The organism is Micrococcus sp. KRD077 (genome assembly GCF_017168505.1).
Classification (GTDB): domain Bacteria; phylum Actinomycetota; class Actinomycetes; order Actinomycetales; family Micrococcaceae; genus Micrococcus; species Micrococcus luteus.
Map to the genome: position 1 here is coordinate 1 of NZ_JABFAZ010000007.1, position 57,671 is coordinate 57,671.

Here is a 57,671-nt window from a genome sequence, read left to right on the forward strand (position 1 = left end):
GGCCCTCGTCCTCCGGGTCCGCCGCGCGGATGTGGGTCGGCTGCGTCATGTAGCGGCGCGCCATCGCGACCACGGGACCCGGCATGGTGGCCGAGAACAGCATGGTCTGACGCACGGCCGGGACGGCTTCGAGATCGGCCCGGTGAAGATCCACGCGTACGCGCTGAGCATCATCCTGGGCATCGTCCTGGCGCTGTGGCTCGCCGAGCGTCGGTGGCGCGCCCGCGGCGGCCCCGAGGACCGTGTGCTCGACATCGCCCTGTGGGCCATCCCGTTCGGCTTCGTGGGCGGTCGGCTCTACCACGTGTTCTCCTCACCGGACCGGTACTTCGGGCCCGGCTTCGACGGCACGGGCGACCCGATCCAGATCCTGTACGTGTGGAACGGTGGACTGGGCATCTGGGGCGCGATCGCCCTCGGCGCCGTGGGCGCGTGGATCGCGTGCCGCCGCTACGGGCTGCGGCTGACGGCCTTCGGCGACGTCGTCGCGCCGGGCATCCTGCTGGCCCAGGCCATCGGCCGGTGGGGCAACTGGTTCAACCAGGAGCTCTTCGGCGGCCCGACGACCCTGCCCTGGGGGCTCGAGGTCGACCCGGCCAGCCCGAACTTCCCGGCCGGCTACGCCCCGGACACGCTGTTCCACCCCACGTTCCTCTACGAGTGCCTGTGGAACCTGGCCGGGGTCGCGCTGCTGCTCCTCGTGGACCGCGCGCTGCACCTGCGCCACGGCCTCATGCTGTGGTCCTACGTCGCCTGGTACACCGTGGGCCGCACGTGGATCGAGATGCTGCGCATCGACGACGCCGAGATGGTCACGCTCTTCGGCGTCACCCAGCGGCTCAACGTGTGGACGTCCCTGCTGGTGTTCGTCATCGCCCTCGCGTTCATCGTCGGGATCCTGCTGCGCCATCGCGGCGCGGCCGCCGGCCCCCACGCCCACCAGAGCGTGTGGCGCGCCGGGCACGCCCCCGAGGGCGACGACGGCGCCGCCGTCGCCGCGGGCCGCTCCGGGTCCCACGCCGTGGGCGCGGCGGAGGACGACGCCGTCCGGCGCTGACCCGCTCCCCGGCGCGCCCGCGAGGGGCGCCCGGGGCCCCGGTGTCCCACATGGTGGACATTCGGCGTGTCACAGTAACGTCCGGTTCCGCACAGTGGGACGTCGCGCCCGGTAGTGTGTCTTCCACCTCGGGGCCGTCGGCCCCGTGCGTCGGGGCCAGCGCCGTCCCCGTCCGAGCCCCTGCTCTCCGGAAAGGACGGCACCATGCCCGTGGCATCCTCGCCCGCCTCGGCCCCCCGCGCGGGGGGACCGGTGGATCCCTTCGTCCGCTATGCGGACATCCCCGCCGCCCAGGGCCTCTACGACCCGTCCCGGGAGACCGAGAACTGCGGCCTCGCCGTCATCGCCACCCTGCGGGGCACCCCGGGCCACGACATCGTCCAGCACGCGCTGACCGCCCTGCGCGCGCTCGAGCACCGCGGGGCGGTGGGCGCCGACGAGGGCACCGGCGACGGCGCCGGCCTGCTGACCCAGATCCCCGACGAGCTGTTCCGTGCCGTCGTCGACGCCGAGCTGCCCCCCGTGGGCGAGTACGTCGCCGGCACCGCCTTCCTGCCGCCCGTCGACGGCGAGCGCGCCGAGGCGAAGGAGGCCGTCGAGCGGCTGGCCGAGGAGGAGGGGCTGCAGGTCCTGGCGTGGCGCGAGGTGCCCACCGACCCCTCGGCCCTGGGCGTCGGCTCCCGGGCGGCCATGCCCGCGTTCGAGCAGCTGTTCCTGTCCCTGGCGGACGGTCAGGACGGCACCGAGCCGGGGCAGTCGCTGGACGTGCGGGCGTGGCGGGTGCGCCGCCGCGCCCAGTCCCGCGCCGGCGTCTACTTCCCCTCGCTCTCGTCCCAGACGATCGTCTACAAGGGCATGCTGACGACGGCCCAGCTGGAGCCGTTCTACCCGGACCTCTCCGACGAGCGGTTCACCACCCGGCTGGGCGTGGTCCACTCGCGGTTCTCCACCAACACGTTCCCCTCGTGGCCGCTGGCCCAGCCGTTCCGCACCATCGCGCACAACGGCGAGATCAACACGGTCAAGGGCAACCGCAACTGGATGCGCGCCCGTCAGGGCCAGCTCAAGCACCCGATGCTCGGCGAGGTCCCCGAGGACCTGTTCCCGCTGATCAGCCCCATCGGCTCAGACTCGGCCTCCTTCGACGAGGTCGCGGAGCTGCTCATGCTCTCCGGGCGCCCGCTCACCCAGGCGATCATGATGATGATCCCGGAGGCGTGGGAGAACCACGCGACCATGGACCCGGCCCGCCGCGCCTTCTACCAGTACCACTCCATGCTCATGGAGCCCTGGGACGGACCGGCCGCCGTCGCCTTCTCCGACGGCACCCAGGTGGGCGCCGTGCTGGACCGCAACGGCCTGCGCCCCGCCCGCTGGTGGGTCACCGACGACGGCCTCGTCGTCCTGGCCTCCGAGGTCGGCGTCGTGCCGATCGAGCCCTCGGCGGTGGTGCGCAAGGGGCGCGTGGCCCCGGGGCGCATGTTCCTCGTGGACACCGAGCAGGGCCGGATCATCGGCGACGACGAGATCAAGGCCGAGGTCGCCTCCGCCCAGCCGTGGGAGGACTGGGTGCGCCAGAACCTCCTGGACCTGGAGTCGCTCCCCGAGCGCGAGCACGTCCGCCACACCTCCGAGTCGATCCTGCAGCGTCAGCGCATCTTCGGGTACACCTCGGAGGAGCTGCGCATCCTCGTCGGGCCGATGGCCCAGACGGGCGCCGAGCCGCTCGGTGCGATGGGCACGGACACGCCCATCGCCGTCCTCGCCAAGCGGCCCCGGCTGCTCTTCGACTACTTCGTGCAGTCCTTCGCCCAGGTGACGAACCCGCCGCTCGACGCGATCCGCGAGGAGCAGGTGACCTCGATGCGCACCGCGATCGGCCCGCAGGGCAACGTGCTCTCCCTCGAGCAGGTGCGCACCCGCCAGGTCGACGTCCCGTTCCCCGTGATCGACAACGACCAGCTGGCCCGCATCCAGCACCTGCGCGACGCCGACGGCACCCGCCTGACCCTCAAGGTGAACGGCGTGTACCGGGTGGCCGGAGGCGTCGAGGAGCTCCGCGCCCAGCTGAAGGCGATCTGCGAGCAGGTCTCGGCCGCCGTCAACCGCGGCGTGGAGTACGTGGTGCTGTCCGACCGCGGCGCCACCGCCCAGTGGGCGCCGATCCCGTCCCTGCTGCTGACCTCCGCCGTGCACCACCACCTGCTGGCCTCGGCCAACCGCACCAAGAGCTCGCTGATCGTCGAGGCGGGCGACGTGCGCGAGGTCCACCATGTGGCCGTCCTGCTCGGCTACGGGGCCTCCGCGGTCAACCCGTACCTGGCCATGGAGTCCGCCGAGGAGCTCGTGCGCACGGGAGAGGTCTCGGGCGTCACCGCCGAGCAGGCCGTGGCGAACCTGATCAAGGCGCTCGGCAAGGGCGTCCAGAAGATCATGTCCAAAATGGGCATCTCCACGGTCGCCTCCTACACCGGCGCCCAGACGTTCGAGGCGCTCGGCCTGTCCCGGCGCTTCGTGGACCGCTACTTCGTGGGCACCACGAGCCCGCTCGACGGCGTGGGCATCGACGTCGTCGCCGCCGAGATCCAGGCGCGCCACGAGTTCGCGTATCCGCCGGACGGCAACGACATCAACCCGTACCGCGAGCTCGAGGTGGGCGGCGAGTACCAGTGGCGGCGCGAGGGCGCGCCGCACCTGTTCAACCCCGAGACCGTGTTCCGCCTCCAGCACTCCACGCGGGAGCGGCGCTACGACGTCTTCAAGGACTACACGCGTCGCGTGGACGACCAGGCGGAGGAGCTCATGACCCTGCGCGGGCTCATGCGCCTGCGCACGGGCGAGCGGCCGCCGGTGCCCGTCTCCGAGGTGGAGCCCGTCGAGTCGATCGTGCGCCGCTTCTCCACCGGCGCGATGTCCTACGGCTCCATCTCGCAGGAGGCGCACGAGACCCTCGCGATCGCCATGAACCGCCTCGGCGCCCGCTCGAACTCGGGCGAGGGCGGCGAGGACCCCGAGCGCCTGCTGGACCCGGAGCGCCGCTCGAAGATCAAGCAGATCGCCTCGGGCCGGTTCGGCGTCACCAGCCTGTACCTGGCCACCGCGACCGACCTGCAGATCAAGATGGCCCAGGGCGCCAAACCCGGCGAGGGCGGCCAGCTGATGGGGACCAAGGTGTACCCGTGGGTCGCCCGCACGCGGCACTCGACCCCGGGCGTCTCCCTGGTGTCGCCGCCGCCGCACCACGACATCTACTCGATCGAGGACCTGGCGCAGCTGATCCACGACCTCAAGCGGGCCAACCCGACCGCGCGGGTCCACGTCAAGCTCGTCTCCGAGTCCGGCGTGGGCACGGTGGCCGCGGGCGTCGCCAAGGCGCGCGCCGACGTCGTGCTCATCTCCGGCCACGACGGCGGAACGGGCGCCTCCCCGCTGAACTCCCTCAAGCACGCGGGCACCCCGTGGGAGATCGGCCTGGCCGAGGCGCAGCAGACGCTCATGCTCAACGGCCTGCGCGAGCGCGTCACCGTCCAGGTGGACGGGCAGCTCAAGACCGGCCGGGACGTCGTGATTGCCGCACTGCTCGGGGCCGAGGAGTTCGGCTTCGCGACCGCCCCGCTCGTGGTCTCCGGCTGCATCATGATGCGCGTGTGCCACCTGGACACGTGCCCCGTGGGCGTGGCCACCCAGAACCCCGAGCTGCGCGCGCGCTTCACGGGCAAGCCCGAGTTCGTCGTCAACTTCTTCGAGTTCATCGCGCAGGAGGTCCGCGAGCTGCTCTCGCAGCTGGGCTTCCGCACGCTCGACGAGGCGATCGGCCACCGCGAGCTGCTCGACGTGGACGCGGCCCTGCACCACTGGAAGTCCGAGGGCCTGGACCTCTCGGGCATCCTCGCGGACCCCTCCGTCGGCCGGCGTCCGGGCCGCGAGGACGCGCCCATGCGCCGCACCACCGAGCAGGACCACGACCTCGCCTCCCACATCGACCACCGGTTCATCGCCCGGCTGGGGGACACGCTCACGACGGGCACGCCCGTCGTGATGGACGAGGCCGTCGTGAACACGGACCGGTCCGTGGGCACGCTGCTGGGCTACCACGTCACGAGCACGCGGCTCGCCGACGAGCTGGACGACGACACGATCACCGTGCGCCTGACGGGCGAGGCCGGCCAGTCCCTCGGCGCCTTCCTGCCCGCCGGCGTCACCCTGCGGCTCTCGGGCGACGCCAACGACTACGTCGGCAAGGGCCTGTCGGGGGGACGCGTGATCGTCCGCCCCGACGCCGAGGCCCCGTTCGTGGCCGAGGAGAACACCGTGGCCGGCAACGTGATCGGCTACGGCGCCACCTCGGGCCAGCTGTTCCTGCGCGGCCGCGTGGGGGAGCGGTTCCTCGTGCGCAACTCCGGCGCCACCGCGGTGGCCGAGGGCATCGGCGACCACGGCCTGGAGTACATGACCGGCGGTGAGGCGCTGATCCTCGGCGAGACCGGCCGCAACCTCGCCGCCGGCATGTCCGGCGGGCGGGCCTGGGTGCTGGACCTGGACCGGGAGGACCTGAACCCACTCGCCGTCCGCGAGGACGCCCTGATCCTCGAGGCGCCGTCCGCGCAGGACCGGCTGCGGATCGCCGAGCTGCTGGAGCTGCACCGCGCGGAGACGGGCTCCGCCGTCGCCGCCGCGCTGCTCGCCGACCTGCGGGCCGGCGGGGACGCCGCCGACGCCGCGTGGGACCGCTTCACGACCGTCCTGCCCCGGCAGTACGACCTCGTGCTGCGCACCCGTCAGGCCGCGACGGCCGAGGGACTCGACCCGGACGGGGAGGCCGTCTGGGACCGACTGCTGGAGGTGACCCGTGGCTGATCCGCGCGGATTCCTGAAGAACCGGGAGCGCGTCGAGCGCCCCACGCGTCCGGTGCCGGTGCGCATCATGGACTTCAAGGACGTGTACGTCCGCCAGGACGAGGCGATCGTGCGCACCCAGGCCGGCCGGTGCATGGACTGCGGCATCCCGTTCTGCCACTCCGGGTGCCCGCTGGGCAACCTCATCCCGGAGTGGAACGACCTGGTCCGGCGGAGACGCTGGGACGAGGCCGCCGCGCGACTGCACTCGACCAACAACTTCCCCGAGGTCACCGGGCGGATCTGCCCCGCCCCGTGCGAGGACTCCTGCACCCTGGGCATCAACCAGCCCGCGGTCACCATCAAGCAGACCGAGGTGGCGATCGCGGAGCAGATCTTCGACAACGACTGGCTCGAGCCGGTCGTGCCGGCCCGCCTGAACGGCCACACCGTGGCCGTCGTCGGCTCGGGCCCGGCGGGACTGGCCGCGGCGCAGCAGCTCACCCGCGCCGGCTTCACCGTGGTGGTCTACGAGCGCGACGAGCGCCTCGGCGGCCTGCTGCGGCTGGGCATCCCGGACTTCAAGCTGGAGAAGGACGTCCTGGACCGGCGCCTGGCGCAGATGGAGGCCGAGGGCACCCGGTTCCGCACCGGCGTGGAGATCGGCGTCGACCTGCCCTGGGACCAGCTCAAGGCCCGCTTCGACGCCGTGATCGTGGCGACCGGCGCCCCCGTGGCCCGCGAGCTGCCCGTCCCCGGCCGCGGCCTCGACGGGATCCACCTCGCCATGGACTACCTCGTGCAGTCCAACCGCGCGGTCGCCGGCGACGAGGTCCCGGACCAGATCTCCGCCGAGGGGCGCCACGTGGTGATCCTCGGCGGCGGCGACACGGGCGCGGACTGCATCGGCACCGCGCACCGCCAGGGGGCGGCGTCCGTGACGACGCTGGCGATCGGCCAGCAGCTGCCGGTCGAGCGCCCCGTCCACCAGCCGTGGCCCACGATCCCCAAGGTCCACCAGCAGACCACGGCCGACGCCGAGGGCGGCGCCCGCGCGCACCTTGCCTCCACGGTCGAGTTCCTCGGCGACGAGCACGGCCGCGTGCGCGCCCTGCGCGTGGCGGAGACCGAGTACCGCGAGGACGGCACGCGCGGGCCCAAGGCGGGCACCGAGCGCGAGGTCCAGGCGGACCTGGTGCTGCTGGCGCTGGGCTTCACCGGCATCGAGGAGGGGCTGCTCACGCAGCAGCTCGGCGTGCACGTGACACGCGGGCTCGTGGCCCGGAAGGACGGGTACGAGACCGACGAGCCGGGCGTGTTCGCGTGCGGCGACGCCGGGCGCGGCGCCTCCCTGGTGGTCTGGGCCATCGCCGAGGGGCGTGCGTGCGCGCAGGAGGTCGACGAGTCGCTCGAGCGCTGGTCCCGACTGCCGCACCCCGTGGACCCGGACGACCGCGGCCTCGTCCTCGGCTGAGTTCTCCGTCTCATCTTCCGACGCCACGCGGGCCCGCCCTCCACCGAGGGCGGGCCCGCCCCCTATCGTGGGTCGCATGCGACACGCGAAGATCATCGCCACCTTTGGGCCCGCCACCGACTCCGACGAGACCACCCGCGCCATCATCCGCGCGGGGGCGGACGTCGTCCGCCTCAACATGAGCCACGGCGACCACGCGGTGCATGAGACGTCCTACGAGCGGGTGCGCCGCCTCAGCGTGGAGGAAGGCCGCCCCGTCGCGATCTTCGCCGACCTCCAGGGCCCCAAGATCCGCCTCGGGCGCTTCACCAACGGCCCGCATCTGCTCGAGAGGGGCGATCGGATCACCATCACCACCCGGGACGTGCCCGGGACCCGCGAGCTGGTGGGCACCACCCACAAGGGGCTGCCCGGGGACGTCGCCCCCGGCGACGTGCTCCTGGTGGACGACGGCAAGGTGCGCCTGCGCGCCGTCGAGGTCACGGACACGGACGTGCTGGCCGAGGTCGAGGTGCCGGGCATGGTCTCGGACAACAAGGGGATCAACCTGCCCGGCGTGGCGGTGAACGTGCCGGCCCTGTCCGAGAAGGACGAGCGGGACCTGCGCTGGGCGCTGCGCACCGGCGTGGACATGGTGGCGCTGTCCTTCGTGCGGGACGCCGCGGACGTGGACCGGGTGCACGAGATCATGGACGAGGAGGAGCGCCGGGTCCCGGTCATCGCCAAGATCGAGAAGCCCCAGGCGGTGGAGAACCTCGAGGCCATCGTGGACGCGTTCGACGCCATCATGGTGGCCCGCGGCGACCTCGGCGTGGAGCTGCCGCTCGAGGACGTGCCCGTGGTGCAGAAGCGCGCAGTGGACCTCGCCCGCCGCTGGGCGAAGCCGGTCATCGTGGCCACGCAGGTGCTCGAGTCGATGATCGACAGCCCGCGCCCGACGCGCGCCGAGGCCTCGGACTGCGCCAACGCCGTGCTCGACGGCGCGGACGCCGTCATGCTCTCGGGCGAGACCTCAGTGGGCGCGTATCCGGTCGAGACGGTCCAGACGATGGCCCGGATCATCGAGTCCACCGAGACCCACGGCCTCGAGCTCATCCACCCGCTCGGCTCGCGTCCGCGCACGCGTGGCGGCGCGATCACCCGGGCCGCCGTCGAGGTCGCGAACCAGCTCGAGATCCCGTTCCTCGCCACGTTCACCGAGTCCGGCGACTCGGCCCGTCGGCTCAGCCGCCTGCGGCCGCGTCAGCCGATCTACGCGTTCACCCACCACGAGCACACGCACAACATCCTGTGCCTGACGTGGGGCGTCTATCCGAAGATGGTCCCGTTCCAGGACTCCACCGACAAGATGACCCTCCAGGTGGAGCAGTCGCTCACATCGGAGGGCATCGCCCAGCACGGCGACCTCGTGGTCATCGCCGCCGGGTCCCCTCCCGGGGCCGTGGGCTCCACGAACACGCTGCGCGTGCACCGCGTGGGCGACGACGCCGCGGGCGGCTCGTCCGCGGCGTCGCCGCAGACGCGCGAGCCCGTCGGCTTCTGGCCGGCCCGCTCCCCGCTCTGACGAGCGCGCGGGCGCCGCTCAGCCGACCTGGTCGATGACGGCCTGCGCGACCTCCCGCATGGTCAGGCGCCGGTCCATGGAGGTCTTCTGGATCCAGCGGAAGGACTCGGCCTCGGTCAGGCGCATCCGCTCCTGGAGCAGCGCCTTGGCCCGGTCCACGATCTTGCGGGTCTCCAGGCGGTCGCCCAGGTCCCGCACCTCGGCCTCGAGGCTGCGCAGCTCGTCGAAGCGGGCCACGGCCAGTTCGATCGCGGGGACCAGGTCGGCCTCGGTGAAGGGCTTGACCACGTAGGCCATGGCCCCGGCGGTCCGGGCGCGCTCCACCAGCTCGCGCTGACTGAAGGCGGTCAGCATGACCACGGGGGCGAGCCGTTCCCCGGCGATCTCGCTCGCGGCCGCGATGCCGTCCATCACGGGCATCTTCACGTCCATCACCACGATGTCCGGGCGGTGCTCGCGCACGGCCTCGACGGCGGCGCGGCCGTCGCCGGCCTCGGCGACCACCCGGTATCCCGCCCCGGTGAGCACCTCCACCAGGTCGAGGCGGATCAGGGTCTCGTCCTCGGCGACGACGGCCCGCAGGCCGGTCTCCTCGGGAGGCGTCAGCGTGGACACGGCAGCTCCTTCGTGCGGGCCGGGACGGCGTCGGTGCGGCGCCGCTGGTGGTCCACCAGGCTACCGTGCGCGATGGGCGCGGCGCGGGCGCGGCGGCGGGGACCCTCGCCGGAAGGCCGAGGACGCCGGGTCGGGGCGCTGATAGGGTGATCGAGTCCCGCCTCCGGGCGGCACTGCCCGAATGGTGGAATCGGTAGACACGCCGCACTCAAAATGCGGTGCCGAGAGGCGTGTGGGTTCGAGTCCCACTTCGGGCACCGTCGGCGCGCGGCCACCCGCCGTGGGCGCCGTGTCCGTGACCGATCGACCCGAGCTGAGTGGTGTCCTGTGCTCCTGACCAGTCTCCTGCTGACCCTCCTCTCGGTGGTGGCGGCCGTCCCGGCCTCCCGCGCGCTGGGCAGGGACGCGGGCTGGGTCCTGGCCGCACCCCTGCTCGCCGCCGCCGGCGTGCTGGTCGCGGCGTGGACGGGCGGCGTCCGGACGGAGCACCATCCGTGGATCCCCGCGATCGGGGTGGACCTCGACCTCCGGCTGAACGGCCTGGCCCTCGTGTTCGCCATGATCGTCCTCGTCATCGGCGCGGCGATCCTCGCCTACTCCAGCCGGTACCTCAGCCGGGACCGCGCGGAGAGCCGCCCCGGCTCCTTCTACCTGCTGATGACCGCGTTCGCGGCGTCGATGCTGCTGCTGGTGCTCGCCGACAACATCGTGGTCCTCTTCGTCGCGTGGGAGTTCACCTCCTTCACCTCCTTCTTCCTCATCGGGCGCTCGGGGGACCACGCCCGCGACCCCGCGATCCGGACCCTGCTCGTGACCGTGGGCGGCGGCCTCGCGCTGCTGGCCGCCGTCGCCCTCATGGCCGTGCGGACCGGCACTGCCTCGCTGTCCGGGGTGTTGGCCTCGGACGTGTGGTCCGAGGCGGGCTTCACCACCACGGTCGCCGTCCTGCTGGCGGTGGCCGCGTTCACCAAGTCCGCCCAGTTCCCGTTCCAGGCGTGGCTGCCGGACTCCATGGTGGCCATCTCCCCGGTCTCCGCCTACCTGCACGCCGCGGCGATGGTCAAGGCCGGCATCTTCCTGCTGCTGGTGTTCAGCCCGGTCCTGGCCGGGAACCCGGTGTGGTCCGCGCTGTTGATCGGCTCGGGCCTCATCACGGCCCTGCTGGGCGCCGTCTCCGCGATCCGTCGCCACGACCTCAAGGGTCTGCTGGCCTACTCCACGATGAGCCAGTTGGGCCTGCTGGTGACCGCCATCGGCATCGGCACCCCCGTCGCGCTTACCGCGGCGATCGTGCACACCGTGGCGCACGCGCTGTTCAAGTCGGCGCTGTTCATGCTGATCGGCGTGGTCGACCACGAGGCCGGCACCCGCGACCTGCGAGAGCTCGCGGCCCGCCACGTGCGCATGCCGGTCACCGGCACGGCGATCGCCGTCGCCGCCCTGTCGATGGCGGGCATCCCGCCGCTGTTCGGCTTCATCTCCAAGGAGGGCCTGGTCGAGGCCGCTCTCGGGACCCCCGGTCCCGCATGGCTCCCCGTCCTCGTCACCGCCGGCATCGCCCTGACCTCCGTGTTCACCGTGGCCTACTCCGGCCGTCTCGTGCTCGGCGCCCTGGGCCTCTGGGGTCCAAGCCCGGACGGGGCCGCCCATTCGTGGCCGACCGGCCGGGAGGACGAGGTCCACGAGGCTCCTGCCACCTTCTGGGGCGTGCCCGTGCTGGCCGCGGCCGCGGGCGTGGCCCTGGGCCTGCTGCCCGGTGTGCTGGACACCCCCGTCTCCTACGCGGCCGAGGCCGCCTCCGGCGCGGAGGTGCACGCGCACCTGGCGCTGTGGCACGGCGTGAACACGGCCCTGCTCGTCTCCGCCGCCATCATCGTGCTCGGTCTGCTGCTGGTGGCCTTGCGCCGCCCGGTGGAGCGCGTGGCCTCCCACGCCGCCCTGCCGTTCTCCGCCCTGGATGCGGTGGACGAGGTTCGGCACCGGCTGATCGGCGTCGGCGCGGTCGTCTCGCGCGCCTCCGGCACCCTGGCTCCCCGCCCCCACCTCCTCATCCCCGCCCTGGTCCTGGGGCTCCTCGCCGTGGCCGGTGTCGCCACGATCGAGGATTTGCCCGCCGTCGTCGGCCAGCCCTCGCGCTGGCACGACTGGGTGCTGGTCGTCCTGGTGGGTGCCGGCGTGATCGCCACCATCCGCGCCAAGACGCGCATCGCCGCCATGGTGGTGGTCGGCGTCGTAGGGTTCGGCATGACCCTGTGGTTCCTCACCCTCGGCGCCGTGGACGTGGCCCTGACCCAGCTGATGGTCGAGGTGCTCACGGTGTGCGTCATGGTGCTGCTGCTGCGCCGCCTGCCCGCCCGCTTCAGCGACGAGCCGACCCCGCGCAGGATGCAGGCGGTCCTCGCCGCCTCCGTCGCCGGCGTCGCCGCGACCCTGGGCGTGCTCGCGTTCACCGGCCGCTCCAGCATGTCGGAGATCGCCCACTTCTACCTGACCCAGAGCTATGCCCAGGCTGGGGGGACCAACGTGGTGAACGTGATCCTCGTGGACTTCCGCGCCGTGGACACGTGGGGCGAGATGACCGTGCTCGGGGCGACGGCGCTGACCATCGCGGCCCTGTTGCTCAACCGTCGGCCGACGCCTCCACAGCCCTCCGCCGTGGACATGCGCTCCCCACTCGCCCACGTGCGCGAGAACCTCGTCCACATCCGGGTGTTCGGCCGTGTCTTCGGCGTGCTGATCATCCTGCTGTCCGCGTTCCTGCTGCTGCGCGGGCACTACGAGCCCGGCGGCGGCTTCATCGCCGCACTGGTCGCCGGTGCCGGCTACGCCCTGCTCTACCTGGCCGCCGACTCGGACACGGCCCCGGAGTTGCGGTGGCCGTACCTGGCCTTCATCGGCTCGGGCATCGCCGTCGGCACCGCGACGGGGATCGTCGGTTACCTCACCGGCAAGGGCTTCCTCGGAGCCGCGGGAGTGAAGGTCCTGGACTACGGGCTCTCCACCACGCTCGCGTTCGACATGGGCGTGTACCTGGCCGTGATCGGCCTGATCGTGGCCGCGTTCTCCCTGCTCGGCCCCGAGCGGCCGGGTGAGGACCCGCTCCGCGCCTCGAGCCGTGACCCCGGCGTCGCGCCGGCGGCCCCGTCCTCCGATCCCTCGGCCCCGACCACCACGACTGCACGAGAGGAGGTCACCCGATGACCGTCGCCCTTACCGTGGGACTTCTGACCTTCGGCGCGTTCTACCTGTTCTCCAAGCGCGAGCTGCTGCGCGTGATCCTCGGCATGGTCCTGCTGGGCCACGCCGCCAACCTGGCCATCATCGCCGCGGGCGGCACCGACCGCCGCGGGCTGCCCTTCGCGGGGACCTCAGACGTCGAGGTGCAGGCCGATGCCCTGCCGCAGGCCTTCGTCCTGACCGCTATCGTGATCGCCTTCGCGATCACCGTGCTGCTGCTCGCGCTGGCCGTCACCGGGCGCGCGGACGACGCGGTGGCCTCGCCGGGGGAGACCCGCGACTCCCTGGAGCAGGCCGCCGCCGACGCACGCTTCCCGCGCGAGGAGCGGCACGCCGCGGCCGGCCGGATCGCGCAGCACTACGCCGGCCAGGGCCCGGAGGTGCGTCGATGAGCGCCGTCCCGCTGGGCCAGCTGCTGCCCCTCTTCGCCGCCGTCCCGCTGCTGTCCGCCGGTCTGCTCGTGCTGGCGGGGGAGCGTCCCCGCCTCCACCGGGCAGTCCTGTTCGCGGTGCTCGGACTCGTCACCACCGGCGGGCTGGCCCTGGGCGTCCACGCCCTCGACGGGTCCGTGCTCGCCACCTCGCTGGGCGGCTGGCCCGGGGGCATCGGGATCGGCTTCGCAGCGGACATGCTGTCCGCCCTGATGCTCGTGCTCACGAGCGCCCTCACGATCGTGGGCGCGGCGTTCGCCTACGGCTCCCGCGTCGCTAACTCCCAGTTCTTCGCCCCGCTGCTCCTGATCCTCATCGGCGGAGTCAACGGCGCCCTGCTGACGGCGGACCTGTTCAACCTGTTCGTGTTCATCGAGGTCATGTTGGTGCCCAGCTACGGCCTCTACGTCCTCTCCGCCAACCGCCGTGAGCCCCTGCGCCGAGTGGACGGGGCGCGGCTGTACGTCACCCTCAACCTGCTAACCTCCACGATCCTCCTGGTCGGCGTCGGCTTCGTCTACGGGCTGACCGGCTCGGTGAACCTCGCGATGCTCGCCGGGTCCGCCGCGGCGGACCCACGCATCGCGATCGCCGCGGGCATGGTGCTGTTCGCACTGTCCATCAAGGCCTCGGTGGCCCCGCTGCACGGCTGGCTGGCCTGGGCGTACTCCTCGACCTCCCCGGCGGTGACGGCCCTCTTCGCCGCCCTGCACACCAAGGTCGCCGTGTACGGGCTCTACCGGATCTACTCCGTCATGTACGACGGCGATGCGCGTCTGCTGCCGCTCATCCTGGTCCTGTCCCTCGCCACCCTCGTGGTGGGTGCGCTCGCCTCGGTCGGTGAGCACGGTGTGCGCGCCGTGTTGTCGTGGCAGATGGTGAGCGGCATCGGCGGCATCCTCGTCGGACTCGGGCTCTCCACGCGCCTGGGTCTCGCGGCGGGCCTGTTCTACCTCGTGCACCACATGGTGGCGATGGGCTGCCTCCTGATGGCGGCCGGCGCGATCGAGGTGCGCTACGGCACCGGCCGTCTCGCGGACCTGCAGGGCCTGGCCCGGCGCGAGCCGCTGATCGCCGTCGCCTTCTTCGTGGGCCTGCTCTCCCTGGTCGGCATCCCGCCCTTCTCCGGGTTCGTGGGCAAGCTCATGCTCGTCAGCGCCGGCCTGGACGCCGGCCGCGGTGTCACCGCTGCGCTGGTGCTGGGCGCCTCCCTGGTGAGCCTGTGGGCTCTGCTGCGGGTGTGGGACGCCTGGTTCTGGGGCGCTCCGACGGCCCCACACGGGCACCGCGAGCGCCTGGCCACCGCGGCCATGCCCATCGTGGGCCGGGCGGGCTCCGTGCCGTCGCCCTCCGGCCGCGGCTCGAGCACCGACCACGAGCGCACCGAGTCGTGGGCCTCGCAGGAAACCCTCGATCCGCCCACGGGCGTGCTGCCGGTGACCGTGGATCCGGACGAGGACGTCACGCGCTCCCGCATCCCAGGCCGGCTGGCCGCCCCCGCCGTCGTCCTAGCTATGGCCACCCTCGCCCTCGGGCTCGGCGGTCAGGCCCTGTGGACCGTCACCGACCTCGCGGCTCAGGGCCTGATGGACCCCAGCAGGTACATCGAGGCGGTGCTCAACCCATGAGCACCGCACTCCCGCAGCCTCCGGAAGGAGACGCCCCCATGCACACCGTCGCCCCCGCCGACGGGACCGTCGACCTGGCGCCCGGCACGGCCTCCGCCGTGTCCTGGCCTTGGCGGTGGCTCGTGTTCTGGTGCTGGTACGCGTGGGCCCTGGTGACCTCTTCGAAGGCGGTCATCAAGGACCTCGTCACCCCCGGCGTCCAGGCGCGCTCGGGCATCGCCCGCGTGCGCAGCAACTGCCGCACGGACGCCGAGGTCACCCTGCTCTCGGCGCTGATCACCCTGACGCCCGGCACGTTGACGCTGGGCACCCGGCGTGCCGGCGCCGTCGGTGACGAGGACGGTGACCCGGACGCGCGGCGCCTGCTCTACGTGCACGGCCTGTACGCTGACGACGCCGACGCCCTGCGCGCGGAGATCCACGACATGGAGGCGCGCATGCTCCACGCGATGCGGAAGACGGGGGTGGCATGATGCCCTTCGCCTACGACTGGTCCCTGGTGGGGATCGACCTGGCCATCGCGCTGCTGACCGTGTCGGCGCTCGTGTCCGCGTACCGGATCGTGGTGGGCCCGCTCGACGCGGACCGCGCGGTCTCGGGCGACCTGCTCACGTTCAGCGTGCTCGGGATGCTCGTGCTGTTCGGCGTCCGGGCGGACAACCCGTGGACGTTCGACTTGGTCCTGATCGCCGCGGTCGTGGCCTTCCTGTCCGGCATGTCCCTGGCCCGCGCGCTCACGCGCGGCAAGCGTTGAGGAGGTCGCACCCGTGGACGTCGTCCTGACCGCCGCCGGCTCCGTGCTCGTGGTGATCGGAGCCCTTGCGTTCGTCACCGCGGGACTCGGTCTGATCCGGTTCCCCGACCCCTACACCCGCGTCTCCGCCGTGGGCACCGCCGGCGGCGTCGGGATGATCCTGATCGTGGTGGGCGCCCTGCTACTGGCCCCGGGGGTGGCCGCGTTCGTGAAGGTGGCCCTGATCGTGGTGCTGCAGCTGGGCTCGGCCTCGGTGGCCACCATGGCCCTGGGCCGCTCGGCCTACCTCACCGGGGTGCCCATGAACCCCGGGCACTACGACGAGCTCGCCGAGGACACCCCGGGGCGCGAGCACGGCGAGCCCGCTCCCCGCGCGCCGGACGAGGTCTGAGACCGCTCGCACGCGGCGTCGGACCGGCCCGTCCCGTCTCCCGGGGCGGGCCGTGCCGCCTCAGGGGCGCGGCGCCAGGACCAGGTTAGTGATGCGGGCGGTCGAGAGCCGCCGGCCCTGCTCGTCCGTCATCACCACCTCATGGGTGACGAGGGTGCCGCCCAGGTGGACGGCGGTCGCGGTGCCGGTCACGAGGCCCGAGCGGACGGCCCGGTGGTGCGTGGCGCTGATCTCGACCCCGACGACGTTGCGGTCCGGCCCGGCGTGGATCTTCGCGGCCATCGAGCCCAGGGACTCGGCGAGCACGAGGTGGGCGCCGCCGTGCAGCAGCCCGACGGGCTGCTCGTTGCCCGCCACGGGCAGGGTGGCGACGGCGCGCTCGGCCGTGAGCTCGAGGAAGCGCAGACCCATCTTCTGGGCCAGGGGGCTGATCGCCGCGCCGCCGAGGGCGGCGACGAGCTCGGGCGTCAGACCGGCCTCGGCGCAGGCCGCCTCCAGCTCGGCGGGGCTCAGCTCGGGGGTGACGCCGGGGCGGTACACGCGCTCGGAGGCGGCGGGGGTGGTCTCGGTGTGCTCACTCATGAGCACTAGGCTGGCACACGCGACCGGCGCGCCCCGCGCCGCGCGCCGAGAGGAGACGTGAGCACCCATGGCGGCAGATCCGACCCCAGAGGCCCCGCAGCGGCTGCTGGTCCTGGACGGGCACTCGATGGCGTTCCGCGCGTTCTACGCGCTGCCCGCCGAGAACTTCGCCACGGACACGGGCCAGCACACGAACGCCGTGTACGGCTTCACCGCCATGCTCCTGACCATGATCCGGCAGCAGCGGCCCACGCACGTGGCCGTGGCGTTCGACCTCTCCGGGCCCACGTTCCGCTCCGAGGAGTACGGTGAGTACAAGGCCGGCCGCTCCGAGACGCCCGCGGAGTTCGCGGGCCAGATCGAGCTGACCGTGAAGGTCATGGAGGCCCTGGGCATCCCCACGCTCACGCTGGAGGGCTACGAGGCCGACGACATCGTGGCCACTCTGTCCGCGCGCGCCGAGGAGGCGGGGTGGGAGGCCGTCGTCGTCTCCGGTGACCGGGACGCGTTCCAGCTCATCTCCGAGCGCACCACCGTGCTCTACCCCAAGAAGGGCGTCTCCGACATCCCGCCGATGGACGCGGACGCCGTCATGGCCAAGTACGGGGTCGCCCCCGCCCAGTACCCCGAACTCGCGGCCCTCGTCGGCGAGGCCGCGGACAACCTGCCCGGCGTGCCCGGCGTCGGTCCCGGGTTCGCCGCGAAATGGCTGAAGCAGTACGGGGACCTCGACGGCGTGCTCGCACACGCGCACGAGATCACGGGCAAGAAGGGGGAGGCGCTGCGCGAGCATCTCGAGGACGTGCGCCGCAACCGCCGCCTCAACGCCCTCGTGCGCGACCTCGACCTGCCGATCGGGCTCGAGGCGATGCGGCTCGAGATGCCCGAGCGCGAGCCCGTGGAGGAGCTGTTCGACGCGCTGCAGTTCAACCGCATCCGGGAGCGCGTGTTCGAGGTGTTCGGCGAGCGGGTGGGCGAGGACGCGCCGCCCCCCGAGGTCGAGGCCGCCCCGGAGTTCGCCGAGGCGACGACGGCCGAGGACGTGCGTGCGTTCCTGGCCGCAGAGGCCGGCAACCTGCTCGGCGTCCATGTGGACGTCGAGGGCCCGGCCCTGCTGCCCCGCCGCAAGGTGCCCGTGCCCGGCACGTTCGGCACGCCCGTCGGCGTCGCGCTGGTGGGCGAGCACGCGGGCCTGCACGTCACCCTCGACGGCGACGCCCCGGACCCGGCGCTGGTGGCCGCCGTGCGCGAGGCCCTGGGCGAGGGCGGGCTGGCCAAGGCCGTGCACGACCTCAAGCGCACGCTCAAGGCGCTGGCCGCGCCTACCGAGGGCGACGGGCTCGGCCCGGACGCGGCCCTGGACGGCGTGGTGGACGACGTGCTGCTCTCGGCCTACCTGATCCAGCCGGACCGGCGGGACACCTCGCTCGAGGCGCTGGCGGAGGCGCATCTGCACACCCCCCTCACCGCCCCGCGCGAGCCCGCGCAGCAGCGGGCGCAGGGGACGTTCGACCTCGACGGCGGGCAGGCCGCCGCCGAACGCGCGGACCGCGCCGCGGACGCCGTGCGGGCCGCCTGGGTGGTGCGCCGTCTCTCCACCCAGTTCACGCCCCAGGTGCTCGACCGCGGGGCCCAGCGGCTGCTGCAGGAGCTCGAGATCCCGCTCTCGCGGCTGCTCGCCCGGATGGAGCTGACCGGCATCGCCGTCGACGTCGACGCCCTGACCGGCCTGCGCGAGGACTTCACCGCCGCCGCCGACGCCGCCAAGGAGTCCGCGTGGGCGTCCGTCGCGGAGGAGACCGGCGGGATGCAGGTCAACCTCGGCTCGCCCAAGCAGCTGCAGGAGGTGCTGTTCGAGCGGCTCAACATGCCGCGCACGCGCAAGACGAAGACCGGCTACTCCACGGACGTGGACTCGCTGCAGGACCTGCTCGAGCAGACCCGGCACCCGTTCCTCGAGAACCTCATGGCCCACCGTGACGCCACGAAGCTCCGGCAGACCGTGGAGGGGCTGCTCGAGACCGTCGCCCCGGACGACCGCATCCACACCACCTACTCGCAGACCGCCGCCGCCACGGGCCGACTGTCCTCGCTGCACCCGAACCTCCAGAACATCCCGGTGCGCACCGAGGCGGGCCGCCGCATCCGTGAGGTGTTCGTGGCGGACGAGGTGGCCGGGGAGCAGGCCGTGCTGCTCTCGGCCGACTACTCCCAGATCGAGATGCGCATCATGGCGCACCTGTCCGAGGACGAGGGGCTGATCCAGGCCTTCCGCGAGGGCGAGGACCTGCACTCGTTCGTCGGCTCGCAGGTGTTCGGGGTGGACCCGGACGACGTCACCGCCGAGCAGCGCGCCAAGGTGAAGGCGATGAGCTACGGCCTGGCCTACGGGCTGTCCTCCTTCGGGCTGTCCAAGCAGCTGAAGATCTCGGTGGACGAGGCGCGCGGCCTCATGAAGGGCTACTTCGACCGCTTCGGCGGCGTGCGCGACTACCTGCGCGACGTCGTCGCACAGGCCCGGCAGGACGGGTACACCTCGACGATCGAGGGGCGCCGTCGCTACCTGCCGGACCTCAGCTCGGACAACCGTCAGCTGCGGGACATGGCCGAGCGCGCCGCGCTGAACGCCCCCATCCAGGGCTCGGCCGCGGACATCATCAAGCGCGCGATGCTCGACGTGCAGGCCGGCCTCGAGGAGCACGGGCTGGCCTCGCGCCTGCTGCTGCAGGTCCACGACGAGCTCATCCTCGAGGTCCCGGCCGCCGAGCTCGAGAAGGCCACGGCGCTCCTGAAGGAGCGGATGGGCCGGGCCGCCGAGCTCTCCGTGCCGCTCGACGTGCACGTGGGCCGGGGAAGGAGCTGGCATGACGCCGCGCACTGACGCGCCGGAGGGTCCGTCGCTGCGGCGGCTGGCCGACGCCGCCGAGGCCCGGCTCGGCGAGCACGGCCTCGCGCTGCGCGACCTCGGGGTCCTCGGGCCCGAGGACCCCGCCGCATCGCACTTCGTGGCCGCGGTCGAACGGGGCTTCTACGAGACGGTGCCCACGGGCGCCGCGCTCCGCCAGCAGCTCGAGGCCCACGCGGCCGACGGACGGCGCCGGCTCGGCGTCTACGCGCCGGGGGACGACCCGGCGGCCCGCCGCCCCGCCGCCACCTTCGAGGACTTCGTGCAGCCGCTGACCACGTGGCCCGGCCGCACCGTCGACGCGTGGCTGATCACCGACGTGACCGTCTCGCCGGACGCCCGCCGGCGCGGCGTGCTGCGGGCCATGATGCTCAGGTCCCTCGCGGACGCCCGCGACGCCGGCCTGTGCGCGGCCGCCCTGACCGCGACCGAGGCCGCCATCTACGGCCGCTTCGGCTTCGGGGCCGCCACCCGGTGGCACGCCGTGCGGATCGACGTCTCGGGCGCCCCCGCGTTCACGGGCGCCCCGGCCGGCGGGCGGGTCACGGTCGAGGAGCCGCGCGAGATCCCCGGCCTCGTGGACGAGCTGTACGGGCGGGTGCTGCCGGCCACCCCGGGCTCGGTCCAGCGGACCTCGTTCAGCGTGCATCGCTGGGAGGACCGCGAGGCGAGTCGGAACGAGGGGCGCGGCTCGGGGCTGTACGCGGCGGTCCACCGCGACGACGACGGGCGGGTCCAGGGCGTCGCGCTGTATCGGTTCGAGGGCTGGGATAAGGAGCCGCCCACGATCACCGTCACCGCGTTCCTCGCGGCGACCGCCGACGCGCGGCGCGGGCTCGTCCACCACCTGGCCCGACTGGACCTGGTCGAGCGGATCGAGTGGGGCCGCGCGCCCGAGCCCGGTTGGCTCGAGGCGCTCTTCGTCGACGAGCGGCGGGTGAGTCGGCACCGCGGCTCCGACGACCTGTACCTGCGGGTCCTGAACCTGCCCGCCGCCATGGCGGCCCGTGGCTGGGCGGGCGACGGGGAGGTCGTCGTCGCCGTCGAGGACGCGCTCGGCGCGATCGACGGGACGTGGCGGCTCACCGTCCGCCAGGGGCGCGGCGCCGCCGAGCGGTTGGGCCCCGCGGCCGACGCCGTGGGCCTGGGCGCGGGACTCCGGCTCGACGCGGCCCGGTTCTCCGCGCTCTGGCTCGGCGGGCACTCCCGCGGGGCCGGCGCCGCGGTGCTGGCGGAGGCCGGTGTCGTGGCGGAGCTGCGGGCCGGCGCGGCGGAGGCGTTCGACGGGCTTGTGCGACCCAGCCGACCCCTGCACACCCTCGTCGGCTTCTGATACGCTGGACGAGCACATTCGTGCGCGTTTGATACATGTCCATCACGACCCACGCCGGGTGGGGCCCCTCTGGTGCCCGGATGCCGCCCACCGGCGGCATCGATCCCGACGTGACCCCCGATCCCAACGGAGTCCCTCCTACATGACCACCACTTCCAACGCCCCGCAGGTCGCCATCAACGACATCGGCTCTGCCGAGGACCTGCTCGCCGCCATCGACGCGACCATCAAGTACTTCAACGATGGCGACCTCGTCGAGGGCACCGTCGTCAAGGTGGACCGCGACGAGGTCCTGCTCGACATCGGCTACAAGACCGAGGGCGTCATCCCGTCCCGCGAGCTGTCCATCAAGCACGACGTGGACCCGGACGAGGTCGTGGCCGTGGGCGACACCGTCGAGGCCCTGGTCCTCACCAAGGAGGACAAGGAGGGTCGCCTGATCCTCTCGAAGAAGCGCGCCCAGTACGAGCGCGCCTGGGGCGACATCGAGAAGATCAAGGAGGAGGACGGCGTCGTCGAGGGCACCGTCATCGAGGTGGTCAAGGGCGGCCTCATCCTCGACATCGGCCTGCGCGGCTTCCTCCCGGCCTCCCTCGTGGAGATGCGCCGCGTGCGCGACCTGGCCCCCTACATCGGCCAGAAGCTCGAGGCGAAGATCATCGAGCTGGACAAGAACCGCAACAACGTGGTCCTGTCCCGCCGCGCCTGGCTCGAGCAGACCCAGTCCGAGGTCCGCTCCAACTTCCTCCACAAGCTGGAGAAGGGCCAGGTCCGCAACGGCACCGTGTCCTCCATCGTCAACTTCGGCGCCTTCGTGGACCTGGGCGGCGTGGACGGCCTCGTGCACGTCTCCGAGCTGTCCTGGAAGCACATCGACCACCCGTCCGAGGTCGTCGAGGTGGGCCAGGAGGTCACCGTCGAGGTCCTCGAGGTGGACATGGACCGCGAGCGTGTCTCCCTGTCGCTGAAGGCGACCCAGGAGGACCCGTGGCAGCTCTTCGCCCGCACCCACGCCCTCGGCCAGGTCGTGCCGGGCAAGGTCACCAAGCTCGTGCCGTTCGGTGCGTTCGTCCGCGTGGAGGACGGCATCGAGGGCCTCGTGCACATCTCGGAGCTGGCCTCGCGCCACATCGACACCGCCGAGCAGGTCGTGTCGGTCAACGACGAGCTGTTCGTCAAGGTCATCGACATCGACCTCGAGCGTCGCCGCATCTCCCTGTCCCTCAAGCAGGCCAACGAGGGCGTGGACCCCGAGGGCACCGAGTTCGACCCGGCGCTCTACGGCATGGCCGCGGAGTACGACGAGGAGGGCAACTACAAGTACCCCGAGGGCTTCGACGTCGAGACCAACGAGTGGATGGAGGGCTTCGAGACCGAGCGCGCCGCCTGGGAGCAGCAGTACGCCGACGCTCAGGCCCGCTGGGAGGCCCACAAGGAGCAGGTGCGCCGCTCCCTCCAGGAGGAGGCCACCGCCGGCGCCGACGCCGGTGCGGGCCTGGGCGGCTCGTCCTACTCCTCCGAGGCCCCGTCCTCGGACGGAGGCACCCTGGCCTCCGACGAGGCCCTCGCCGCCCTGCGCGAGAAGCTCACCGGCAACTGATCGCCGCGGTGCGTGACCGTCCCTGACGGCCCGCGCCGAGCACCCGACGCCCCGTCCCTCCCTCCGGAGGGGCGGGGCGTCGTCGCGTCCCGGGGGGCTGGCCGTGGGGGAGCGGACGGGACCCGACGGCCGCGCTCAGCGGCGCTCGGAGACCGTCACGGTGAACGTGCGGTCGCGCGCCGTCTGCCGGGTCGGCCCGACGAGGTCCTCCAGCACCGGCCGGTACCGCAGGTGCGAGTTCCAGACGCACCACAGCCGGCCGCCCGGCTCCAGCACCCGCGCCGCGGCCGCCACCAGCCGGTGGGCCACGGAGGGGTCCACGGCGTTGCCGTCGTGGAACGGGGGATTCAGGAGCACGCACTCCTCCGTCCCGTCCGGCCACGTGGTCAGGGCGTCGTCGCGCACGGCCCGGACGCGGTCCGCCACGCGGTTCGCGCGGGCCGTGGCGAGCGTCGAGGCGACCGCCACGGCGGACTGGTCGGTGGCCAGCACGGTGACGTGCGGCCACAGCCGCGCCGCCCCGACCGAGAGCAGCCCGTTGCCGCACCCCAGGTCCACGAGGCGCCCCGGCGGGCGCGGGTCGTCGGCGAGCGAGGTGAGCAGCAGACGGGAGCCCGGGTCGGCGGCGGCTCCGCCGAAGGTGCCGGCGTGGGCCACCAGGTGCAGGCGCCCCACGCCGGGGACGTCGCGGTCGGCCTCCTCCGGCGGCCGGGGGTCACGCCGGGACGCGGGCCCCGGGCCGTGAGCACGCGCGCCTTGCGGCGTCCCCGTCCGGCGACGACGTCCTCGAACGCCGCGCCGAGCACCGCGTTCATGCGCGGACTCATGTGCTTGTCGCGGCCGCCGGCCAGCAGGACCACGCCGGGGTCGGCCACGGCTGCGACGATCCGGGACAGCCGGTCGAGCTCGTCGAGCGAGCGGGGCAGCGGCAGCAGGACCGTCCGGGCGCCCCGGGCCGCCTCCTCAGGCGTGGCCGTTCGCTCGAGCTCGCCCGTCTCCCCGCCGAGGCGACCGGCGGCGCGCCACGCGGCGAGGTTCGCGTCCAGCGAGCGCTCGGCGGAGGCGTCGTCCTGGTGGATCCGCACGTCGTGGCCGGCCGTGAGCAGGGGCAGGGTCAGCGCGCCGTGCCGGTCCTCCAGGACGGCCACCGGGCCGGGGACGTGCCCGCTCGCGATCCACCCGGCCAGGGTGTCGAGCAGGAGCAGGTCCGCCGCGTCGTGGGCCTGGCGGTCGGGCTCGGTCGGCAGCGGCCACCGATCCAGCGCCGCGAAGTCCACGCCCGCGGTGAGGTCGTCCGGCAGCCCGCCACGGGCGACATCGGGGGTGACCCCCCGGGGCAGCGGTTCACTCATGGTCCACCCAGTCCTCTCCGATCCGCTCCGCATGCCCCGCGCCGGCCGTGACGTCCGCGAGCCGCGCCGCGAACGCCGCGCGGGCCTCCTCGGTGTCCGGCACGCCGACCGTCAGGCGGACCCCCGCGGCGCCGTAGCTCGCCTCCAGCACGGACACGCCCGCCGCGCGCAGCTCGTTCTCCCACCGGCCGGCGTCGGTGTGGGGCGCCTCCACCGCGAGCAGGGCCAGCCGGGAGCGGGTGCGCAGCGGGGCGGCGTCGAGTGCCCCGGACACCGAGTCCGAGTAGGCGCGCACCAGGCCCCCGGCGCCCAGCTTGATCCCCCCGAACCAGCGCACGACGACGGCGCACACGTCCGTCAGGTCGGTCCGGCCCGGCGCGGTCTCGCGCTGGAGGACGGCCTCGAGCATGGGGACGCCGGCCGTGCCGGCGGGCTCGCCGTCGTCGCTGGAGCGCATCCGGTCCCGGGCGGGGCCGAGGACGAACGCGCTGCACACGTGCCGCGCGTCGTGGTGCCGGCGCCGCAGGACGGCGACCATCTCGCGCGCCTGCGCCTCGTCCTCGACGCGCCCGAGGTAGGTGAGGAAGCGGCTGCGGCGGATCTCCACCTCCCGTTCCAGCCAGCCGTCGGGGTCGCGGGCGGACGCCGGCAGGACCGTGCAGCGCGCGGTCGGGGCGGGGGCGGGATCGGGCATGACCCCACCCTAGGGGCTGGCCGAGGACGGGCACGCCGTCGAGCCCCGACGTGAGCTTCGGTACAGTGGAAGACCGTGCCACCCGGCACCGGCCCACCGGTGAGCGAGCACGCGTGCCGCCGCGGGCCTCCCATGACCCTGTCCCGGGAGACTCATGACTTCCCCGCTCACTCGCCTGCACGACACGTTGGGGCTCCGCACGAGTCCGGCGATCTTCTTCGGCTCGGCCGCCGCGGTCGTGCTCTTCACCGCCGCGATGGGCCTGTTCCCTGGCCCGGTCCAGGCGGCCTTCGGCGTGGTCTCGAGCTGGCTGCGCTACGACGTCGGCTGGATCTACACCCTCAGCCTGACCCTGCTGGTGGCGTTCCTGTTCATCCTCGCCGTGACCCGGTACGGCCGGGTCAAGCTCGGCGACGACGACGCGGTGCCGGAGTACTCCGGCCTGACCTGGTTCGGCATGATGTTCGCCGCCGGCGTCGGCGCGGTGCTGATGTTCTGGGGCATCGCGGAGCCGATGAACCACTACGCCAACCCGCCCATGGCGGGGACGGAGCCGTTCTCCGACCGCGCGGCCTCGGAGGCCATGGCGATCGCGAACTTCCACTTCGGCATCCACATGTGGGCGATCCTGCTCGTCCCGGGCCTGTGCTTCGGCTACTTCACGTACAAGCGCAAGCTGCCCCCGCGCGTGTCCTCCGCCTTCCAGCCCCTCCTCGGCGATCGCATCCACGGCCCCATCGGCAAGACGATCGACATCATCGCCGTGGTCTCCACCGTGTTCGGCCTCGGCGTGTCCGTGGGCCTGGGCGCCCTGCAGATCAACGCGGGCATGAACTACGTGCTGGGCACCCCCGTGGCCGGCTGGGTCCAGGCGCTCATCCTGGCCGTCGTCACCGCCGTGGGCACGGCCTCCGTGCTGGTCGGCATGGACAAGGGCGTCAAGCGGCTGTCCTACGCCAACATCCTGCTGGCGATCGCCCTGCTCGTGTACGTCCTGATGTGGGCCGTCTCCAGCATGGACGTCATCCGCGGCACCGTGCAGGCGATCGGCGAGTACGCCTCCATGCTGCCCGTGCTCTCCACCTACAACGACACGTACAACTCGGGCCAGTGGTCCGGTGACTGGACCGTTTTCTACTGGGCCTGGACCGTGACGTGGGCGCCCTTCGTGGGGATGTTCTTCGCCCGCATCTCACGCGGCCGCACCATCCGCTCCTTCATCATGGCCGGCCTCGGCCTGCCCACGGCGTTCGTCATCATCTGGATGGGCATCTACGGCTACTCCGCGTTCCAGTCGGACCGCGCCACCGCGCCGGCGCCGGGCCAGGGCGGTGACCTCACGCAGACGATCGTCACCGACGGCAACGTCCAGGCCGCCCTGTTCCAGCACCTGCAGGGCACGCCGCTCTACACGGTGGCCGCGGTCGTGGCGCTCGTGGTCATCACGCTGTTCTTCATCACCTCGATCGACTCGGGCGCGCTCGTGATGGACGCGATGGCCAATGGCCACGAGGATGCCGCGCCCCGCCGCCAGTCCGTGTTCTGGGCCGTGTCCATCGGCGCGGTCTGCGCGGCCATCATCCTCACCGCGGGCGAGAACGGCCTGGCGGCGCTGCAGGAGGTCATCATCGTGATCGGCCTGCCCATCCTGCTCATCACCGTCACGCAGGCCGCACTGCTGCTGCAGGCCCTGCGCGAGGACGCGGGTGCCGCGCGGCCCATGCGGACCCGCCAGTGGAAGCAGGTGCTGCCGGTCGAGGAGTACCGCCGCCGCGCCACCGAGGACGGCGTGGACGTCTCGGACTTCGTGATCCGCCCCGAGTTCGAGGTCGGCACCGAGCCGGAGAACGACACGCACACCCCGAAGACGTGGCACCAGCAGCGCATCGACGCGGCCAAGGCCCTCGTCACCGTCGGCCTGACCGGCGGCATCGCCGCGGGCCGCACCGAGGTCGGCGCGGAGCTCGAGCGGCTGGGCGCCGTCGTCGTGGAGTTCGACGACCTGATGGGGGAGATCCTCGTGCCCGGCAACCCCGTGCTCGAGGAGCTCCGCTCGGTCTTCGGCGAGGACATCGTCCGCGCGGACGGCACCCTGGACGCGCGCACCCTCAACCGGCTCACCACCGAGAGCTCGACCGCCCGGACGCGCATGTACGAGATCGTCTCCCCGGCGGTGCGCGACGAGGCGAACCGCCGGGCCCGCGAGATCGGCGAGGACTCCGTGCTGGTGGTCGACCTGGCCCTGCTGGCCGAGACCGGCTCCGGACAGGACTTCGACCAGGTGCTGGCCGTCTCCGCTCCCGCCGAGGTGCGCGTCGCCCGGCTCATGGAGTCCCACGACATGACCCGCGAGCGGGCCTGGGCCTTCATCGACGAGGAGGCGGCGGACGAGGAGCGGGCCGAGATCGCGGACACCGTGATCGAGAACGACGGCTCGCTCGAGGACCTGCAGGAGGCCGTCCGGGCATACTGGGAGGCCAAGATCCAGCCTCAGCTCGAGGCCGCCCGAGGAGAGCGCGTATGACCGAGACCGACCCGGTGGCCGAACGGCCGCGCGTCCATGTGGGCCTGACCGGCGGGATCGCCGCCGGCAAGTCCGCGGTGGCCCGTGTCCTGCAGGAGCGTGGCGCGCTCCTGGTGGACTCGGACGCCCTCGCCCGGCTGGTCCTCGAGAAGGGCACCGACGGGCTGGCCGCCGTCCAGGACGAGTTCGGGGACCGCGTCATCACCGCGGACGGTGAGCTCGACCGCGTCGAGATGGCCCGCATCGTCTTCGGGGACGAGGGCGCCCGACAGCGCCTGAACCGCATCGTGCACCCCCGGATCCGGGCTGCGGCCCGGCGCATCGTCGCCGAGGCCGGGCCGGACGCCGTCGTGGTCCAGGACGTGCCGCTGCTGGTGGAGACCGGGCAGGCGGACGCGTTCGACCTCGTGATCGTGGTGGAGGCCCCGCTCGAGGAGCGCCTGCGCCGGATGGTGGAGGACCGCGGCATGAGCCGCGCGGACGCCGAGGCGCGGATCGCGGCCCAGGCCACGGACGAGCAGCGGCGCGCCGTCGCGGACGTGGTCATCGTCAACGACGCCGACCTCGAGCGGCTCGCGTCCGTGGCGAACCAGGTGTGGGACCGGTTCCTCGCCCCCGGCGCGGCTGAGCCCTCGGCGGACTGACCGCCGGGGTGTCCGGGGCGCGACGTAGGGTTCTGCCATGAGCCTGGCCCAGAAGATCAACCGCGTCGTCGCCCCGTTCGAGGTCATCTCCCCCTACCAGCCCTCCGGTGACCAGCCGAAGGCCATCGCCGAGCTCGCCGAGCGCGTGGAGGCGGGGGAGAAGGACGTCGTCCTGATGGGCGCCACCGGCACGGGCAAGTCGGCGACGACGGCGTGGCTCGTCGAGCGCCTCCAGCGGCCCACGCTGGTGATGGTGCAGAACAAGACGCTCGCGGCGCAGCTGGCCAACGAGTTCCGGGAGCTGCTGCCCAACAACGCGGTCGAGTACTTCGTCTCCTACTACGACTACTACCAGCCCGAGGCGTACGTCCCGCAGACGGACACCTTCATCGAGAAGGACTCCTCCATCAACGAGGAGGTCGAGCGGCTGCGCCACTCGGCCACGAACGCGCTGCTGACCCGGCGGGACGTGATCGTGGTGGCCACCGTCTCCTGCATCTACGGCCTCGGCACGCCCGAGGAGTACATCGAGCAGATGGTCACCCTGCGCCGCGGTGCGGAGATGGACCGGGACGTGCTCCTGCGGCGGTTCGTGCAGATGCAGTACGTGCGCAACGACGTCGACTTCCACCGCGGCACCTTCCGGGTGCGGGGGGACACCGTGGAGATCATCCCCATGTACGAGGAGCTCGCGGTGCGCATCGAGTTCTTCGGGGACGAGATCGAGTCCATCCAGACCCTGCACCCGCTCACCGGCCAGGTGGTGCGCGAGGAGGAGGAGATGTACATCTTCCCGGCCTCGCACTACGTGGCCGGCGACGAGCGCATGGGCCGGGCGATCACCACCATCGAGGACGAGCTGCGGGAGCGGCTGCAGGAGCTGGAGTCCCAGGACAGGCTCCTCGAGGCGCAGCGGCTGCGCATGCGCACCACGTACGACCTCGAGATGATGCAGCAGATGGGCTACTGCAACGGCATCGAGAACTACTCGCGCCACATCGACGGCCGTCCCGCCGGCTCCGCCCCGCACTGCCTGCTGGACTACTTCCCGGACGACTTCCTGCTCGTGGTGGACGAGTCCCACGTGACCATCCCGCAGATCGGCGCGATGTACGAGGGGGACATGTCCCGCAAGCGCACCCTCGTGGAGCACGGCTTCCGCCTGCCCTCGGCCATGGACAACCGCCCGCTGAAGTGGGATGAGTTCCTCGAACGGATCGGGCAGACCGTGTACCTCTCCGCGACGCCGGGCGCCTACGAGCTCGGCCAGGCGGACGGCTACGTCGAGCAGATCATCCGGCCCACCGGGCTGGTGGACCCGCAGGTGGTGGTCAAGCCGACCGAGGGCCAGATCGACGACCTGCTCGAGCAGATCCGGGTGCGCACGGCCAAGGACGAGCGCGTCCTGGTGACCACGCTGACCAAGCGCATGGCCGAGGACCTCACGGACTACCTGCTCGAGGCGGGGGTGAAGGTCGAGTACCTCCACTCGGATGTGGACACGCTGCGCCGCGTGGAGCTGCTGCGGGAGCTGCGCAAGGGCACCTTCGACGTGCTGGTGGGCATCAACCTGCTGCGCGAGGGCCTGGACCTGCCCGAGGTCTCGCTCGTGGCGATCCTGGACGCGGACAAGGAGGGCTTCCTGCGCTCCACCACCTCCCTCATCCAGACCATCGGCCGCGCCGCCCGCAACGTCTCCGGCGAGGTCCACATGTACGCCGACAACGTCACGGACTCCATGCGGCGGGCGATCGACGAGACCGAGCGGCGCCGGGCCGTGCAGATCGCGTACAACGAGGAGCACGGGATCGACCCCCAGCCGCTGCGCAAGCGCATCGCGGACATCACGGACCAGCTGGCCCGGGAGGACGCGGACACCGCCGACTTCCTCAAGGGCATGGGGGGCGTGAAGTCCGGGTTCGACTTCGGCATGGGCCACCGCGGCCTCAGCTCACTGGACCGGGCCCCGGCCACGGGGGAGGGTGCCGAGGCCCCGGCGGTGGACCCGGCGTCGCTGCCCGCCAAGGACCTGGCCGATCTGATCGAGCAGATGTCGCAGCAGATGCACCAGGCGGCGGCGGACCTGCAGTTCGAGCTCGCGGCCCGCCTGCGCGATGAGGTCGGCGAGCTCAAGAAGGAGCTGCGGCAGATGAAGCGGGAGCAGTGACCGCCCGGCGCGTTCCGCGCCCCGGGGTGTTATGAAAACACTGATGAATATCTTCATATCAGTGATAGTGTGACGCCATGAGCGCAGCACCCCCGGTCGCGGCCGTGATCGCGGACATCGTCGGCTCCCGCGCCCTCCCGGACCGGGACCGCGCGCAGGAGCAGATCCTGGCCGCCTTCGCGGCCGCGGAACAGGACGTCCCGCCGCTGCGTCCCGCCTGGGCCAGCGTCGGCGACGAGTTCCAGGCGCTGCACCGCACCTGGCCGGACGCGCTCCGGCTGACCGTCCGCGTCACGCTCGCCCTGCCCCCGGGCCTGGACCTGCGCTTCGGGATCGGCCTGGGGCAGCGGCGGGCCCTGGACGCCGGCGGAGACGGCATCGAGGACGGACCGGCCTGGTATCGGGCCCGCGAGGCCGTCGAGCGCGCGCATGAGCGGGCTGTCGGAGCCGCGACCGCCTTCCGCGCCGCGGACCCGTCCCTCACCGCCGCCGTGGACGGGCTCGTCCTGCTGCGCGACCATGTCCTCGGCCGGCTCAAGGCCCGCGAACGCCGAATCGCCGCCGCCCTGCTGGGCGGGGCGACCCAGGCGGAGGCGGCACGGGCGGAGCGGATCACGCAGTCCGCGGTGTCACAGGCCGTCGCGCGGTCCGGGATCGACCGGCTGCTCGAGCTGGACGCCGAGCTCGCCGCCGCGGCGACGGAGGTCGCGCCGTGACCGCCCTCGCCCTGCTCGCGCTGGGGCTGCACGACCTGCTCGACGCCGTCCTGCCCGGCGCCTGGCCCACCCCCCGGCGGCGGTGGCTGGCCCGGGCCGGCGCGGCGGTGGCCGCCGTCCTCGCCGCGGTGCTGGTGGCCGTCCTGGCGCCGACCGGCATCTCCGTCGCGGTGGGCGGCGGCCTGGTGGCCCTCGGCCTGCTGATGGGCTGGACGTGGCTGCACCCGGACCGGCCGCTCGGGGTGGTCGCGGTGGCGGCCGCGGTCGGCCTGGTGGCCGTGCTCGAGTCGACCCTGGCGCCCGCGGGTCTGCGCTCCGCGCCCCCGGCACTCACGCTGCTGGCGGTGACGGTGGCGCTGACCGAGACCGGCAACCGGGTCACCCGCGCGGTCCTCGCCCTGGCGGGCCGGTCCGCCGACGGGGGCGACGAGGAGGCGGAGGACCCCGCGGCGGAGCCCACGACCGTGCCGTCCGCCGCGCCCACGGACCCCGCGGCGGAGCCCACGACCGTGCCGTCCGCCGCGCCCACGGACCCCGCGGCCGACGGCCTGCGCGGCGGTCGCTACATCGGGCCCATGGAGCGACTGCTCATGGTCGTCCTGGGGCTCGCGCAGGCCTATCCGGTGATCGCGGCCCTGATGGCGGCCAAGGGCATCGTGCGCTTCCCGGAGATCTCGGCGGACCGCGGAGCCGGCTCGCGCGCGGAGGAGTTCCTCATCGGCTCCCTCGCCAGCTGGGGCCTGGCCGCCGCCGGCGCCGTCGTCGTCTGGCTCGCCCTCGGCTTGACCGCCCCCGGCGCAGCCTGAGACCGGGCCCACCCGCATCCGCGCGCGGGACCGCACCCGTCTAGACTGGCGCGGCCCCCACGAGCCCTCCATGAAGGAGGCCGGCCTGTGGATCGGGTTCTACGTGGCGCTGGCGCTGGTCTTCGCGGGGCTGCTCTTCGCCCTGGGCGATGCGCAGCACGGCACCGAGTTCCTCGCCGGCTGGGTCACCGAGTACAGCCTCAGCGTGGACAACCTGTTCGTGTTCCTCATCATCATGGCCAAGTTCCAGGTGCCCCGCCGCTACCAGCAGGAGGTGCTGATGGTGGGCATCATCATCGCGCTGATCGCCCGCGCGGTGTTCATCGCGGTCGGCGCCGTCGCCATCGAGCACCTGACGTGGGAGTTCTACATCTTCGGCGCCTTCCTGCTCTGGACCGCCTGGCAGCAGCTCAAGGACGACGGCGGGGACGAGGAGTCCGAGCCGGGCGTCGTGGCCCGCCTGACCCGCCGCCTCAACGTGGCGCCGGACTACGACGGCAACCGACTGCGCACCACCGTGGACGGCCGGCGCATGTTCACCCCCATGGTGGTCGTGTTCATCACGATCGGCCTGACGGACGTGATGTTCGCGGTGGACTCCATCCCGGCGATCTTCGGCCTCACCCAGAACTGGTTCATCGTCCTGACCGCCAATATCTTCGCCCTCATGGGCCTGCGCCAGCGGGCCCGACGACGCCCCGCTCCGCCCGCCGCGGGTCGGGGCGTCGTCGTGCGACCGGGTAGACTGACCGGCGACGTAGGGGAGTATCCCGAACACTGTGGACGTCAGCACGCCGCGGCCGCCGAGAGCGCGCCGCCGGCCGGACACAGGGGCCCGGGCCGCGGCCGCGGCGGGCGGAGAGACTTGCGGCACCGTCCTGACCCCTGACGCCGAGAGGTGACCCGTGGAAATCAACGGCCTGACCTGGGGCCTGACGATCGCGCTGATCGTCGGGCTCCTCGCGTTCGACTACTTCGCCCATGTCCGCAAGGCGCACACGCCGTCGATCCGGGAGGCCGCGATCTGGTCCGGCGTCTACGTCGGCCTCGCGCTCGTCTTCGGCCTCGTGTTCTTCGCCTTCGGCGACACCCAGCACGCGGTCGAGTACTACACCGGCTACCTGCTGGAGAAGGCGCTCAGCGTCGACAACCTGTTCGTCTTCCTGGTCATCATGGCCAGCTTTCGGGTGCCGCGCGAGTACCAGCAGAAGGTGCTGCTGTTCGGCATCACGTTCGCGCTGATCTCGCGCACCCTGTTCATCCTGCTGGGCGCCGCCGTCATCGCCGCGTGGTCGGACGTGTTCTACCTCTTCGGCCTGTTCCTGCTGATCATCGCCGGCGGCCAGCTCAAGGGCGAGATGTCCGGCGACGCCGAGGGCGCCCAGGACGAGGCGGACAACGTGATGGTCCGCCTCGTCAAGCGGTTCCTGCCCGCCTCCGAGCAGTTCGACGGCGACCGCCTCTTCACGACGGTGGACGGCAAGCGCCTCATGACGCCGATGCTCCTCGTGATGATCGCGATCGGCGCCACGGACATCCTCTTCGCCTTCGACTCCATCCCCGCGATCTTCGGCGTGACCCAGGAGGCGTACATCGTCTTCACCGCCACGGCGTTCTCGCTCATGGGCCTGCGCCAGCTGTACTTCCTGATCGACGGCCTGCTCGACCGCCTCGTCTACCTGGCCTACGGGCTCTCCGCGCTGCTGGCGTTCATCGGCGTGAAGCTGATCCTGCACGCCCTGCACGAGAACAACCTGCCGTTCATCAACGGCGGCGAGAACGTGCCCGTCGTCGAGATCCCCACGACGCTGTCCCTCGTGGTCGTCGTCGTGATCCTGGCGATCACCGTGGCGATCTCCCTGGCCTCGCCGAAGGGCCAGGCCCTGCGGGCGCTGCAGAACGCCGAGAAGTACTCGTACCGGTACTCGAAGCTGCCCGAGGACGCCGACCCGGCCGAGCGCGAGCGCGCCGCCGCCCTGATGGATCGCTGGACGGCCCGGGCCGAGGCCGTGGACCAGCGCTGGCGCGACCAGCTGCTCGAGCACAAGGACGCGTGGTCGGCCATCATCCGCACGGCCCACGAGACCCGGCTCGCCGATCCCCGTGACGACGACGCGCGCGGGGTCTCCGAGCAGATCGTGCGGCAGGACGGGCCCACCGTCTGAGCCGATCACGGCGCCGGGGAGCCCTCCGCCGGCGCCCGGGCCCCCGGGCCGGTCAGTCGACCGGGTCGGGGGCCGTCGTCGTCCCGGCGCCGTCCGGCGCGGTCATCGCCAGGAGCCGCTCGAGGATCGCCGGTCCGTCGTCGGCGATGCCGTCGTGGTGGAAGGCGCCGGTCTCCCACACCTGCAGGCCGCGGACGCGCCGCGCCGTCTCGAGCGAGAGGTCCCGGTCCACGTACACGTCGTCGGCGTAGACCGCGGCGGCCACGGGGACGGTGTTCTGCGCCAGGGCAGCCACGTCGTAGAGCGGGCCCCACTGCGTGCGCTCGGCGAGCAGCCGCGCCGTGCCGGCCAGGGGCCGCAGCCGGGGGTCGACCTCGACGGACCAGGGCATGACGTGTTCGCCCGTGGGCAGCGGGACCGTGGTCGCCTCCGGGTCGAAGTCCGGGTGCTCGGCGAGCATCCGGGACGCCGACCAGCCGGTGTCCGCCCGGCCGCCGGCCAGGTCCGCCGGCTGCGCGTAGATCGCCTCGTGCAGCACGGTGTAGAGCGGGTTGACGAGGCGGTCGTCCTGGTCGGCGACGGCGGCCAGGAACGTCTCGGACAGGCGCGGCGCGGGTCCGGTGCGGTCCACGGCCTCGGCGAGGACCCAGTGCAGGCGGTCCACGCGGGTGTTGCCGCCCAGCAGCATGCCCAGACCCTGGGCCCGTCCCACGGTGAGCGGCCCGCCGCCGGGCAGGGGGATCGGGGCGCCCGCGGCCTCGGCGGCGCGGATCAGCCCCACGGCCTCCGACCACGCGTCGCGGTCGGCCGGGTGCCGGTCGAAGAACTCCTCGGTGCGGGCGCGCATCCGGGCGTAGGTGGCCCGGTAGACCCGGTCGGCGTGGCCGGTGAGCGGGGCGAGGCCGCCGGTCACCAGGCTGCGCTGCAGGCCCTCCGGGTGGAAGGAGAGATAGCTCAGCGTGCAGAACCCGCCGAAGCTCTGGCCCAGTGTGGTCCACGGCCCGGCGCCGAGGGCGAGGCGCAGCATCTCGGCGTCCCGCACGATCGAGGGCGCCCGCAGGTGCACCAGGTGCTCGGCGCGCGCCTCGTCCGTGGCGAAGGCGCCCGGGGCGGTCAGGGTCGCCACAGTGGCCGGGGTCGAACGCCCCGTGCCGCGCTGGTCCAGCAGCAGCACGCGGTGGCTCTCGGCCAGCGCGCCGAGCCAGCCGCTCAGGCGCGCCGGGCGGGGCCCGGCACTGCCGGGGCCACCCTGGAGGTACAGGGCCCAGGGGCGCTCGCCCTCGGGGTCGTCCTTCGCCCGGATCTCGCGGGCGAAGACGGTCAGCGTGCCGCGCCCGTGCGGCCCGACGCCGGTGCCCGCCGCGTCCTGCGCCTCGGCCTCGGCGAGGCCCAGCGCGTGGTCGATCGGCACCGAGAACCAGTGGTCCACCGTGACGGTGCCGTCGTAGAGCTCGGTGCGCTCGCCCACGCGGTGGCGGGCCGGCTCGAGGGGAGCGAAGCCGCGCGGGTCGCCCGCCACGGGCCGTCCTGCCGCCCGAGCGTCCCCGGCGCTCACAGGCCCCACCCGGACTCGGGCGCGCCCACGGAGACCACCCGGATCACGGGATGGCCCGCCTCGTCGGAGGCGTCCAGGTCGACCACGGCGTTGATCCCGTGGTCCAGGTCCCCGTCCGGGTCCTTCAGGACCTGCCGCACCGCCCACCAGCGCGGGCCGGCCAGCTCCAGCGGGGCGGCGACGTCGGGGGCCGCGGCCACGCGGAACAGCTCGGGGCCGCGCGCGGCGGGGCCGTCGTCGATGTCCTCGTGGTCGTCGAAGTAGGCGTCGAGGGCGTCGGCCCAGTCGTCGGCGGACAGCTCGCCGGACAGGCGCGCGAGCGCCTCGTCCCGCTCGTCGCCGAACAGGCGCACCCGCTGGAACATCGCGTTGCGGACCATCACCCGGAACACGGGCTCGTTGTCCGTCAGGCGAGGCGGGGCCGGCGGCTCGAGCGCCTCCATGTCCCGGCGCAGCTCGTCGATGTCCCCGGCCACCAGGTCCTCCCACTCCTCCAGGAGGGACGAGTCGGTCTGCTTCACCATCTCGTCGAGCCAGTCCAGCAGCACCTGGAGCTCCTCGGTGCGGGCCGCCTCGGGGACGGTGTGGCGCAGTGCCTTGACCGCGTCCGTGAGGTAGCGCAGCAGCACGCCCTCGGACCGGGCGATCCCGTAGAACCGCACGTAGTCGCCGAAGCCCATGGCCCGCTCGAACATGTCGCGCACCACGGACTTGGGGGTCAGCTCGAACTCCGCGAGCCACGGGGCGTCCTGCCGGTAGAGCTCGAACTGCTGCTCGAGGAGCTCGGCCAGCGGCCGCGGGTGGGTGATCTCGTCGAGGGCCCGCATGCGGTCGTTGTAGTCCATGCCCTCGGCCTTCATGGCGGCCACGGCCTCGCCCTTGGCGTGCTTGACCTGGGCGGAGAGCACCTGGCGCGGCGGGTCGAGGGTCGCCTCGATCACGGAGACCACGTCGAGCGCGTGGTCGGGATCGGCCGGGTCCAGCAGGTCGAGCGCGGCGAGGGCGAAGGGGGAGAGCGGCTGGTTGAGCGCGAAGTCCGGCTGCAGGTCCACCGTGAGGTCCACGGTGCGGCCCTCGGCGTCCGGTTCGGGCAGACGCTCGACGACGCCCGTGGCCAGCAGCTCCCGGAAGATCCCGAGCGCGCGGCGCATGAGCACCGCCTGGCGGGCCGGGGTCTCGTGGGTGCCGCGCAGCAGGCGCCGGACCGCGATGACCGGGTCGCCGGGCCGGTCGAGGATGTTCAGCAGCATGGAGTGCGTGATCCGCATGCGGGAGACCAGCGGCTCCGGCTCGGCGGAGACGAGGCGCTCGAACGTCGCCGGCCCCCACGAGACGAAGCCGGCCGGCGGGGTCTTGCGCTTGCCGGACTTCACGGACTGCTTCATGCGCTTGGCCCGCTCGGCCTCGTCCTTGACGTTCGCGAACTTCGCCGCGGCCTTGCGCTCGGCCGCCTTGTTCTCGATCACGTGCTCGGGTGCCTGGACCACCACGGTGCCGGAGGTGTCGAAGCCGGCCCGGCCCGCCCGGCCGGCGATCTGGTGGAACTCGCGGGCCTGGAGCAGGCGGGTCTTCTCGCCGTCGAACTTGGAGAGCGCGGTGAGCAGCACGGTGCGGATCGGCACGTTGATCCCGACGCCCAGCGTGTCCGTGCCGCAGATGACCTTGAGCAGCCCGTCCTGGGCCAGCTTCTCCACGAGGCGGCGGTACTTGGGCAGCATGCCCGCGTGGTGCACGCCGATGCCCGCCCGGACGAGGCGGTTCAGGGTGTGCCCGAAGCCCGCGGAGAAGCGGAAGCCGGCGATCCGCGCGGCGATCGCCTCCTTCTCCTCCCTGGACGTCACCGAGATCGAGGACAGACCCTGGGCCGTCTCCACGGCGTCCAGCTGCGAGAAGTGCACGATGTACACCGGTGCCTGGTGGGTGCTCACGAACTCCTCGACCTTCTCCTGCAGCGGCACCTCGGACCACTCGAACGTCAGCGGGATGGGGCGCTCCGCGTGGGCGACGACGGCGACCTCGCGCCCGGTGCGCTCGGTCAGGTCCGCCTCGAGGCGGGTCGTGTCGCCGAGGGTGGCCGACATCAGCAGGAACCGGGCCTGCGGCAGCTCGAGGAGGGGCACCTGCCAGGCCCAGCCGCGGGAGGGGTCCGCGTAGTAGTGGAACTCGTCCATCACCACGGTGCCGATCTCCATGCCCGAGCCCTCGCGCAGCGCGCGGTTGGCGAGGATCTCGGCCGTGCAGCAGATGATCGGCGCGTCACCGTTGACGGTGGAGTCACCCGTGACCATGCCCACGTTCTCCGCGCCGAACACGTCCACCAGCGCGAAGAACTTCTCCGAGACGAGCGCCTTGATCGGCGCCGTGTAGTAGGAGACGGCGTCGTGGGCGAGCGCGTCGGCGTGCGCGGCCAGCGCCACCAGGGACTTGCCGGAGCCGGTGGGCGTCGCCAGGATCACGTGCCGGCCCTGGACCAGCTCGAGGGCGGCCTCCTCCTGGGCGGGGTAGAGCGAGATCCCGCGGTCCTCGGTCCAGGCCGCGAAGGCCCCGAAGACGTCGTCGGCGTCCGGGGCCGGCGGGAGCGCGTCGATGCGGTCGGTCAGCGAGGGCGGGTTCGTGGCGGCAGAAGTCATCGCCCCCAGGGTATCGGCCGCTCCGCGCGATACGGTGCCGCCATGAGTCAGATCGCGCCCGAGAGCCCGCACCCGGACACCGACGCCGTCGTGGGGGACGTGACCGGCCGACAGGGCGGGGGGTTCACCTGGGATCCCGCGCAGTACGAGGGCTTCGCCGAACACCGCGCCCGCCCCTTCCACGACCTGGTGGGGCGCGTGCGCGCCGAGGCCCCGCGCGTCGTGGTGGACCTGGGCTGCGGCCCGGGGACCCTGACCCGGACGCTGGCCGAGCGCTGGCCGGACGCCGAGGTGATCGGTCTGGACGACTCGCCCGCCATGCTGGAGCGGGCCCGGGAGCAGGCGGCCCGCACGGGCGCCCCCGCCAACCTGCGCTTCGAGGCGGTCGACGCCTCGCAGTGGCGCCCGTCGGGGGCGACGGACGTCGTGGTGTCCAACGCGATGCTCCAGTGGATCCCGACGCACCGTCGCCTGATCCGGCGCTGGCTCGGGGACCTCACGCCGGGGGCGTGGTTCGCGGCGCAGATCCCGCGGCCCTACGAGCAGCCCTCCCACGCGGCGATCGTGGCGCTGGCGGAGGACCCGGCCTTCTCCGAGCCGCTGCACGGGGTGGCGACGACCCGCACCGTGGCGCCGCCCGAGGAGTACACGCGGCTATTCCTCGAGGCGGGGTGGTCCCCGGTCGTCTGGGAGACGGAGTACCAGCAGGTGCTGACGGGCGAGGACCCGGTGTTCCGGTGGACCTCCGGCGCGGCCCTGCGACCGAGCCTGCAGGCCCTGGCCCGCTGGGACGCCGAGGAGGGCGCCGCCGAGGGCGCCGGGCTGCTCGAGGCGTTCGTGGACCGGTACCGCGCCGCCATGCGCGAGGCGTACCCGCCGGTGCCCGGTGTCACGGCCGACGACGGCGGCCCGGTCACGATCTTCCCGGCCCGGCGCCTGTTCATGGCGGGGCAGAAGCCGGCCTGACGCTGGGCCCGGGACCGCCCGGGCGCACCGTCACCAGCTGCGCTCGGCCCACTCCGGCAGGTGGGGGCGCTCGGCGCCCAGGGTCGTGGAGGCGCCGTGGCCGGGGTGGACCACCACGTCGTCGTCGAACGCGTCGAAGATCCGATCGCTCACGTCCGTGAACAGCTGACGGAACCGGCCGTCGTCGCCCTCGGTGTTGCCCACCCCGCCCGGGAAGAGGGAGTCGCCGGTGAAGAGCACGGCCGGCTCGTCCGCCTCGGGGCGGCACACCAGCGCGATGGACCCGGGCGTGTGGCCGCGCAGGGCCACCACCTCGAGCCGGAGCCCGTCCGCCCCCACGGTGTCCCCGTGGCGCAGGCGCACGTCGGGGGCGACCCCCGTGGCCTCGGCGATCGCGTCGGCGTCGTCCTCGCCGGCCGCCGTGCGGGCCCCGGTCAGGGAGGCCAGCGCCGGCAACGCGCGCACGTGGTCCCAGTGTCGATGCGTGGTGACGATCATCTCGAGGCGCGGCTCGCACGGGGTGTCGTCCGCGGCCGAGGCGATGAGGTCGCGGATGGCCTCGGCCTCGGCGGCGGCGTCGATCAGCACCTGCGCCCCCGTGGTCTTGGAGGTGAGCAGGTACACGTTGTTGTCCATCTCCGACACGGAGCAGGTGCGCACCGTGACGGCGGGCAGATCGTGCAGGAGGCGGTTCCGGGCGGTCTCGGGCATGCGCAACAGTGTACGGACGGGGCGGTGAGGCGCCAGGGCGGGCCCGGCCCGCGGTGGGTTCGCCCACAGGCGAGACCCCGGTGTCGTGTCCGTGCCCGCCCCTATGCTGGCCGCGTGCCCAAGAACTCCTCCACCACCGTCTCCTCCGCCGTCGAGGCCCACCCCGGCGGCCTCGCCTCCGGCTCCGGCGGCGCGCGCTCGGGCGAGCGGGACCGCATCGTCGTCCAGGGCGCCCGCGAGCACAACCTGAAGGACGTCGACGTCAGCTTCCCGCGGGACGCCATGGTCGTGTTCACGGGTCTGTCCGGCTCGGGCAAGTCCTCCCTGGCCTTCGACACGATCTTCGCCGAGGGCCAGCGACGCTACGTCGAGTCTCTCTCCTCCTACGCCCGCATGTTCCTGGGCCGGGTGGACAAGCCGGACGTCGACTTCATCGAGGGCCTGTCCCCGGCCGTGTCCATCGACCAGAAGTCCACCAACCGCAACCCGCGCTCCACGGTGGGGACCATCACCGAGATCTACGACTACATGCGCCTGCTCTGGGCGCGCGTCGGGGTGCCGCACTGCCCGCAGTGCGGCGAGCCGGTGAGCCGGCAGACCCCGCAGCAGATCGTGGACCAGCTCGAGGAGCTGCCCGAGCGCACCCGCTTCCAGGTGCTCGCGCCCGTGGTCCGCGGCCGCAAGGGCGAGTTCGTGGACCTGTTCAAGGACCTGTCCACGCAGGGCTTCGCCCGCGCCGTCGTGGACGGGGAGACCGTCCAGCTCTCGGACCCGCCCGTGCTGAAGAAGCAGGTCAAGCACACCATCGCCGTGGTCGTGGACCGCCTCGCCATGAAGGAGGGCATCCGCCAGCGCCTCACCGACTCGGTGGAGACCGCCCTGAAGCTGGCGGACGGCCTCGTCGTGGCCGAGTTCGTGGACGTGGAGCCGGTCGCCGAGAAGGGCAGGAAGAACACCGCGGAGTTCGGCGGGCGGGACGCCGAGGGCAACCCCCGGTACCGCTCGTTCTCCGAGAAGCTCTCCTGCCCCAACGGGCACGAGCAGACCGTGGACGAGATCGAGCCGCGCTCGTTCTCCTTCAACAACCCGTTCGGCGCGTGCCCCGAGTGCACCGGCATCGGCTCCCGCCTGCAGGTGGACCCGGACCTCGTCGTCGCCAACGACGAGCTGTCCCTGCGCGAGGGCGCCGTCGTGCCGTGGTCGCTCGGCAAGTCCACCTCGGACTACTGGCTGCGCGTGCTCGGCGGGCTGGGCAAGGAGATGGGCTTCTCCCTGGACACCCCGTGGAAGGACCTGACGGAGGCGGAGCGCGACGCCGTCCTGCACGGCAAGGACTTCAAGGTGGAGGTGACGTTCCGCAACCGGTTCGGCCGCGAGCGCCGCTACACCACGGGCTTCGAGGGCGTCATCCCCTACGTGATGCGCAAGCACGGGGAGACCGAGTCGGACGGCGCCCGCGAGCGCTACGAGTCGTTCATGCGGGAGATCCCGTGCCCGGCGTGCCACGGGGCTCGCCTCAACCCCACGGTCCTGAACGTGCTCGTGGGCGGCCTGTCCATCGCGGACGCCACCCGCCTGCCCATGCGGGAGGCCATGGAGTTCTTCTCGGGGCTGCGGCTGACGGACCGCGAGCGGCAGATCGCGGACCAGGTGCTCAAGGAGATCCTGGCCCGGCTGGCGTTCCTGCTGGACGTCGGCCTCGAGTACCTCAACCTGGAGCGGCCGGCCGGCACCCTCTCTGGAGGCGAGGCCCAGCGCATCCGCCTGGCCACGCAGATCGGTTCCGGGCTGGTCGGCGTCCTCTACGTGCTCGACGAGCCGTCCATCGGCCTGCACCAGCGGGACAACCGCCGCCTCATCGAGACCCTCCTGCGCCTGCGGGACCTCGGCAACACCCTCATCGTCGTCGAGCACGACGAGGACACGATCGCCGAGGCGGACTGGATCGTGGACATCGGTCCTCGCGCGGGCGAGCACGGCGGCGAGGTCGTGCACTCGGGCTCCCTGGCGGATCTCAAGGCGAACACGCGGTCCGTCACCGGCGACTACCTCTCCGGGCGCCGCTCCATCGCGGTGCCGGAGCGGCGTCGCGTCCCGGAGAAGGGGCGCGTGCTGACGGTCCGCGGCGCCCAGGAGAACAACCTGAAGGACGTCTCGGTGGAGGTCCCGCTCGGGGTCCTCACGGCCGTGACGGGCGTGTCCGGCTCGGGCAAGTCCACGCTGATCAACGAGATCCTCTACAAGGTCCTGGCCAACCGGCTCAACGGCGCCAAGCTCGTGCCCGGCCGGCACCGGTCCGTGGAGGGGCTTGAGCACCTGGACAAGGTGGTCCACGTGGACCAGAGCCCCATCGGGCGCACGCCGCGCTCCAACCCCGCCACCTACACGGGCGTGTTCGACGCGATCCGCAAGCTCTTCGCGGAGACCCCCGAGGCGAAGGTCCGGGGCTACCAGCAGGGCCGGTTCTCCTTCAACATCAAGGGCGGGCGCTGCGAGGCGTGCGCGGGCGACGGCACGCTGAAGATCGAGATGAACTTCCTGCCGGACGTCTACGTGCCGTGCGAGGTGTGCCACGGGGCCCGGTACAACCGGGAGACGCTCGAGGTCACCTACAAGGGCAAGAACATCGCCGAGGTCCTCGACATGCCGATCGAGGAGGCCGCGGACTTCTTCAGCGCGTACACCCGCATCTCGCGGTACCTGGACACGCTCGTCGACGTCGGTCTGGGCTACGTCCGTCTGGGCCAGCCCGCCACCACGCTCTCGGGCGGCGAGGCCCAGCGCGTGAAGCTGGCGGCCGAGCTCCAGAAGCGCTCCAACGGCCGCACCATCTACGTGCTGGACGAGCCGACCACGGGGCTGCACTTCGACGACATCCGCAAGCTCCTGCACGTGCTCCAGTCCCTCGTGGACAAGGGCAACACGGTGCTCACCATCGAGCACAACCTCGACGTCATCAAGAGTGCCGACCACGTGATCGACCTCGGCCCCGAGGGCGGCTCCGGGGGCGGCACGATCGTGGCCGCGGGCACGCCGGAGGAGGTCGCACACGTCGCGGAGAGCCACACGGGCCGGTTCCTCGCGGAACTGCTCGCGTAGCATGGACCCCGCCCACGCAGGACGCGGACGAAGGAGAGCCATGGCGACGTCGGAGCCCGTGCGCAGGAGCGCCGCCGCGCTCCTGCGGCTCACCTGCCGCCCCGAGGTCGTCGGCATGGAGCACGTCCCTGCGCGGGGCCCCTTCGTCATGGCCTCCAACCACCTGTCCTTCGTCGACTCGGTGATCCTCCAGGCCCTCGCCCCCCGCCCGGTCCACTTCTTCGCCAAGGAGGAGTACTTCACGGGCACGGGCCTGCGGGGCCGCGTCCGGCGGCGGTTCTTCGAGTCCGTGGGCTCCGTCCCCGTCCGCCGGGGCGAGCAGGCCGCCTCCGTGGCCGCGCTCGAGTCCCTCGTGGGCCTGCTCGAGTCCGGCCAGGGCGTCGGCATCTACCCGGAGGGCACCCGCAGCCGCGACGGCCGCCTCTACCGCGGCCGCACCGGTGCGGCCTGGCTGGCCCTGGCCACGGGCGCACCCGTGGTGCCCGTGGGCCTCGTCGGCACGCAGCACCTCCAGCCGCCGGACACGAACGGCTTCCGTCCCCACCGGTTCTCCGTGCGCGTGGGCGCGCCCCTGGACTTCGGCCACCCCGGGCGTCGACACACCCTGCCGCAGCGCCGCGACGCGACGGCGGCGATCATGGACGCCATCGGCGCGCTCTCGGGGCAGGAGCGCGTGGACGCCTACAACGCCGCCCCGGGTGCCCGTGGCTGATCCGGCCTCCTACCGCCCGGCTCCGGGCGAGATCTCCACGTCGCCCGGCGTCTACCGCTTCCGCGACGCGGACGGACGCGTCGTCTACGTCGGCAAGGCGAAGAACCTGCGCGCCCGCCTGAGCTCCTATTTCCAGGACCCCGCCCGGCTGGCCACCAAGACCCGGACCATGGTGTTCACGGCGGCCGCGGTCGAGTGGACCGTCGTCGGCTCCGAGCTGGAGGCGCTCCAGCTCGAGTACACGTGGATCAAGGAGTACCGCCCCCGGTTCAACATCATGTACCGGGACGACAAGTCGTACCCGTACCTGGCCGTGACCATGAACGAGCAGTTCCCGCGCGTCCAGGTGATGCGCGGCGACCGGAAGCCCGGCGTGAAGTACTTCGGCCCGTTCCACCCGGCCAAGGCGATCCGCGAGACCGTGGACCTGATGCTGCGCGTCTTCCCGGTCCGCACGTGCTCGGCCGGCGTGTTCAAGCGGGCCCGCGCCCAGGACCGGCCGTGCCTGCTCGGCTACATCGGCAAGTGCTCGGCGCCCTGCGTGGGCCGGATCAGCCCGGCGGACCATCGCGCGCTGGCCCAGGACTTCTGCGACTTCATGGCCGGGGACGCGAACCGGTTCATCCGCGAGCTGGAGAAGGCCATGGCCCGTGCCGTCGAGGAGCTGCGCTACGAGGACGCGGCCCGGCTGCGGGACGACATCGCCGCGCTGCGCCGCGTGTTCGAGCGCAACGCCGTGGTGCTGCCGGAGAACACGGAGGCGGACATCTTCGCCCTGCACGCGGACGAGCTGGAGGTCGCGGTGCAGGTGTTCCACGTCCGGCAGGGACGCATCCGCGGCCAGCGCGGCTGGGTCATGGAGCGCGTGGAGGACGTCGCCGAGCCGGAGATGGTCGCGCACCTGCTCCAGCAGGTCTACGGCGACCTCGAGGGGCCGGAGCGCATCCCGCACGAGATCCTCGTCCCGGTCGAGCCCGACGACGCCGCACAGCTCACCGAGTGGCTCTCGGGCCTGCGCGGGTCCCGGGTCGCCGTGCGCGTGCCCCGGCGGGGCTCGAAGGCGGACCTCATGGAGACCGTCCGGGAGAACGCGGAGATGGCCCTCAAGCTGCACAAGTCGCGGCGGTCCGGGGACCTCACCACCCGCTCCGCCGCCCTGCGGGAGCTGCAGGAGGCCCTGGAGATCACCGAGCCCCTGCTGCGCATCGAGTGCTACGACATCTCCCACTCCCAGGGCACCAACGTGGTCGGCTCGATGGTCGTCATGGAGGACGGGCTGCCGAAGAAGAAGGACTACCGCCGCTTCAACGTCACGGGGGAGGCCGCCCGGGACGACACGGCGTCCCTGCGCGACGTCCTGCGGCGCCGCTTCGCCCGCCTGGCCAAGGAGCGCGCGGAGGGCGCCCCGCTCTCCGGTCAGGTCGAGGCGGACGATCAGGAGGCGGGGCGCCGCTTCGCGTACCCGCCCTCGCTCGTGGTGGTCGACGGCGGCCCGCCACAGGTGGCCGCGGCCGCGGCGGTCCTCGAGGAGCTGGGCCTGGACGACCTGCCCGTGGTCGGGCTGGCCAAGCGGCTCGAGGAGGTGTGGCTGCCGGGCGACGAGTTCCCGGTGGTCCTGCCGCGCACCTCGGAGGGCCTGTACCTGCTCCAGCGCATCCGTGACGAGTCGCACCGGTTCGCGATCGCGGGCCACCGCAGCCGGCGGTCCAAGGCGATGACCGTCTCCGCCCTGGACGGGATCCCGGGTCTGGGCCCGGCCAAGCGCACCGCGCTGCTGAACCACTTCGGCTCCGTCGCCGAGATCCGGGCCGCCGGCGTGGACCGGCTGACCGAGGTCGCCGGCATCGGGCCGCGGCTGGCCGAGGCCGTCCACACGGCGCTCACGGCCGACACGCCCGCGGATACAGTGGAGTCATGACCGAGGAGACCCTCCAGCCGGAGAAGCCGCCGACATCCGAGGTGCTCGTGATCGCCGGGATGTCCGGCGCCGGACGGACCACCGCCGCGCACGCGCTCGAGGACCACGGCTGGGACGTGGTGGAGAACATGCCGCCGGCCCTGTTCGGCACGCTGGCCGAGCTCATCGCCCGCTCGCCGGAGGCGTTCCCGCGCCTGGCGATCGTGGTGGACGTGCGCTCGCGCTCCTACTTCGAGGAGCTGTACGCCGCCCTGCAGCACCTGGCCAACAGCGGAGTGGAGTATCGCACCGTGTTCCTCGATGCGGAGGACCACGTCCTCCTGCAACGCTTCGAGGCCGGCCGCCGCCCCCACCCGATGCAGGGCAACGCCCGGCTGCTGGACGGCATCCGCGCGGAGCGGGACGTCGTCGAGCCGCTCAAGGCGCGTGCCGACGTCGTGGTGGACACCACCGAGCTGAACGTGCACGGCCTGGCCACGGAGATCACCGAGCTGTTCTCGGAGTCCGGCCCCGTCACGCTGCGCCTGACCATCATGAGCTTCGGGTTCAAGTACGGCGTCCCGGCGGACGCGAACTTCGTGGCGGACATGCGCTTCATCCCCAACCCCCACTGGGTGCCGGCGCTGCGTCCGCACACGGGCACGGAGGCCGCGGTCGCGGACTACGTGCTCTCCCGCCCCGGTGTCGAGGACTTCCTGCGCACGTACGTCGCCATGCTGGGGCCGGTGTTCGAGGGCTACCGGCGGGAGAACAAGCACTACGCCACGCTCGCCATCGGCTGCACGGGCGGCAAGCACCGCTCCGTGGCCGTCGCCGAGGAGCTGGCCCGGCGCCTGGCCCAGGTGCCCCACGTCACGGTGCACGTCCAGCACCGGGACATGGGGCGCGAATGACGTCCCCGCTCACCGGCCAACTGCCCCTGCCGCCCGGGATGGGTTCGGAAGGGCGCGGGGTGGGCGCCGGCATGTCCCGCCCCACGGCCCGCGTCACCGCCCTCGGCGGCGGCCACGGCCTCTCCGCGTCCCTCGCGGCCCTGCGGCACGTGGCCGGGCACCTCACGGCCATCGTCACGGTGGCGGACGACGGTGGCTCCTCCGGCACCATCCGCCGGGAGATGGCGGTGCTGCCGCCTGGCGACCTCCGCATGGCGCTGGCCGCCCTGTGCGACGACACCGACTGGGGTCGGACCTGGGCCCACGTCATGCAGCACCGCTTCCACTCCACCGAGGTGCCCGCCGACCAGGCCACCCTGGACAACCACGCGCTCGGGAACCTCCTGATCGTCGCCCTCTGGGAGCTGCTGGGCGACCCGGTGGACGGGCTGCGCTGGGCCGGCGCCCTGCTGCGGGCGCACGGTGAGGTCCTGCCGGTCTCGCGGGTGCCGCTGACCATCGGCGGGGACGTGCTCAGCGCCGGCCCGGACGGCCGCCTGCGCACCCGATGCGTGGAGGGCCAGGTGGCCCTCGCGGTCGCCGCGTTCGAGGGGCGCGTCACCGACGTCCGCCTGAGCCCGTCCGACGCCCCCGCCACCCCGGAGGCGCTCTCGGCGATCGAGATGGCCGACTGGGTGGTGCTCGGACCCGGCTCGCTGTACACGTCGGTGCTGCCGCACCTGCTGATGCCGGACGTGCGCGCGGCCCTCGCCGCCACCACCGCCCGGCGCCTCATGGTGCTGAACCTGCGCACGGGAGACCAGGAGACCACCGGCCTCACCCACGCCGACCACCTCAAGGTGCTGCGCTCCTATGCGCCGGACCTCCGGCTGGACGTGGTGATCGCCGACGTGGACGCGGTCACCGACCGGGCGGCGGTGGAGGCCGAGGCGGCCCGGATGGGCGCGCGCGTGGCGTTCAGTAGAGTGAGCAGTGCCCAGGATCCCCAGGTCCACGACCCGCTGCGCCTGGCCGTCTCGATCGGCGAGGCGATGACCCACTGACGCGCGCACCTCGCCGAGAAGGAGCACGAGCATGGCGCTGACCATGACCCTCAAGGAGGAGCTGGCCCGTGTGCCGGTCGCCGCGACCCCGGAGCGGCGGGCGGAGACCGCGGCGATGCTGCGGTTCGCCGGGGGGTTGCACCTCGTGGCCGGCCGCGTCGTCGTGGAGGTTGAACTGGACCACGGCGCCAGTGCGCGCCGCCTGCGGGCCGCCATCACCGAGCTGTACGGCCTGGCCCCGGAGATCGTGGTGGTCTCCGGCGGCAACCTGCGCCGTGGTCAGCGGTACGTGCTCCGGGTCGTGCGCGGGGGAGAGGACCTCGCCCGGCAGACCGGGCTCATCGACCAGCGGGGACGGCCCGTGCGTGGCCTCGCGCCGGTCCTCGTCAGCGGGACGACGGCGGCCACCGCCGCCGTGTGGCGCGGGGCCCTGCTGGCCCACGGCTCCCTCACCGAGCCCGGCCGCTCGGCGGCCCTCGAGGTGACCACGCCGGGCCCGGAGGCCGCGCTCGCGCTGGTGGGGGCCGCGCGTCGGCTCCGCGTGGCGGCGAAGGCGCGCGAGGTGCGTCAGTCGGACCGCGTCGTGGTCCGCGACGGCGAGGCGATCGCCACGCTGCTCGCCGCCGTCGGCGCGGAGCAGACCGCGACCCTCTGGCGCGAGCGGCGCGAGCGCAAAGAGGTCCGGGCCACCGCCAACCGCCTGGCGAACTTCGACGACGCCAACCTGCGCCGTTCCGCCCAGGCCGCTGTCACGGCCGGGGCGAAGGTGGAGCGGGCCCTCGAGATCCTCGGGGACGAGGTGCCCGACCACCTTCGCTACGCGGGACGGCTGCGCCTCGAGCACAAGCAGGCCTCCCTCGACGAGCTCGGCCGCCTCGCGGACCCGCCGATGACCAAGGACGCCGTCGCCGGGCGCATCCGCCGGCTACTGGCCATGGCGGACAAGCGGGCCGCCGAGCGGGGCATCCCCGGGACGGACGCGGCCTCCGAAGGCTGAGCGCGGGATCACCGTCGACGGGATCTGGCCCCGGCGCTCCGCCCCCGATCACAATGGAGACGGACGGAATACGCCGCCGAGACGCGAGGTTGCCCGAGGTGGAGGCCGAGGGCGTCCTGCCCGCAGCCTCGCCTGACCAAGGAGGAAGCATGACCGAATACACCCTTCCGGAGCTGGACTACGACTACGCCGCGCTGGAGCCGCACATCTCGGCCCGCATCATGGAGCTGCACCACTCCAAGCACCACGCCACGTACGTCAAGGGCGCGAACACCGCCCTGGAGAAGCTGGCCGCCGCGCGTGAGGCCGGCGACTTCGGCTCCGTGAACCAGCTGTCGAAGGACCTCGCCTTCAACCTGGGCGGGCACACGAACCACTCGATCTTCTGGAAGAACCTCTCGCCGGAGGGCGGCGACAAGCCGACCGGCGAGCTGGCCGCCGCCATCGACGAGTACTTCGGCTCGTTCGACCAGTTCCAGGCCCACTTCACCGCCGCCGCCCTCGGCATCCAGGGCTCCGGCTGGGCCGTGCTGGCCTACGAGCCCATCGGCGGCAACCTGGTGATCGAGCAGTTCTACGACCAGCAGAACGGCGTGCCGGTCGCCACCATCCCGCTGTTCCAGCTGGACATGTGGGAGCACGCCTTCTACCTCGACTACCAGAACGTCAAGGCGGACTACGTCAAGGCGATCTGGAACATCGTGAACTGGGCCGACGTGCAGGCCCGCTTCGAGGCCGCCCGCGCCGGCGCCTCCGGCCTGATCCTCCCGGCCTGATCCACACCGCGCACCGGGGCGCTGACGTCGTGGCCCCACGACGTCAGCGCCCCGATGCGGGGAGGGGCTCGGCGCTCCGGCCCTGTCCCCACCGCGCGCCCGGACCGGGCGCGACCGCTCGACCGTACCGCCCCGGACCCACCGCCACGGGGACCACGCAACGCGAACTAACGAGAGAGACCACCATGACCAAGATCGCCATCAACGGCTACGGCCGCATCGGACGCAACATCGTGCGCGTGCTCAGGGACCGCGGCCACGAGAACCTCGAGCTGGTCGCGGTGAACGACCTCGCCGACCCCGAGGACCTGTTCTGGCTGACCCAGTACGACACCATCCTGGGCCGCTACCCGGGCGAGCTGGAGCGGACCGAGAAGGGGTTCCGCATCGACGGCCGCGACGTCGCGTTCTTCCAGGAGGCCGACCCGACGAAGCTGCCGTGGGGTGAGCTCGGCGTGGACCTGGTCATCGAGTGCACCGGCATCTTCACGACCGGCCCCAAGGCGCAGGCCCACCTCGACGCGGGGGCCAAGAAGGTCCTCATCTCGGCCCCCGCCAAGGAGGTCGACGGCACCTTCGTGATGGGCGTGAACGAGCACACCTACGACGCGGAGTCGATGCACATCGTCTCGAACGCCTCGTGCACCACGAACTGCCTGGCCCCGATGGCGAAGGTCCTCAACGACGAGTTCGGCATCGTGGACGGCATCATGACCACGATCCACGCGTACACCGGCGACCAGAACCTGCACGACAACGTGCACAAGAAGGATCGCCGTCGGGCGCGCGCCGCGGCCCAGAACATGGTGCCCACCTCCACGGGCGCGGCCAAGGCCATCGGCGAGGTCATCCCGGAGCTGAAGGGCAAGCTCGACGGCTTCGCCATGCGGGTGCCCACCATCACCGGCTCGGCCACCGACCTGACCGTGGAGCTGACGCGCCACGTGGAGGTCGAGGAGATCAACGCGGCGTTCAAGAAGGCCGCGGAGTCCGGTCCGCTGCAGGGCCGCCTGGTCTACTCGGAGGACCCGATCGTGTCCTCGGACATCATCACCTCCCCGGCGGCGTGCACCTTCGACGCCCCGCTGACCAAGTCCATCGGCCAGACCGTGAAGATCATCGGCTGGTACGACAACGAGTACGGCTACACCTCCCAGCTCATGGACTTCGCAGACCTCATCGGCTCGAAGCTCTGAGCCCGCACGGCGCCCGACGGCCCGGGCCGACGGTTCCTCCGTCGGCCCGGGCCGTCCGCCTAGACTGCACCGTGAACCGACCCCGCTCCGGCACCCCAGGAGGCATCATGCCCGCACCGACCCTCACCGATCTGCTCGAGGCCGGCGTCGCCGGCCGCACCGTGCTCATCCGGTCCGACCTGAACGTCCCGCTGGACGGGGACACCGTCACCGACGACGGCCGCATCCGTGCCTCGCTGCCCGCGATCCGGGACCTGGCCGAGGCCGGTGCGCGCGTGATCGTCATGGCCCACCTGGGCCGCCCCAAGGGTGAGCCGGACCCCGCGTACTCCCTCCGCCCCGTCGCCGCGCGCATGGCCGAGCTGCTGGGCACCGACGTCGCCCTCGCCGCGGACGTGACCGGGGACGACGCGCGCGCGAAGGCCGCCGCCCTGCAGGACGGCCAGGTGCTGCTGCTGGAGAACGTGCGCTTCGACGCCCGCGAGACCTCCAAGGACGATGCCGAGCGCGCCGCACTGGCCGGCGAGATGGCGGCGCTGGCCGGCGACGACGGCGCCTACGTGGGCGACGCCTTCGGCGCGGTCCACCGCAAGCACGCCTCCGTGTTCGACGTCGCGGCACAGCTGCCGGCCCACCAGGGCCCGCTGGTCGCCGCCGAGCTCGAGGTGCTCACCCGTCTGACCGAGTCCCCGGAGCGGCCTTACGTCGTCGTGCTGGGCGGGTCGAAGGTCTCGGACAAGCTGGCCGTGATCGACAACCTGCTGGACAAGGCCGACACGCTGCTGATCGGCGGCGGCATGCTCTTCACGTTCCTCAAGGCGCAGGGCCACGAGGTGGGCGCCTCCCTGCTCGAGGAGGACCAGCTCGACACCGTCCGCGAGTACCTGCGCCGCTCCGAGGCCGGGGCCGCCCGCATCGTGCTCCCCACGGACATCGTCATGGCCTCCGGCTTCGCGGCCGACGCCGAGCACGAGGTCCTGGCCGTGGACGCCCTCACCTCGGGCGCGCACGGCGCGTCCGCCATGGGCTTGGACATCGGCCCCGAGACGGCCCGGGCGTTCGCGGAGCAGATCCGCGGCGCCCAGACCGTGTTCTGGAACGGCCCCATGGGCGTGTTCGAGTTCCCGGCCTTCGCGGAGGGCACCCGGGCGGTGGCCCGGGCCCTCACCGAGGCCTCCGCGGCCGGCGGCCTGTCGGTGGTCGGCGGCGGCGACTCCGCGGCGGCCGTGCGCACGCTCGGCTTCGCCGACGACGCGTTCGGCCACATCTCCACCGGCGGCGGCGCCTCCCTCGAATACCTCGAGGGCAAGGAGCTCCCGGGCGTCACCGCCCTGGCCGGCGAGGGGCGGGCGTGAGCATGGCGGAGCAGACCACACGCGTGCCGCTGATCGCGGGCAACTGGAAGATGAACCTGGACCACCTCGAGGCCGTCACCCTGGTGCAGCGCCTCACGTGGCTCCTCACGGACGCGGACCATGACCAGGAGGCCGTGGAGGTCGCGGTGTTCCCGCCCTTCACGGGCCTGCGGGCCGTGCAGACGCTCGTCACCGGCGACCGCCTGGACCTCGCCTACGGCGCGCAGGACCTCTCGCCCGAGGACGCCGGCGCCTACACGGGCGACGTCTCCGGCGCGTTCCTGGCCGCGCTGGGGTGCCGCTACGCGATCGTGGGCCACTCCGAGCGTCGCACCCTCCACGGGGAGGACGACGCGCTCGTCGCGCGCAAGGCCGCCGCGGCCCTGCGCCACGGCCTCACCCCGGTGATCTGCGTGGGCGAGGGCCTGGAGGTGCGCCAGGCCGGCCGGCACGTCGAGCACACGCTCGCCCAGCTGGAGGGCTCGATCGCGGGCCTGTCGGCGCAGGACGTGGCCGGCGTCGTCGTCGCCTACGAGCCCGTGTGGGCGATCGGCACGGGCGAGGTCGCCGGCCCCGAGGACGCGCAGCAGATGTGCGCGGCCCTGCGCGCCCGCGTGGCCGCACTGCACGGCGACGACGTCGCCGCCGGACTGCGGATCCTCTACGGCGGCTCCGTGAAGTCCTCCAGCGCGCCGGCGCTGCTGGCGCAGCCAGACGTGGACGGCGCCCTCGTGGGCGGCGCCAGCCTCGACGCGGACGAGTTTGCTAAGATCGTCCGGTTCGACCAGGCCTGATCCGTCCGGCCCGACCGACCGCATTCTCCGTGACGGCCCCGGCGCGCGCCGGGGCCGCACCTCGACCCGAGGAGCCCTCCCGTGGACGTCCTGACCCTGGCCCTGCAGATCCTCGTGGTCGTGCTCAGCGTGGTCATCGTGCTGCTCATCCTGCTGCACAAGGGCCGCGGCGGCGGCGTCTCGGACATGTTCGGCGGCGGCGTGACCAGCTCGATGAGCTCCTCGGGCTCCGCCCAGCGTCTGCTCACCCGCCTGACCGTCGGCTCCGTGGTCGCCTGGGGTGTCGTGATCGCCCTGCTCGGCGTCCTGCCGCGTCTGACCATGGAGTCCTGAGGCCGCCCCGCCGGGCCCCGACGCGAACGCCCCGCACGGAAGATCCGTGCGGGGCGTTCGCGCGTCCCGGACCGGTGGGGCGCCGGGGGCCCCTCAGCGTTCGGAGGCCTGCACGGGGGAGAGGTCCGTGCGCGGCAGGCCCTGGTGGAGCACGGCGCCGAAGACCTCGTCCGGGTCCAGGCGGCGCAGCTCCTCGGCCAGGCAGTCCTGGATCGTCCGGCGTGGCAGGGAGATGCGCTGCACCGGCCGGCCCTGCTGATAGAGCCGGGCCACCTGCGACTGCGAGCGGGAGAGCACCACGTCCCCGTCCGTGCACCGCAGGCGCACCGCACGGATCCCGTGGCCGACCTTCGAGTGCGCGATCGTCACGGGCACCTTCAGGGTCAGGGTGAGCCACGCCGCGAGCAGCATGGTGCTGGGGGAGTCCGGCGCCCCGTCCACCGTCACCGAGCGCAGGGTGGCCACGTCGAGCGTGTCGAAGATCCCGGCCACCTGGATCCGCCACAGCGTCAGGCGCGTCCAGGCCAGGTCGGTGTCCCCCTCATGGTGGCCCGCGCGCAGAGCCCACAGGGCGGGCTCGGCCGCGGACGCCGAGGCCGTGTCCGTGATCCGGCGGTGGGCCAGGCGACCGAGCGCCGTCGCCGAGGGGACCCCGGGTGGCACCCCGGGCCACCACACGACGATGGGCGCATCGGGCAGGAGCAGCCCGGAGACGAGCGACTCGTCGGCGTGGGCGTTCTCCCCGGCGCACCACAGCACCACGACGTCGGAGGCGCCGGCGTCGCCCCCGACCCGGATCTCGGCGTCCAGGCGGGTGGGGGCCGCGGGGTCGCCCAGGGCCAGGACGACGATGCGGCACGGGTGTTCGAGCGAGGCCGCGTTGGCGGCCTGGACGGCGGACTCGATGCCGGCGTCGTCCGTGCTGATCACGAGCGTGAGGACGCGGCCGAGGGCCACGACCCCGCTCTTCTCGCGCAGCTGCGTGATGCGCTTGGCCACCTGGGAGGTGGTGGTGTCGTGCATGCGGATCTTCACGGGCGCCTCCAGCTTCGTCCGTCGCGGGCCATGAGGGCGTCGGCCGAGGGCGGTCCCCACGTGCCCGGGGCGTAGGGCTCGGGCTGGGTGCCCAGGCTCGCCCAGTGCTCCTCGAACGGGTCCACGATCCGCCAGGACAGCTCCACCTCGGCCTGGCGCGGGAACAGCGGCGGCTCCCCGAGGAGCACGTCGAGGATGAGACGCTCGTACGCCTCGGGGGAGTCCTCGGTGAAGGCGTGGCCGTAGCCGAAGTCCATCGTGACGTCGCGGATCTCGGTCTGCGTGCCGGGCACCTTGGACGCGAAGCGGATGGTGACGCCCTCGTCCGGCTGCACCCGGATGACGATGACGTTCTGCCCGAACTCGTCCCCGTCGTGGACGGGGAACAGCAGGTGCGGGGGCTTCTTGAAGACGACGGCGATCTCCGTCACCCGCCGGCCGAGGCGCTTGCCGGCCCGCAGGTAGAACGGGACGCCCTGCCAACGGCGCGTGCGGATGCACACCTTGAGCGCGGCGTACGTCTCCGTGACGGACGCCGGGTTGAAGCCCTCCTCGTCGAGGAAGCCCGTGACCTGCTCGCCGCCCTGCCAGCCGGAGGTGTACTGGCCGCGGGCGGAGGCCCCCGCGAGTCCCTCGGGCGTGTCCGGGACGGTCACGGCCTCGAGGACCTTCTCCTTCTCCGCGCGCAGGTGGTCCGCGTCGAACGAGATCGGCTCCTCCATCGCCGTGAACGCGAGCAGCTGCAGGAGATGGTTCTGGATGACGTCGCGGGCCGCGCCCACGCCGTCGTAGTAGCTCGCCCGTCCGCCGATGCCGATGTCCTCGGCCATCGTGATCTGGACGTGGTCCACGTGCTCCGCGTTCCAGAGCGGCTCGAACATCCGGTTGGCGAACCGGAACGCGAGGATGTTCTGCACCGTCTCCTTGCCGAGGTAGTGGTCGATGCGGAACACGGCGTCCGAGGGGAAGACGCGCTCGATCACGGCGTTGAGCTCCTGCGCGCTGGCCAGGTCGTGGCCGAAGGGCTTCTCGATGACCACGCGGCGCCACGGGCCGTCGGCCGGCTGGGACCGGTCGGCCAGGCCCTGGTCGGCCAGGTGGCGGGAGACGGCCTCGAACCAGTCCGGCGGGATGGAGAGGTAGAACGCGGTGTTCCCGCGCGTGCCGCGTGAGGTCTCGAGCTCGGCGAGCACCTCGTCCAGACGGACGTAGGCCGCCTCGTCGTCGAACGCGCCGGAGACGAAGCGCAGGCCGCCCTGGAACTGGTCCCACACGGTCTCGTCGAACGTGGTCCGGGAGGAGGCTTCGACGGCGGCGCGCACGTAGTCGGCGAACTCCTCGTCGGACCAGTCGCGGCGACCGAAGCCGACGAGGGAGAACGCCGGCGGCAGCAGGCCGCGCTGGGCCAGGTCGTACATGGCCGGCAGGAGCTTCTTCTTCGCCAGGTCGCCCGTCACGCCGAACAGCACGAGCGCCGACGGGCCCGCGATGCGGGTCAGGCGCCGGTCACGGGGGTCGCGCAGCGGGTTGCGGGGGACGGTCCGGGACTCACCGGCCACGGACGGCGCTCCTCAGGGCCTCGATGCCCGCGTCGCGGCGGCGCAGGTGCAGGGTGACCACGGGGCGGCCGAGATCGCCCAGCACCCGGGCGTCGCCCGCGGCCTGCGCGGCGATGAGCCTGCCCAGGGAGAACGGGCGGCCGGGCACCTCGAGGTCCCGGCCGGCGCCGCCGGTGATCTGCAGGAACACGCCGACGGCCGGGCCGCCCTTGTGGAACTGCCCGGTGGAGTGCAGGAACCGCGGACCCCAGCCGAACGTGACCGGGCGGCCGACCAGGTCCGCCAGGTCTGCGCGCAGCTCCTCGAGCTCGGCGTCGTCATGACGGGAGAGGTAGGCGTGGACCGCCAGGTAGCCGTCCTCGGGCACCAGCGCCGCCGTGGCGCGCAGCACGCCGGCCAGGTCCGGGGCAGAGGTCACGGACGCCGGGCCGGAGACCTCGACGCCCTCCACCTCACCGTCGGCCGTCCGCTCGGCGGCGGGGCCGTCCAGCAGGGTGCGCGCGGCGGCCTTGGCGGCCTCCACGTCCGGCTGGTCGAAGGGGTTGATCCCGAGCAGGCGGCCGGCCACCGCGGTGGCCACCTCCCACAGCAGCAGCTGGGCGCCGAGCGAGCCGGCGACCTGCACGCCGTGGCCCGGGGCCGCGACGTCGTCCTCGCCGACGAGCTGCACCTGCAGCAGGTCGGGGGCGTCCCACACGGTCTCGGGGTCGCCGGGGGCGACGACGACGGGCAGCAGCCCGGTGCCGTCCTTGCCCGTGGACTCGGCGATCAGCTGCTCGATCCAGGCCGGCAGTCCGGCGATGCCGGACCCGTGGTCGGCGAAGACGAGCTTGTCGCGCAGCGGGCGGGTGCCGCCCAGGGCCGCGCCGAGCTGCAGGCCCGGGTTGTCCTCGTCGTCGGCGATCAGCAGGTCGAGCACGGCCTCCGCGTCGTCCAGCAGGGCCGCGACGTCCACGCCGGCCAGGCCGGTGGGGACCAGGCCGAACGCGGTGAGGGCCGAGAAACGCCCGCCCACGGTCGGGTCCGCGGTGAAGACGGCGCGCCAGCCGGCGGACTCGCACGCGGCGTGCAGCGGTGAGCCCGGGTCCGTGACGGCGACCAGGCGGGTGCGGGGGTCGATCCCGGCGTCGCGGAACGCGGCCTCGACGACGCGGCGCTGCGAGTCGGTCTCCACGGTGGAGCCGGACTTGGAGGAGACCACCAGCACGGTTCGCTCGAGGTCGCGCTCGAGGGCGCGGGAGACCTGGAGCGGGTCCGTGGAGTCCAGGACCTCGAGCTCGACGCCGGCCGTCGCCGCGATCACCTCGGGGGCCAGGGACGAGCCGCCCATGCCCGCCAGGACCACGCGGTCCACGCCCTCGGCGCGCAGCTCCCGGGTCAGCTGGGCGATGTGCGGGACGAGGGCGCGGGAGTCCTCGAACAGGTCGATCCAGCCGAGCCGCTTGGCGGCCTCGTCGCGGGCCGGCGCCCCCCACAGGTCGGCGTCCTGCGCCCCGAGGCGGGAGGCGACGCGGTCCTGGAGGAGGGCGGGCAGATGGCGGTCGATCGCCTCGAGGGCGGCTCCGGTGGCGGTGAGGCCGAGGGTGCTCATGGGGGGTCCTTCCGTGCGCGTGGGGGTCGGGGGGCGGGTGCGGTCAGCGATGGGCGTCGAGCCCGGAGCGGACCGAGCCGAGCAGCTCGTCCCACGCGGCCTCGAACTTCTCCAGGCCCTCAGTCTCCAGCACGTCCACGACGTCCTGGTAGGACACGCCTGCCGCGCCGACCGCGTCGAGCAGGGCATCGGCCTCGGCGTAGGCGCCCGTGACGGTGTCCGCCGCAATCACCCCGTGGTCGGCGACCGCCTCGAGGGTCTTCTCCGGCAGGGTGGTCACGGTGTGCGGTGCCACGAGTTCGGTGACGTACAGCGTGTCCGGCAGGGCGGGGTCCTTGACGCCGGTGGAGGCCCACAGGGGCCGCTGCACGGGGGCGCCGGCCGCCTCGAGCAGGCGCCAGCGCTCCGAGTCCAGGGCCTGCTCGAAGGCTCGGTAGGCCAGGCGCGCGTTGGCGACGGCGGCCCGGCCGGTCAGCGCCTCGGCCTCGGGGGTGCCGATCGCGCGCAGCCGCGCGTCGACCTCCGTGTCCACACGGGAGACGAAGAAGGAGGCCACCGAGTGGAGGCGGCGGACGTCGTGCCCGTTCGCCCGGGCCTTCTCCAGGCCGGTGAGCCAGGCGTTGAGCACCCGGCGGTAGCGGGGCAGGGAGAAGATCAGGGTCACGTTCACGCTGATGCCCGCGCCGAGCACGTCCGCGATGGCGGACAGGCCCTCCACGGTCGCGGGGATCTTCACCATGAGGTTGGGACGGTCGACGGCCGCCGCCAGCTCGCGGGCCTGCGCCACGGTGCCGGCGGCGTCGCGGGCCAGGCGCGGATCGACCTCAAGGGAGACGAAGCCGTCCGCCCCGCCGGTGCGCTCGTGGACGGGCGCGAGCACGTCGGCGGCGCGGCGCACGTCCTCGGTCGTCAGGGCGACGACGGCCTCGTCCACCGAGGCGCCGGCCGCGGCGAGGTCGCGCAGCTGTCCCTGGTAGGCGCCCGCGTCCGCGAGGGCGACCGCGAAGATGGACGGGTTCGTGGTGACGCCGGT

Annotated in this window: 42 protein-coding genes, 1 tRNA gene and 1 pseudogene (1 of these 44 running past the window's edge); 33 read left to right on the forward strand and 11 right to left on the reverse strand. The window is 72.9% G+C overall.

Annotated features, from left to right (window positions below; all coding sequences use genetic code 11):
* The first annotated feature begins 106 nt into the window (after positions 1-106).
* From lgt to pyk, 4 genes are all read left to right on the forward strand, one after another.
* Positions 107-1,057, forward strand: a complete 951-nt coding sequence (gene lgt / locus J1M39_RS02055) for a prolipoprotein diacylglyceryl transferase (RefSeq protein WP_206496422.1) — start codon at positions 107-109, stop codon at positions 1,055-1,057.
* A gap of 204 nt (positions 1,058-1,261) precedes the next feature.
* Positions 1,262-5,914 carry a glutamate synthase large subunit gene (gltB, locus tag J1M39_RS02060; protein ID WP_113914420.1) on the forward strand — a complete coding sequence of 1,551 codons (4,653 nt, stop codon included), beginning with the start codon at positions 1,262-1,264 and terminating at the stop codon, positions 5,912-5,914.
* The gene (locus J1M39_RS02065; RefSeq protein ID WP_020624213.1) at positions 5,907-7,367 is read left to right on the forward strand and encodes a glutamate synthase subunit beta; all 1,461 of its coding nucleotides are present in this window, start codon (positions 5,907-5,909) and stop codon (positions 7,365-7,367) included. The genes gltB and J1M39_RS02065 overlap by 8 nt, the downstream gene beginning before the upstream one ends.
* Before the next feature lie 76 nt (positions 7,368-7,443).
* Positions 7,444-8,931 (forward strand): pyruvate kinase, encoded by a 1,488-nt coding sequence (gene pyk, locus J1M39_RS02070; protein ID WP_159228127.1) that lies wholly within the window; start codon positions 7,444-7,446, stop codon positions 8,929-8,931.
* An 18-nt stretch (positions 8,932-8,949) separates the two neighbouring features.
* Here pyk and J1M39_RS02075 read toward each other — a convergent pair whose 3' ends face one another.
* Positions 8,950-9,546, reverse strand: coding sequence for an ANTAR domain-containing response regulator (locus J1M39_RS02075; protein WP_113914422.1), 597 nt, complete (start codon positions 9,544-9,546; stop codon positions 8,950-8,952).
* Between the two features lie 175 nt (positions 9,547-9,721).
* On the opposite strand from J1M39_RS02075, the gene J1M39_RS02080 reads away from it, so the two are divergent.
* The 7 genes from J1M39_RS02080 to J1M39_RS02110 all read left to right on the forward strand — a co-directional run bounded on the left by J1M39_RS02080 (position 9,722) and on the right by J1M39_RS02110 (position 15,987).
* Positions 9,722-9,803: transfer RNA gene (locus tag J1M39_RS02080), tRNA-Leu, on the forward strand.
* 70 nt (positions 9,804-9,873) lie between these two features.
* Entirely contained in the window at positions 9,874-12,747 is a 2,874-nt protein-coding gene (locus tag J1M39_RS02085) for a DUF4040 family protein (RefSeq protein WP_113914423.1), read from the forward strand.
* Positions 12,744-13,175, forward strand: a complete 432-nt coding sequence (locus tag J1M39_RS02090) for a cation:proton antiporter subunit C (RefSeq protein WP_010078750.1) — start codon at positions 12,744-12,746, stop codon at positions 13,173-13,175. The genes J1M39_RS02085 and J1M39_RS02090 overlap by 4 nt, the downstream gene beginning before the upstream one ends.
* Positions 13,172-14,842: a monovalent cation/H+ antiporter subunit D family protein gene (locus J1M39_RS02095; protein ID WP_010078749.1), complete on the forward strand. Its 1,671-nt coding sequence runs from the start codon at positions 13,172-13,174 to the stop codon at positions 14,840-14,842. Before J1M39_RS02090 ends, J1M39_RS02095 begins: the two co-directional genes overlap by 4 nt.
* Before the next feature lie 38 nt (positions 14,843-14,880).
* On the forward strand, positions 14,881-15,315 hold the full coding sequence (locus tag J1M39_RS02100; RefSeq protein ID WP_010078748.1) for a Na+/H+ antiporter subunit E: 435 nt from the start codon (positions 14,881-14,883) through the stop codon (positions 15,313-15,315).
* Entirely contained in the window at positions 15,312-15,596 is a 285-nt protein-coding gene (locus tag J1M39_RS02105) for a monovalent cation/H+ antiporter complex subunit F (protein ID WP_010078747.1), read from the forward strand. The genes J1M39_RS02100 and J1M39_RS02105 overlap by 4 nt, the downstream gene beginning before the upstream one ends.
* A gap of 13 nt (positions 15,597-15,609) precedes the next feature.
* On the forward strand, positions 15,610-15,987 hold the full coding sequence (locus tag J1M39_RS02110; RefSeq protein ID WP_036315347.1) for a cation:proton antiporter: 378 nt from the start codon (positions 15,610-15,612) through the stop codon (positions 15,985-15,987).
* A 60-nt stretch (positions 15,988-16,047) separates the two neighbouring features.
* Here the strand turns inward: J1M39_RS02110 and J1M39_RS02115 are convergent, their stop codons facing one another.
* A complete protein-coding gene (locus J1M39_RS02115) occupies positions 16,048-16,569 on the reverse strand; it encodes a PaaI family thioesterase (protein ID WP_036315345.1) in 522 nt (173 codons plus the stop codon).
* A 67-nt stretch (positions 16,570-16,636) separates the two neighbouring features.
* On the opposite strand from J1M39_RS02115, the gene polA reads away from it, so the two are divergent.
* The 3 genes from polA (at position 16,637) to rpsA (ending at position 22,407) form a co-directional block, all read left to right on the forward strand.
* Entirely contained in the window at positions 16,637-19,450 is a 2,814-nt protein-coding gene (polA, locus tag J1M39_RS02120) for a DNA polymerase I (protein ID WP_063189269.1), read from the forward strand.
* Positions 19,434-20,807, forward strand: a complete 1,374-nt coding sequence (locus tag J1M39_RS02125) for a GNAT family N-acetyltransferase (protein ID WP_159228126.1) — start codon at positions 19,434-19,436, stop codon at positions 20,805-20,807. The genes polA and J1M39_RS02125 overlap by 17 nt, the downstream gene beginning before the upstream one ends.
* A gap of 142 nt (positions 20,808-20,949) precedes the next feature.
* Positions 20,950-22,407, forward strand: coding sequence for a 30S ribosomal protein S1 (gene rpsA, locus J1M39_RS02130; protein WP_036315338.1), 1,458 nt, complete (start codon positions 20,950-20,952; stop codon positions 22,405-22,407).
* Positions 22,408-22,542: 135 nt separating this feature from the next.
* Here rpsA and J1M39_RS12210 read toward each other — a convergent pair whose 3' ends face one another.
* Positions 22,543-23,082 (reverse strand): class I SAM-dependent methyltransferase, encoded by a 540-nt coding sequence (locus tag J1M39_RS12210; protein ID WP_342356358.1) that lies wholly within the window; start codon positions 23,080-23,082, stop codon positions 22,543-22,545.
* 669 nt (positions 23,083-23,751) lie between these two features.
* Positions 23,752-24,453 (reverse strand): IMPACT family protein, encoded by a 702-nt coding sequence (locus J1M39_RS02140; RefSeq protein ID WP_036315334.1) that lies wholly within the window; start codon positions 24,451-24,453, stop codon positions 23,752-23,754.
* Between the two features lie 154 nt (positions 24,454-24,607).
* Between J1M39_RS02140 and coaE (J1M39_RS02145) the strand changes: the two genes are divergently transcribed.
* The 7 genes and pseudogenes from coaE (J1M39_RS02145) (at position 24,608) to J1M39_RS02175 (ending at position 33,475) form a co-directional block, all read left to right on the forward strand.
* A complete protein-coding gene (gene coaE / locus J1M39_RS02145) occupies positions 24,608-26,977 on the forward strand; it encodes a dephospho-CoA kinase (RefSeq protein WP_041102705.1) in 2,370 nt (789 codons plus the stop codon).
* Positions 26,974-27,621, forward strand: a complete 648-nt coding sequence (gene coaE / locus J1M39_RS02150) for a dephospho-CoA kinase (protein ID WP_036315330.1) — start codon at positions 26,974-26,976, stop codon at positions 27,619-27,621. The genes coaE (J1M39_RS02145) and coaE (J1M39_RS02150) overlap by 4 nt, the downstream gene beginning before the upstream one ends.
* A gap of 37 nt (positions 27,622-27,658) precedes the next feature.
* On the forward strand, positions 27,659-29,788 hold the full coding sequence (gene uvrB / locus J1M39_RS02155) for an excinuclease ABC subunit UvrB (protein ID WP_036315328.1): 2,130 nt from the start codon (positions 27,659-27,661) through the stop codon (positions 29,786-29,788).
* A 77-nt stretch (positions 29,789-29,865) separates the two neighbouring features.
* On the forward strand, positions 29,866-30,504 hold the full coding sequence (locus tag J1M39_RS02160; protein WP_036315325.1) for a SatD family protein: 639 nt from the start codon (positions 29,866-29,868) through the stop codon (positions 30,502-30,504).
* Positions 30,501-31,310 carry a hypothetical protein gene (locus J1M39_RS02165; RefSeq protein WP_159228125.1) on the forward strand — a complete coding sequence of 270 codons (810 nt, stop codon included), beginning with the start codon at positions 30,501-30,503 and terminating at the stop codon, positions 31,308-31,310. Before J1M39_RS02160 ends, J1M39_RS02165 begins: the two co-directional genes overlap by 4 nt.
* A 49-nt stretch (positions 31,311-31,359) precedes the next feature.
* A pseudogene (locus J1M39_RS02170) lies at positions 31,360-32,199 on the forward strand (TerC/Alx family metal homeostasis membrane protein); the annotation flags it as partial.
* Positions 32,200-32,215: 16 nt separating this feature from the next.
* Positions 32,216-33,475: a TerC family protein gene (locus J1M39_RS02175; protein WP_049147868.1), complete on the forward strand. Its 1,260-nt coding sequence runs from the start codon at positions 32,216-32,218 to the stop codon at positions 33,473-33,475.
* A 52-nt stretch (positions 33,476-33,527) separates the two neighbouring features.
* On the opposite strand, the gene J1M39_RS02180 is transcribed toward J1M39_RS02175, so the two are convergent.
* The gene (locus J1M39_RS02180; RefSeq protein ID WP_206496419.1) at positions 33,528-34,994 is read right to left on the reverse strand and encodes an alpha/beta fold hydrolase; all 1,467 of its coding nucleotides are present in this window, start codon (positions 34,992-34,994) and stop codon (positions 33,528-33,530) included.
* Between the two features lie 32 nt (positions 34,995-35,026).
* Positions 35,027-37,660 carry a DEAD/DEAH box helicase gene (locus J1M39_RS02185; protein ID WP_041102711.1) on the reverse strand — a complete coding sequence of 878 codons (2,634 nt, stop codon included), beginning with the start codon at positions 37,658-37,660 and terminating at the stop codon, positions 35,027-35,029.
* Positions 37,661-37,702: 42 nt separating this feature from the next.
* Between J1M39_RS02185 and J1M39_RS02190 the strand changes: the two genes are divergently transcribed.
* A complete protein-coding gene (locus J1M39_RS02190; RefSeq protein WP_036382741.1) occupies positions 37,703-38,626 on the forward strand; it encodes a methyltransferase domain-containing protein in 924 nt (307 codons plus the stop codon).
* Positions 38,627-38,656: 30 nt separating this feature from the next.
* On the opposite strand, the gene J1M39_RS02195 is transcribed toward J1M39_RS02190, so the two are convergent.
* The gene (locus tag J1M39_RS02195) at positions 38,657-39,337 is read right to left on the reverse strand and encodes an MBL fold metallo-hydrolase (protein ID WP_063189256.1); all 681 of its coding nucleotides are present in this window, start codon (positions 39,335-39,337) and stop codon (positions 38,657-38,659) included.
* Positions 39,338-39,451: 114 nt separating this feature from the next.
* Between J1M39_RS02195 and uvrA the strand changes: the two genes are divergently transcribed.
* The 11 genes from uvrA to secG all read left to right on the forward strand — a co-directional run bounded on the left by uvrA (position 39,452) and on the right by secG (position 52,453).
* Positions 39,452-42,436 (forward strand): excinuclease ABC subunit UvrA, encoded by a 2,985-nt coding sequence (uvrA, locus tag J1M39_RS02200; protein ID WP_069941292.1) that lies wholly within the window; start codon positions 39,452-39,454, stop codon positions 42,434-42,436.
* Positions 42,437-42,476: 40 nt separating this feature from the next.
* The gene (locus J1M39_RS02205) at positions 42,477-43,148 is read left to right on the forward strand and encodes a lysophospholipid acyltransferase family protein (protein ID WP_036315306.1); all 672 of its coding nucleotides are present in this window, start codon (positions 42,477-42,479) and stop codon (positions 43,146-43,148) included.
* Complete coding sequence (uvrC, locus tag J1M39_RS02210; RefSeq protein WP_170720384.1) at positions 43,141-45,066, forward strand: excinuclease ABC subunit UvrC; 1,926 nt, start codon at positions 43,141-43,143, stop codon at positions 45,064-45,066. Before J1M39_RS02205 ends, uvrC begins: the two co-directional genes overlap by 8 nt.
* Positions 45,063-45,959, forward strand: a complete 897-nt coding sequence (gene rapZ, locus J1M39_RS02215) for an RNase adapter RapZ (RefSeq protein ID WP_036315303.1) — start codon at positions 45,063-45,065, stop codon at positions 45,957-45,959. The genes uvrC and rapZ overlap by 4 nt, the downstream gene beginning before the upstream one ends.
* Positions 45,956-47,002, forward strand: coding sequence for a gluconeogenesis factor YvcK family protein (locus tag J1M39_RS02220; RefSeq protein WP_069941294.1), 1,047 nt, complete (start codon positions 45,956-45,958; stop codon positions 47,000-47,002). The genes rapZ and J1M39_RS02220 overlap by 4 nt, the downstream gene beginning before the upstream one ends.
* A 31-nt stretch (positions 47,003-47,033) precedes the next feature.
* Positions 47,034-47,999: a DNA-binding protein WhiA gene (whiA, locus tag J1M39_RS02225; RefSeq protein ID WP_036315298.1), complete on the forward strand. Its 966-nt coding sequence runs from the start codon at positions 47,034-47,036 to the stop codon at positions 47,997-47,999.
* 149 nt (positions 48,000-48,148) lie between these two features.
* The gene (locus J1M39_RS02230; RefSeq protein WP_036315296.1) at positions 48,149-48,775 is read left to right on the forward strand and encodes a superoxide dismutase; all 627 of its coding nucleotides are present in this window, start codon (positions 48,149-48,151) and stop codon (positions 48,773-48,775) included.
* Between the two features lie 185 nt (positions 48,776-48,960).
* Positions 48,961-49,971: a type I glyceraldehyde-3-phosphate dehydrogenase gene (gap, locus tag J1M39_RS02235; protein ID WP_036315293.1), complete on the forward strand. Its 1,011-nt coding sequence runs from the start codon at positions 48,961-48,963 to the stop codon at positions 49,969-49,971.
* A 107-nt stretch (positions 49,972-50,078) separates the two neighbouring features.
* On the forward strand, positions 50,079-51,326 hold the full coding sequence (locus J1M39_RS02240; RefSeq protein WP_036315290.1) for a phosphoglycerate kinase: 1,248 nt from the start codon (positions 50,079-50,081) through the stop codon (positions 51,324-51,326).
* A gap of 2 nt (positions 51,327-51,328) precedes the next feature.
* Positions 51,329-52,120: a triose-phosphate isomerase gene (tpiA, locus tag J1M39_RS02245; RefSeq protein ID WP_036315288.1), complete on the forward strand. Its 792-nt coding sequence runs from the start codon at positions 51,329-51,331 to the stop codon at positions 52,118-52,120.
* Positions 52,121-52,201: 81 nt separating this feature from the next.
* On the forward strand, positions 52,202-52,453 hold the full coding sequence (gene secG / locus J1M39_RS02250; protein WP_036315286.1) for a preprotein translocase subunit SecG: 252 nt from the start codon (positions 52,202-52,204) through the stop codon (positions 52,451-52,453).
* A 93-nt stretch (positions 52,454-52,546) separates the two neighbouring features.
* Here secG and J1M39_RS02255 read toward each other — a convergent pair whose 3' ends face one another.
* The 4 genes in view from J1M39_RS02255 to tal are tightly spaced (at most 43 nt apart) and all read right to left on the reverse strand, a layout consistent with a single transcriptional unit that may run on beyond the window.
* Positions 52,547-53,488 (reverse strand): glucose-6-phosphate dehydrogenase assembly protein OpcA, encoded by a 942-nt coding sequence (locus J1M39_RS02255; RefSeq protein ID WP_036315284.1) that lies wholly within the window; start codon positions 53,486-53,488, stop codon positions 52,547-52,549.
* On the reverse strand, positions 53,485-55,047 hold the full coding sequence (gene zwf / locus J1M39_RS02260; protein ID WP_206496420.1) for a glucose-6-phosphate dehydrogenase: 1,563 nt from the start codon (positions 55,045-55,047) through the stop codon (positions 53,485-53,487). Before zwf ends, J1M39_RS02255 begins: the two co-directional genes overlap by 4 nt.
* A complete protein-coding gene (locus tag J1M39_RS02265; protein WP_206496421.1) occupies positions 55,037-56,638 on the reverse strand; it encodes a glucose-6-phosphate isomerase in 1,602 nt (533 codons plus the stop codon). The genes zwf and J1M39_RS02265 overlap by 11 nt, the downstream gene beginning before the upstream one ends.
* 43 nt (positions 56,639-56,681) lie before the next feature.
* Positions 56,682-57,671, reverse strand: the 3' portion of a protein-coding gene (gene tal / locus J1M39_RS02270; RefSeq protein ID WP_063189246.1) for a transaldolase. It continues 129 nt past the right edge of the window; the window shows 990 of its 1,119 coding nt (coding positions 130-1,119); its start codon lies beyond the right edge, outside the window; the stop codon is at positions 56,682-56,684.

Excerpts from the sequence above, each read along its gene's own strand:
- gltB (WP_113914420.1), top strand. The coding sequence starts at position 1,262 with ATGCCCGTGGCATCCTCGCCCGCCTCGGCCCCCCGCGCGGGGGGACCG.
- pyk (WP_159228127.1), top strand. The coding sequence starts at position 7,444 with ATGCGACACGCGAAGATCATCGCCACCTTTGGGCCCGCCACCGACTCC.
- J1M39_RS02090 (WP_010078750.1), top strand. The coding sequence starts at position 12,744 with ATGACCGTCGCCCTTACCGTGGGACTTCTGACCTTCGGCGCGTTCTAC.
- J1M39_RS02095 (WP_010078749.1), top strand. The coding sequence starts at position 13,172 with ATGAGCGCCGTCCCGCTGGGCCAGCTGCTGCCCCTCTTCGCCGCCGTC.
- J1M39_RS02100 (WP_010078748.1), top strand. The coding sequence starts at position 14,881 with ATGCACACCGTCGCCCCCGCCGACGGGACCGTCGACCTGGCGCCCGGC.
- J1M39_RS02105 (WP_010078747.1), top strand. The coding sequence starts at position 15,312 with ATGATGCCCTTCGCCTACGACTGGTCCCTGGTGGGGATCGACCTGGCC.
- J1M39_RS02115 (WP_036315345.1), bottom strand. The coding sequence starts at position 16,569 with ATGAGTGAGCACACCGAGACCACCCCCGCCGCCTCCGAGCGCGTGTAC.
- polA (WP_063189269.1), top strand. The coding sequence starts at position 16,637 with ATGGCGGCAGATCCGACCCCAGAGGCCCCGCAGCGGCTGCTGGTCCTG.
- J1M39_RS02125 (WP_159228126.1), top strand. The coding sequence starts at position 19,434 with ATGACGCCGCGCACTGACGCGCCGGAGGGTCCGTCGCTGCGGCGGCTG.
- rpsA (WP_036315338.1), top strand. The coding sequence starts at position 20,950 with ATGACCACCACTTCCAACGCCCCGCAGGTCGCCATCAACGACATCGGC.
- J1M39_RS02140 (WP_036315334.1), bottom strand. The coding sequence starts at position 24,453 with ATGCCCGATCCCGCCCCCGCCCCGACCGCGCGCTGCACGGTCCTGCCG.
- coaE (WP_041102705.1), top strand. The coding sequence starts at position 24,608 with ATGACTTCCCCGCTCACTCGCCTGCACGACACGTTGGGGCTCCGCACG.
- coaE (WP_036315330.1), top strand. The coding sequence starts at position 26,974 with ATGACCGAGACCGACCCGGTGGCCGAACGGCCGCGCGTCCATGTGGGC.
- uvrB (WP_036315328.1), top strand. The coding sequence starts at position 27,659 with ATGAGCCTGGCCCAGAAGATCAACCGCGTCGTCGCCCCGTTCGAGGTC.
- J1M39_RS02160 (WP_036315325.1), top strand. The coding sequence starts at position 29,866 with ATGAGCGCAGCACCCCCGGTCGCGGCCGTGATCGCGGACATCGTCGGC.
- J1M39_RS02185 (WP_041102711.1), bottom strand. The coding sequence starts at position 37,660 with ATGACTTCTGCCGCCACGAACCCGCCCTCGCTGACCGACCGCATCGAC.
- J1M39_RS02190 (WP_036382741.1), top strand. The coding sequence starts at position 37,703 with ATGAGTCAGATCGCGCCCGAGAGCCCGCACCCGGACACCGACGCCGTC.
- J1M39_RS02195 (WP_063189256.1), bottom strand. The coding sequence starts at position 39,337 with ATGCCCGAGACCGCCCGGAACCGCCTCCTGCACGATCTGCCCGCCGTC.
- J1M39_RS02205 (WP_036315306.1), top strand. The coding sequence starts at position 42,477 with ATGGCGACGTCGGAGCCCGTGCGCAGGAGCGCCGCCGCGCTCCTGCGG.
- rapZ (WP_036315303.1), top strand. The coding sequence starts at position 45,063 with ATGACCGAGGAGACCCTCCAGCCGGAGAAGCCGCCGACATCCGAGGTG.
- J1M39_RS02220 (WP_069941294.1), top strand. The coding sequence starts at position 45,956 with ATGACGTCCCCGCTCACCGGCCAACTGCCCCTGCCGCCCGGGATGGGT.
- whiA (WP_036315298.1), top strand. The coding sequence starts at position 47,034 with ATGGCGCTGACCATGACCCTCAAGGAGGAGCTGGCCCGTGTGCCGGTC.
- J1M39_RS02230 (WP_036315296.1), top strand. The coding sequence starts at position 48,149 with ATGACCGAATACACCCTTCCGGAGCTGGACTACGACTACGCCGCGCTG.
- gap (WP_036315293.1), top strand. The coding sequence starts at position 48,961 with ATGACCAAGATCGCCATCAACGGCTACGGCCGCATCGGACGCAACATC.
- J1M39_RS02240 (WP_036315290.1), top strand. The coding sequence starts at position 50,079 with ATGCCCGCACCGACCCTCACCGATCTGCTCGAGGCCGGCGTCGCCGGC.
- tpiA (WP_036315288.1), top strand. The coding sequence starts at position 51,329 with ATGGCGGAGCAGACCACACGCGTGCCGCTGATCGCGGGCAACTGGAAG.
- J1M39_RS02265 (WP_206496421.1), bottom strand. The coding sequence starts at position 56,638 with ATGAGCACCCTCGGCCTCACCGCCACCGGAGCCGCCCTCGAGGCGATC.